Source organism: Rhodococcus sp. BL-253-APC-6A1W (assembly GCF_012843405.1).
GTDB lineage: Bacteria > Actinomycetota > Actinomycetes > Mycobacteriales > Mycobacteriaceae > Rhodococcus.
Genome location: NZ_JABAFB010000007.1, coordinates 56,436 through 114,106, shown reverse-complemented (window position 1 = coordinate 114,106; position 57,671 = coordinate 56,436). Strand labels below are relative to the sequence as shown.

The 57,671-nt window shown below is 67.8% G+C and carries 53 protein-coding genes, 1 tRNA gene and 1 pseudogene (2 of these 55 cut by a window edge); 23 read left to right on the top strand and 32 right to left on the bottom strand.

All coding sequences use genetic code 11. From position 1 onward, the window contains the following. The 3 genes and pseudogenes from HF877_RS12615 to HF877_RS12605 form a co-directional block, all read right to left on the bottom strand. Nucleotides 1–1,325, bottom strand: the 5' portion of a protein-coding gene (locus HF877_RS12615; protein WP_169621704.1) for an EAL domain-containing protein. 442 nt of this gene lie to the left of the window's left edge; 1,325 of the gene's 1,767 nt are visible here — the first part of the coding sequence; the start codon lies at nucleotides 1,323–1,325; its stop codon lies off the left edge, out of view. Between the two features lie 125 nt (nucleotides 1,326–1,450). Next, the gene (locus HF877_RS12610; RefSeq protein ID WP_169621519.1) at nucleotides 1,451–1,876 is read right to left on the bottom strand and encodes a hypothetical protein; all 426 of its coding nucleotides are present in this window, start codon (nucleotides 1,874–1,876) and stop codon (nucleotides 1,451–1,453) included. Next, nucleotides 1,873–2,336 (bottom strand): annotated as a pseudogene (locus HF877_RS12605) (GyrI-like domain-containing protein). Before HF877_RS12605 ends, HF877_RS12610 begins: the two are co-directional and overlap by 4 nt. Before the next feature lie 313 nt (nucleotides 2,337–2,649). Here HF877_RS12605 and HF877_RS12600 point away from each other — a divergent pair. Then, nucleotides 2,650–3,756, top strand: a complete 1,107-nt coding sequence (locus HF877_RS12600; protein ID WP_169621518.1) for a methyltransferase domain-containing protein — start codon at nucleotides 2,650–2,652, stop codon at nucleotides 3,754–3,756. A gap of 19 nt (nucleotides 3,757–3,775) precedes the next feature. On the opposite strand, the gene HF877_RS12595 is transcribed toward HF877_RS12600, so the two are convergent. From HF877_RS12595 to HF877_RS12570, 6 genes are all read right to left on the bottom strand, one after another. Continuing rightward, complete coding sequence (locus HF877_RS12595; protein ID WP_169621703.1) at nucleotides 3,776–4,420, bottom strand: MazG family protein; 645 nt, start codon at nucleotides 4,418–4,420, stop codon at nucleotides 3,776–3,778. Between the two features lie 8 nt (nucleotides 4,421–4,428). Continuing rightward, complete coding sequence (mfd, locus tag HF877_RS12590) at nucleotides 4,429–8,082, bottom strand: transcription-repair coupling factor (RefSeq protein ID WP_169621517.1); 3,654 nt, start codon at nucleotides 8,080–8,082, stop codon at nucleotides 4,429–4,431. A 102-nt stretch (nucleotides 8,083–8,184) separates the two neighbouring features. Continuing rightward, the gene (locus tag HF877_RS12585; protein ID WP_169621516.1) at nucleotides 8,185–8,766 is read right to left on the bottom strand and encodes a PIN domain-containing protein; all 582 of its coding nucleotides are present in this window, start codon (nucleotides 8,764–8,766) and stop codon (nucleotides 8,185–8,187) included. Nucleotides 8,767–8,786: 20 nt separating this feature from the next. Beyond that, complete coding sequence (locus HF877_RS12580) at nucleotides 8,787–9,116, bottom strand: helix-turn-helix domain-containing protein (protein WP_169621515.1); 330 nt, start codon at nucleotides 9,114–9,116, stop codon at nucleotides 8,787–8,789. A gap of 84 nt (nucleotides 9,117–9,200) precedes the next feature. Further along, nucleotides 9,201–9,842: a ScbR family autoregulator-binding transcription factor gene (locus tag HF877_RS12575; protein WP_169621514.1), complete on the bottom strand. Its 642-nt coding sequence runs from the start codon at nucleotides 9,840–9,842 to the stop codon at nucleotides 9,201–9,203. A gap of 113 nt (nucleotides 9,843–9,955) precedes the next feature. Beyond that, nucleotides 9,956–10,561, bottom strand: coding sequence for a TetR/AcrR family transcriptional regulator (locus tag HF877_RS12570; RefSeq protein ID WP_169621513.1), 606 nt, complete (start codon nucleotides 10,559–10,561; stop codon nucleotides 9,956–9,958). 236 nt (nucleotides 10,562–10,797) lie between these two features. On the opposite strand from HF877_RS12570, the gene HF877_RS12565 reads away from it, so the two are divergent. The 6 genes from HF877_RS12565 (at nucleotide 10,798) to HF877_RS12540 (ending at nucleotide 15,951) form a co-directional block, all read left to right on the top strand. After that, a tRNA-Gln gene (locus tag HF877_RS12565) sits at nucleotides 10,798–10,869 on the top strand. A gap of 83 nt (nucleotides 10,870–10,952) precedes the next feature. Then, complete coding sequence (glmU, locus tag HF877_RS12560; RefSeq protein ID WP_169621512.1) at nucleotides 10,953–12,428, top strand: bifunctional UDP-N-acetylglucosamine diphosphorylase/glucosamine-1-phosphate N-acetyltransferase GlmU; 1,476 nt, start codon at nucleotides 10,953–10,955, stop codon at nucleotides 12,426–12,428. After that, a complete protein-coding gene (locus tag HF877_RS12555; RefSeq protein ID WP_169621511.1) occupies nucleotides 12,425–13,402 on the top strand; it encodes a ribose-phosphate diphosphokinase in 978 nt (325 codons plus the stop codon). The genes glmU and HF877_RS12555 overlap by 4 nt, the downstream gene beginning before the upstream one ends. A 56-nt stretch (nucleotides 13,403–13,458) precedes the next feature. Then, nucleotides 13,459–14,088 (top strand): DUF2461 domain-containing protein, encoded by a 630-nt coding sequence (locus tag HF877_RS12550; protein ID WP_169621510.1) that lies wholly within the window; start codon nucleotides 13,459–13,461, stop codon nucleotides 14,086–14,088. A 155-nt stretch (nucleotides 14,089–14,243) separates the two neighbouring features. Beyond that, nucleotides 14,244–14,927 (top strand): hypothetical protein, encoded by a 684-nt coding sequence (locus tag HF877_RS12545; RefSeq protein ID WP_169621509.1) that lies wholly within the window; start codon nucleotides 14,244–14,246, stop codon nucleotides 14,925–14,927. A gap of 52 nt (nucleotides 14,928–14,979) precedes the next feature. Continuing rightward, on the top strand, nucleotides 14,980–15,951 hold the full coding sequence (locus HF877_RS12540; RefSeq protein WP_169621508.1) for a calcium/sodium antiporter: 972 nt from the start codon (nucleotides 14,980–14,982) through the stop codon (nucleotides 15,949–15,951). Between the two features lie 4 nt (nucleotides 15,952–15,955). Here the strand turns inward: HF877_RS12540 and HF877_RS12535 are convergent, their stop codons facing one another. After that, nucleotides 15,956–17,077: a hypothetical protein gene (locus tag HF877_RS12535; RefSeq protein ID WP_169621507.1), complete on the bottom strand. Its 1,122-nt coding sequence runs from the start codon at nucleotides 17,075–17,077 to the stop codon at nucleotides 15,956–15,958. Between the two features lie 152 nt (nucleotides 17,078–17,229). On the opposite strand from HF877_RS12535, the gene HF877_RS12530 reads away from it, so the two are divergent. Together HF877_RS12530 and HF877_RS21640 are read left to right on the top strand one after the other, a co-directional pair. Next, a complete protein-coding gene (locus tag HF877_RS12530; protein WP_169621506.1) occupies nucleotides 17,230–18,198 on the top strand; it encodes a TIGR03557 family F420-dependent LLM class oxidoreductase in 969 nt (322 codons plus the stop codon). 119 nt (nucleotides 18,199–18,317) lie between these two features. After that, nucleotides 18,318–20,912 carry a LuxR C-terminal-related transcriptional regulator gene (locus tag HF877_RS21640; protein WP_169621505.1) on the top strand — a complete coding sequence of 865 codons (2,595 nt, stop codon included), beginning with the start codon at nucleotides 18,318–18,320 and terminating at the stop codon, nucleotides 20,910–20,912. Here the strand turns inward: HF877_RS21640 and HF877_RS12520 are convergent. From HF877_RS12520 to egtA, 5 genes are read right to left on the bottom strand one after another with little or no spacing between them, the layout of a single operon-like run. After that, nucleotides 20,860–22,119, bottom strand: coding sequence for an MFS transporter (locus HF877_RS12520; protein WP_169621504.1), 1,260 nt, complete (start codon nucleotides 22,117–22,119; stop codon nucleotides 20,860–20,862). The two genes, HF877_RS21640 and HF877_RS12520, sit on opposite strands and share 53 nt — an antisense overlap. A gap of 42 nt (nucleotides 22,120–22,161) precedes the next feature. Beyond that, nucleotides 22,162–23,118 (bottom strand): L-histidine N(alpha)-methyltransferase, encoded by a 957-nt coding sequence (gene egtD, locus HF877_RS12515; RefSeq protein WP_169621503.1) that lies wholly within the window; start codon nucleotides 23,116–23,118, stop codon nucleotides 22,162–22,164. Next, nucleotides 23,115–23,864 (bottom strand): ergothioneine biosynthesis protein EgtC, encoded by a 750-nt coding sequence (egtC, locus tag HF877_RS12510; protein ID WP_169621502.1) that lies wholly within the window; start codon nucleotides 23,862–23,864, stop codon nucleotides 23,115–23,117. The genes egtD and egtC overlap by 4 nt, the downstream gene beginning before the upstream one ends. Beyond that, the gene (gene egtB / locus HF877_RS12505) at nucleotides 23,857–25,167 is read right to left on the bottom strand and encodes an ergothioneine biosynthesis protein EgtB (protein WP_296551009.1); all 1,311 of its coding nucleotides are present in this window, start codon (nucleotides 25,165–25,167) and stop codon (nucleotides 23,857–23,859) included. Before egtB ends, egtC begins: the two co-directional genes overlap by 8 nt. Next, entirely contained in the window at nucleotides 25,164–26,387 is a 1,224-nt protein-coding gene (gene egtA, locus HF877_RS12500; protein WP_169621500.1) for an ergothioneine biosynthesis glutamate--cysteine ligase EgtA, read from the bottom strand. The genes egtB and egtA overlap by 4 nt, the downstream gene beginning before the upstream one ends. A gap of 173 nt (nucleotides 26,388–26,560) precedes the next feature. On the opposite strand from egtA, the gene HF877_RS12495 reads away from it, so the two are divergent. The 5 genes from HF877_RS12495 (at nucleotide 26,561) to HF877_RS12475 (ending at nucleotide 31,762) form a co-directional block, all read left to right on the top strand. Beyond that, nucleotides 26,561–27,739, top strand: coding sequence for an aminotransferase class V-fold PLP-dependent enzyme (locus tag HF877_RS12495; protein ID WP_169621702.1), 1,179 nt, complete (start codon nucleotides 26,561–26,563; stop codon nucleotides 27,737–27,739). A gap of 207 nt (nucleotides 27,740–27,946) precedes the next feature. Continuing rightward, complete coding sequence (locus tag HF877_RS12490) at nucleotides 27,947–28,567, top strand: 50S ribosomal protein L25/general stress protein Ctc (RefSeq protein WP_169621499.1); 621 nt, start codon at nucleotides 27,947–27,949, stop codon at nucleotides 28,565–28,567. A 95-nt stretch (nucleotides 28,568–28,662) separates the two neighbouring features. Then, entirely contained in the window at nucleotides 28,663–29,235 is a 573-nt protein-coding gene (gene pth, locus HF877_RS12485; protein WP_169621498.1) for an aminoacyl-tRNA hydrolase, read from the top strand. 118 nt (nucleotides 29,236–29,353) lie between these two features. After that, nucleotides 29,354–31,042, top strand: a complete 1,689-nt coding sequence (locus tag HF877_RS12480; protein WP_169621497.1) for a peptide chain release factor 3 — start codon at nucleotides 29,354–29,356, stop codon at nucleotides 31,040–31,042. Nucleotides 31,043–31,141: 99 nt separating this feature from the next. Beyond that, entirely contained in the window at nucleotides 31,142–31,762 is a 621-nt protein-coding gene (locus HF877_RS12475) for a hypothetical protein (RefSeq protein WP_169621496.1), read from the top strand. A 48-nt stretch (nucleotides 31,763–31,810) separates the two neighbouring features. Here the strand turns inward: HF877_RS12475 and HF877_RS12470 are convergent, their stop codons facing one another. From HF877_RS12470 to HF877_RS12450, 5 genes are all read right to left on the bottom strand, one after another. Continuing rightward, on the bottom strand, nucleotides 31,811–32,848 hold the full coding sequence (locus HF877_RS12470) for an enoyl-CoA hydratase/isomerase family protein (protein ID WP_169621495.1): 1,038 nt from the start codon (nucleotides 32,846–32,848) through the stop codon (nucleotides 31,811–31,813). Nucleotides 32,849–32,906: 58 nt separating this feature from the next. Continuing rightward, complete coding sequence (locus tag HF877_RS12465; protein ID WP_169621494.1) at nucleotides 32,907–33,581, bottom strand: pyridoxal 5'-phosphate synthase; 675 nt, start codon at nucleotides 33,579–33,581, stop codon at nucleotides 32,907–32,909. 56 nt (nucleotides 33,582–33,637) lie between these two features. Beyond that, the gene (locus HF877_RS12460; protein ID WP_169621701.1) at nucleotides 33,638–34,072 is read right to left on the bottom strand and encodes a VOC family protein; all 435 of its coding nucleotides are present in this window, start codon (nucleotides 34,070–34,072) and stop codon (nucleotides 33,638–33,640) included. A gap of 99 nt (nucleotides 34,073–34,171) precedes the next feature. Then, nucleotides 34,172–34,657, bottom strand: a complete 486-nt coding sequence (locus HF877_RS12455) for a nuclear transport factor 2 family protein (protein ID WP_169621493.1) — start codon at nucleotides 34,655–34,657, stop codon at nucleotides 34,172–34,174. Nucleotides 34,658–34,787: 130 nt separating this feature from the next. Further along, nucleotides 34,788–35,393: a TetR/AcrR family transcriptional regulator gene (locus HF877_RS12450; RefSeq protein ID WP_169621492.1), complete on the bottom strand. Its 606-nt coding sequence runs from the start codon at nucleotides 35,391–35,393 to the stop codon at nucleotides 34,788–34,790. A 97-nt stretch (nucleotides 35,394–35,490) separates the two neighbouring features. On the opposite strand from HF877_RS12450, the gene HF877_RS12445 reads away from it, so the two are divergent. Genes HF877_RS12445 through HF877_RS12435 form a run of 3 tightly spaced genes read left to right on the top strand, consistent with a single transcriptional unit; the run spans nucleotide 35,491 to nucleotide 38,962 of the window. Then, complete coding sequence (locus HF877_RS12445) at nucleotides 35,491–37,014, top strand: acetyl-CoA acetyltransferase (protein WP_169621491.1); 1,524 nt, start codon at nucleotides 35,491–35,493, stop codon at nucleotides 37,012–37,014. Next, nucleotides 37,011–37,805: an enoyl-CoA hydratase-related protein gene (locus HF877_RS12440; protein ID WP_169621490.1), complete on the top strand. Its 795-nt coding sequence runs from the start codon at nucleotides 37,011–37,013 to the stop codon at nucleotides 37,803–37,805. Before HF877_RS12445 ends, HF877_RS12440 begins: the two co-directional genes overlap by 4 nt. 2 nt (nucleotides 37,806–37,807) lie before the next feature. Next, the gene (locus HF877_RS12435) at nucleotides 37,808–38,962 is read left to right on the top strand and encodes an acyl-CoA dehydrogenase family protein (protein ID WP_169621489.1); all 1,155 of its coding nucleotides are present in this window, start codon (nucleotides 37,808–37,810) and stop codon (nucleotides 38,960–38,962) included. A gap of 60 nt (nucleotides 38,963–39,022) precedes the next feature. Here the strand turns inward: HF877_RS12435 and HF877_RS12430 are convergent, their stop codons facing one another. The 4 genes from HF877_RS12430 to mgtE all read right to left on the bottom strand — a co-directional run bounded on the left by HF877_RS12430 (nucleotide 39,023) and on the right by mgtE (nucleotide 43,772). Next, nucleotides 39,023–39,487, bottom strand: coding sequence for a DUF6069 family protein (locus HF877_RS12430; protein WP_169621488.1), 465 nt, complete (start codon nucleotides 39,485–39,487; stop codon nucleotides 39,023–39,025). A 98-nt stretch (nucleotides 39,488–39,585) separates the two neighbouring features. After that, nucleotides 39,586–41,382, bottom strand: coding sequence for an ABC-F family ATP-binding cassette domain-containing protein (locus tag HF877_RS12425; protein WP_169621487.1), 1,797 nt, complete (start codon nucleotides 41,380–41,382; stop codon nucleotides 39,586–39,588). 29 nt (nucleotides 41,383–41,411) lie between these two features. After that, entirely contained in the window at nucleotides 41,412–42,347 is a 936-nt protein-coding gene (locus HF877_RS12420; protein WP_169621486.1) for a 4-(cytidine 5'-diphospho)-2-C-methyl-D-erythritol kinase, read from the bottom strand. Between the two features lie 66 nt (nucleotides 42,348–42,413). Then, complete coding sequence (gene mgtE, locus HF877_RS12415; RefSeq protein WP_169621485.1) at nucleotides 42,414–43,772, bottom strand: magnesium transporter; 1,359 nt, start codon at nucleotides 43,770–43,772, stop codon at nucleotides 42,414–42,416. A gap of 81 nt (nucleotides 43,773–43,853) precedes the next feature. Here mgtE and HF877_RS12410 point away from each other — a divergent pair, with 81 nt between their 5' ends. Beyond that, nucleotides 43,854–44,855, top strand: a complete 1,002-nt coding sequence (locus HF877_RS12410) for a YafY family protein (protein WP_169621484.1) — start codon at nucleotides 43,854–43,856, stop codon at nucleotides 44,853–44,855. A 59-nt stretch (nucleotides 44,856–44,914) separates the two neighbouring features. Here HF877_RS12410 and HF877_RS12405 read toward each other — a convergent pair whose 3' ends face one another. The 7 genes from HF877_RS12405 to HF877_RS12375 form a co-directional block, all read right to left on the bottom strand. Continuing rightward, nucleotides 44,915–45,121 (bottom strand): cold-shock protein, encoded by a 207-nt coding sequence (locus HF877_RS12405; RefSeq protein ID WP_169621483.1) that lies wholly within the window; start codon nucleotides 45,119–45,121, stop codon nucleotides 44,915–44,917. 368 nt (nucleotides 45,122–45,489) lie between these two features. Further along, a complete protein-coding gene (locus tag HF877_RS12400; RefSeq protein ID WP_072699748.1) occupies nucleotides 45,490–45,696 on the bottom strand; it encodes a cold-shock protein in 207 nt (68 codons plus the stop codon). A 232-nt stretch (nucleotides 45,697–45,928) separates the two neighbouring features. Then, nucleotides 45,929–46,825: a 16S rRNA (adenine(1518)-N(6)/adenine(1519)-N(6))-dimethyltransferase RsmA gene (gene rsmA, locus HF877_RS12395; protein WP_169621482.1), complete on the bottom strand. Its 897-nt coding sequence runs from the start codon at nucleotides 46,823–46,825 to the stop codon at nucleotides 45,929–45,931. A 59-nt stretch (nucleotides 46,826–46,884) separates the two neighbouring features. Beyond that, a complete protein-coding gene (locus tag HF877_RS12390; protein ID WP_169621481.1) occupies nucleotides 46,885–48,030 on the bottom strand; it encodes a resuscitation-promoting factor in 1,146 nt (381 codons plus the stop codon). A 315-nt stretch (nucleotides 48,031–48,345) separates the two neighbouring features. Further along, the gene (locus HF877_RS12385; protein ID WP_169621480.1) at nucleotides 48,346–48,774 is read right to left on the bottom strand and encodes a DoxX family protein; all 429 of its coding nucleotides are present in this window, start codon (nucleotides 48,772–48,774) and stop codon (nucleotides 48,346–48,348) included. Between the two features lie 113 nt (nucleotides 48,775–48,887). After that, nucleotides 48,888–49,946 (bottom strand): maleylacetate reductase, encoded by a 1,059-nt coding sequence (locus HF877_RS12380; protein WP_169621479.1) that lies wholly within the window; start codon nucleotides 49,944–49,946, stop codon nucleotides 48,888–48,890. 43 nt (nucleotides 49,947–49,989) lie between these two features. Continuing rightward, the gene (locus HF877_RS12375) at nucleotides 49,990–50,820 is read right to left on the bottom strand and encodes a TatD family hydrolase (protein ID WP_169621478.1); all 831 of its coding nucleotides are present in this window, start codon (nucleotides 50,818–50,820) and stop codon (nucleotides 49,990–49,992) included. 21 nt (nucleotides 50,821–50,841) lie between these two features. Between HF877_RS12375 and metG the strand changes: the two genes are divergently transcribed. The 5 genes from metG (at nucleotide 50,842) to HF877_RS12350 (ending at nucleotide 57,050) form a co-directional block, all read left to right on the top strand. Then, nucleotides 50,842–52,398, top strand: a complete 1,557-nt coding sequence (metG, locus tag HF877_RS12370) for a methionine--tRNA ligase (protein ID WP_169621477.1) — start codon at nucleotides 50,842–50,844, stop codon at nucleotides 52,396–52,398. Between the two features lie 64 nt (nucleotides 52,399–52,462). After that, nucleotides 52,463–53,605: a DUF2786 domain-containing protein gene (locus HF877_RS12365; RefSeq protein WP_169621476.1), complete on the top strand. Its 1,143-nt coding sequence runs from the start codon at nucleotides 52,463–52,465 to the stop codon at nucleotides 53,603–53,605. A gap of 113 nt (nucleotides 53,606–53,718) precedes the next feature. Then, nucleotides 53,719–54,873, top strand: coding sequence for an FAD-dependent oxidoreductase (locus HF877_RS12360; RefSeq protein ID WP_206037044.1), 1,155 nt, complete (start codon nucleotides 53,719–53,721; stop codon nucleotides 54,871–54,873). Further along, a complete protein-coding gene (locus HF877_RS12355) occupies nucleotides 54,870–55,751 on the top strand; it encodes an RNA polymerase sigma-70 factor (RefSeq protein WP_169621475.1) in 882 nt (293 codons plus the stop codon). The genes HF877_RS12360 and HF877_RS12355 overlap by 4 nt, the downstream gene beginning before the upstream one ends. 12 nt (nucleotides 55,752–55,763) lie before the next feature. Continuing rightward, complete coding sequence (locus tag HF877_RS12350; protein WP_169621474.1) at nucleotides 55,764–57,050, top strand: aminodeoxychorismate synthase component I; 1,287 nt, start codon at nucleotides 55,764–55,766, stop codon at nucleotides 57,048–57,050. Here the strand turns inward: HF877_RS12350 and HF877_RS12345 are convergent. Next, nucleotides 56,995–57,671: the 3' end of a WD40 repeat domain-containing protein gene (locus HF877_RS12345; RefSeq protein ID WP_169621473.1), read on the bottom strand. It continues 3,295 nt past the right edge of the window; only the last 677 of its 3,972 coding nucleotides appear in the window; its start codon lies beyond the right edge, outside the window; the stop codon is at nucleotides 56,995–56,997. The two genes, HF877_RS12350 and HF877_RS12345, sit on opposite strands and share 56 nt — an antisense overlap.

Here is a 57,671-nt window from a genome sequence, read left to right as displayed (position 1 = left end):
AGACAGACCTCGGCACCCCTCAGTCCGTGACGCCGCAGCATCGACGCGACCGACTCGTCGAACCCCACGGTCACCAGCTGGACCGGTGAGACGTTGATGCCCATCACCAGATGGAGACCGGGGATCTTCTTCTTCCACGACGCGAGCTGGGCACACGCCGTCTCCATCACCCACCTGCCCAGTTCTGCTGCAAGATTGGTCGATTCGGCGACGTCGATGAATTCGGCGGGCGCAAGCGTGCCGAGAACCGGATGGTTCCAGCGCACAAGTGCCTCCACCCCGAGGATCGCTCCCGACCGCAGATCCACCTCCGGTTGATACTCGAGGATCAAATGGTCGTCGTCGATCGAGGCCCGCAGATCGAGTTCGATGCGGGTCCGTCGCTCGCCTTCGTGGTTCATGTCCTCCGTGAAGAAGCCGACGCTGTTGCCGCCCTGCACCTTCACCGCCATCATCGCCTGGTCGGCGCGACCGAGCAGCGCCACCGAGGAGATCTCCCCCGGCTCACCGAGCGCGATGCCGAGACTGACTCCTCGTCCCACCAATTGGCCGTCGAGCGAAACGGATTCGCCCACCACCCGCTGGATCTGCGCTGCTCGCTCCCACGCGTCGGCCGGTGTGGCCGGGCCTGCCAGGACGACGACGAACTCGTCGCCACCGAGCCGGGCCACCACGTCGACCGGGCGGTTGACCTGCATCAGCCGCTCTCCGATCCTGCACAGGTATGTGTCGGCGGCACGATGCCCGAGGAAATCGTTGAGCGCTTTGAGGCGGTCGAGGTCCAGAAACAGCACCGCCACCGGTCCCGGGTTCCCGGGTCGCAGCCGTTCGTCGAGGTATTCGAGCAACGCCCGTCGACTGGCCAGACCCGTCAACGAGTCGTGATATGCGGCGTACCGTAGTTCTCCCTCGGCCCGAACACGTGCTTGCACCTGCGCGAACAAGGCCGCGATGAGGCGAAGCGACTCCATCTCGTCTTCGGTCCAGGCGCGGTCCCGCGCGCCCACCAGACCAAGGGTTCCGGTGGTGATGTCTCCCCAGAGCAGTGGCACCGCGGCAATCGATTGTCCCGGCGCCGCCAACACCCGGGGATCCTTCGAGTTTTCGGAGTCGGCCATGATCGGACCCGCATCGCGGAACTGCAGGACCGCGGAAGAGTCCGGACCGGGGCTGTGCGCCTGCGGGGGCCATTCGGCGACGAGCACGGTGGCCGCGAGGTCGTGATCGTTGTACCTGAGGTAGCAGGCGTCGACCTCGAAGTGGTCGGCGAGGAGCTCGAGAACCCGGTCGAACACTTCGCGGTGCGTGGCCACGTCGGCCGGCATGAGAAGTGCCGCCACCCGGGTGACCAGGCTTTCGAGAGTCGAGGACGAGCGGACCACGCCTTCTCCCTTCGATCGCACTCACGCATGAGCTCACAGTGCCGTATCGACAAGCGGGCGAAGGCCCTTCATTCCAGGGAGATATACAGTTCCATTTCGCCGGCCGCGGGAAGATATGCGACCTCCTCGCGGAATGCCCGTGCGATGTCGCCCTCCTTTTCGGCGATATCCACCTGGGTCCACACGTCTTCCCACGGATCCGTGCTCGACCCGTCCGGCGTGAAGCGTGCGGCGTACTTGTCGGTCACGCGGATCAGCGAGTCACCCACCGCGAGACTGCCGATGTCGTCGCAGCGATATCCGGCCACCACCGTCCATCCGACCTCCGGGTGGGAGACGTAGACGACGGTGACGTCGCGTAGACCTCGTTCGCGGAGCCGCTCCAGCGTGAAGGCCAGCAGATCGTCGCCGGGACGCCCGGACCCCGGCTCGATCCCGGGCACCACCAGACCACCGACCGCGTATCCGGGCACCTTGACGATGGTGAAGGTCATTGCTGCGCAACCGATGTGGAATCCTCGATCGATATGTACAGCTCGATGCGATAGGCGTGTGGGTAGCACTCGAAATCGCCTGTGAACGCTCGCACGATGTCGCGGCGCCCCTCAGCCCTCCAGATCTGCCGCCACAGTTCACTGAACACGTCGGGAAAGTGACTCCCACCGCGGAGAACTTCGCATACAGACCGGACGGGAGCCTGGACACGACATGCCCGGGCCGGACCTCCTCGAGTGTCCGGCAGCAGTACCCCACGGTTTGGGTGTAGTACGAACCGATGTCTTCCGCGTGATCGGTGTAGGTCGACGCCAGGGGCCCGCCGGCGTCCTGCTTCAACACTGCGGACCAGGCGCGCTCGAGGTGTGGGTCTCTCAGTTTTCCCAACGCGCGGCGCGGACTCCGCACCGGCAAGCCTGCTACCAAAGTTTCTTCACGCTCGACAATGCAGAACGCCATCGGGCAATCCCCCTCCAAGCCACTTACGTAGGCACCCACCCCGCGCTTGCCCGACCCGCACGCGTAATGGGAATTGTTTCGAGACTAAAGGCAACACCCACACCTTTCACGATAGCCATAAACAAACCTATGGTATGTTTTAGCTAGGTTTTCAATCTTTCGGTCATTAATTCATCGCCACACACGTTATGCAGGTCGGCGCTGACGCAAAACGAGGAGGACGAAGTCCCATGGAAGAACCCCCGGCGCCCGCCCGGAGCAGGCATGCCCCGGTGCCGTCGGGCGCCGACCCCCGCGGGGCCGGACTCGCGCGGTGACGGGGTGCCGCGCATGCGGTCATCCGGATCTCGATCCCGCCCTCGACCTCGGCCGCGTGCCACTGCCCGGCCGATTCCCCGTTCGGGAGACTCCCGTTCGCTCCGACGAAGTGCGCAGCCGCCTGGCGATGCTGCTCTGCCGCGCGTGCGGGCTTGCCCAACTGGGCTGTGACGCCGGTCCGGACACACACCGCACTGCGGTCGCACCCGAATACCGCAACGTCGACCACGCTGTCCGGATCATCCGCAAGGCGGGCCTGCTCTCCGGGGGGACCATCTCCGAATTCGGATCACCGAAAGGCGAGCGATGGCTTCCACGCTTGCAGCCCTTCGGTTTTCGATCTCCCCGACACGGTGAGCCCGCGTCGGTCGTGGTGGACTCCTTCGCCCTCGAGCGAGAACTCGATCAGCGCCGCGCTCTCCGGGAGCGGGCGGCTGCGCTGACTCCCGACGGCACACTTCTCCTGGAATTCCGTTCCCTGTCCGCGGTCATCGCCCAACGGCGCTGGGATGCCCTGCAGTACGGACGTTTCGTGTACTACACGGTGACGACACTGCGTCGCGCCCTCGAGGATGCAGGACTGCTTCTCTGGAACGCGTGGCCGATCGGACCCACCGCGGACGTGATACTCGCGGCAGCGGTCTGCGAGGGCACCCTGTACCCGGAACCGTTCGTCCGCCGGCGACTCGCCGCCGAACGCGAGGAGGGCATCACCACCGTTCGTACGGTTCGAGTGCTCCAAGCCGCCGCCGACCGTGACGCTGCCGCACTCCACAGCTGGCTCCGGCAGATGGCCCTCCGGCATCGAACCGTAACAGCCTATGGAGCAACGGCTTCGACCGTCACTTTGTTCGCGCGCGCCCACGTGAGCAGGACCCTCGTCTCCGCCGTCGCCGACGGCACACCGGGCCACCACGGCCGCCGGATGCCCGGCACCGACGTACCCATCGTGGCGCCCGATCTGATGGTGTCTGCGGCACCCGACCACATACTGGTGACGGCGCCGCGGGAGCTGGCCGAATTGCGCTCGCGCTACCCGGAACTCGGCGACAGGTGGACGTTGCCGCCCCGCGGGACGGACGAGTTGCGCCGGGACCGTTGAGAACTCGCCGGGACGCCGGTCAGCCTCTCCAGTGACGCTTCCATGTTTCGGCGTCGTGCGGCCCGGCTCCCGCCGACCGCTCGGCCGTCCGGATCGCATCGGCGAACCGCAGCACGACGCCTCGCAACGCCGCCTCGGTGTCACCCGAATCGTCGATCCGGACCGTTCTCAGCTCGTCGGGTATCAGCTCGTCGGGGAATCCGGCGCGTCGCGCGCGTTCGAGCACCTTGTCGACCAGCGCCAGGCTCGGCTGTGCCATGGCGATCCCGTCGAGGCACGACTCGCGGGCCTTCTCAGCTCTCTTCGCGACCTCCCACGCGGCTTCCTGCTCCGCGACATCCAGCGGCCCGGTATGGCCGTTGGACAAGTGAGGGCTGCGCGCCGCGAGCTTGGCAACGAGCGTCGCGGCGACGTCGTCGACTGTGAAAGCTCCGGACTCCTCGGCGATCCGTGAATGGAAGAGCACCTGCAGCAGCAGGTCGCCGAGTTCCTCCCGTAGGGAATCCGGGTCACCGGACTCGATCGCGTCGAGCACCTCGTAGGTCTCTTCGACGAGATACCGGCGCAGCGACTCGTGGGTCTGGGTGACCTCCCATCCCCCGAACGCCCACAGCCGGTCCATCACCTCCGCTGCTTCGCGCAGCATGTCACCCGGCCCGGTCATCTCCGTACTCACACGCCCACCGATACCGGGGCGCTGATGTCCACCGAGCCCTGGGGCTTTCCGTCCATCGCGAGGAGGAAGTCCGCGATGAACTGGAGCAGTTCGACGTCGCGGACACGATCCGAACCGATACCGCCCGTGCGCGGGATCGGCAACTGCACGGTGCCGCTCGTCGGCCGGTACTGCGCGGACGGGTACAGCCGCTTGAGCCGCATCTGCTTCGAGTCCGGCAATTCGAGCGAACCGATCTTGAGTTGCGAGCCGACCACGGTGACCTCGTCGAGGCCGTACTCCCGGCACAGCAGGCGCAGCTTCGCGACCGACACGAGCCTCCGGACCTCCTCCGGCATCGGGCCGTACCGATCGACGAGTTCGTCGATGACCGTGTCGATGGCGTTGTCGTCGTTCGCGGCAGCGAGTTTCCGGTATGCCTCGAGACGGAGCCGGTCGGAGGTGACGTAATCGGACGGGATGTGCGCGTCGACGGGCAGGTCGATGCGTACCTCCTTGGGCGCTTCGTCCGTCGAGATCGGGCGGCCGTCGGCAGCAGCGCGGAATGCCTCGACAGCCTCACCCACCAGCCGCACGTAGAGATCGAATCCGACCCCCGCGACATGACCCGATTGTTCGGCGCCGAGCACATTGCCCGCGCCGCGGATTTCGAGGTCCTTCATCGCCACGGCCATGCCCGCACCGAGATCGGAGTTCTGGGAGATCGTCGCGAGCCGGTCGTACGCAGTCTCCGTGAGCGGCTTCTCCTGCGGATAGAGGAAATACGCGTACCCACGTTCGCGCGACCGCCCGACACGACCGCGCAACTGGTGCAGCTGCGACAGCCCGAGCGAATCCGCTCGCTCGACGATGAGTGTGTTGGCGTTCGGGATGTCCAGGCCCGTCTCGACGATCGTCGTGCACACGAGTACGTCGAAGTCACGTTCCCAGAAGCCCTGCACGGTCTTTTCCAGAGTGTCCTCGTTCATCTGCCCGTGCGCGACCGCCACGCGCGCCTCGGGGACGAGATCGCGGATCTTCTTGGCGGCCTTGTCGATCGAGCTGACGCGGTTGTGGACGTAGAACACCTGGCCGTCGCGCAGCAGTTCGCGCCGGATCGCAGCGGCCACCTGCTTGTCGTTGTAACCACCCACGTAGGTCAGAATCGGGTGCCGTTCCTCCGGCGGAGTGAGGATCGTCGACATCTCGCGGATGCCGGCCATGCTCATCTCGAGCGTGCGCGGAATCGGCGTGGCGGACATGGTCAGGACGTCGACGTGGGTGCGCAGCGCCTTGATGTGCTCCTTGTGCTCGACGCCGAACCGCTGTTCCTCGTCGACCACGACGAGGCCGAGGTCCTTCCAGCGGATACCCGTCTGCAGCAAGCGATGTGTGCCGACGACGATGTCGACGGTGCCGTCCTCCATGCCCGCGAGGGTCTCGCGGGATTCGGCGGCGTCGGTGAACCGGCTCAGCCCCTTCACCACGACCGGGAAGGCCGCCATCCGTTCGGTGAAGGTCTGCAGATGCTGCTGGGCAAGCAGGGTCGTCGGCACGAGCACCGCGACCTGCTTGCCGTCCTGGACGGCCTTGAACGCAGCCCGGACCGCTATTTCGGTCTTGCCGTACCCCACGTCGCCGATGACCACCCGGTCCATCGGTACGGGCTTCTCCATGTCGCTTTTGACCTCGGAGATCACCGTGAGCTGATCCTGGGTCTCGGTGAAGGGGAACGCGTCCTCCATCTCCTTCTGCCAGGGAGTGTCCGGGCCGAAGGCGTGGCCGGGCGAGGCCTGCCGTGCCGCGTACAACCGCACCAGCTCACCCGCGATCTCACGGACAGCCTTGCGCGCCTTACGTTTCGTGTTCGCCCAGTCCGAGCCACCGAGCTTGCTGATCGACGGGAGTTCCCCGCCCACATAGCGCGAGAGCTGATCGAGCGATTCCATCGGCACGAAAAGGCGGTCGCCCGGCTGGCCACGCTTGCTCGGCGCGTACTCGATCACCAGGTACTCGCGACGGGCTCCGCCGATGGTGCGTTCGACCATCTCGACGAACCGGCCGATGCCGTGCTGGTCGTGGACCACGTAGTCGCCCGCGGTCAGCGCCAGAGGATCGACCTGGTTGCGGCGCTTGACCGGCGTCTTACGCGCCTCCGTCACCACCCGGTTGCCGGTGAGGTCGGCCTCGGTCACGAGGACCAGTCCCGGCACCACGTTGTCGCCGTTGCCGGTGAGGACGAGACCCTCGTGCAGCGCACCGCGGAGGACGCCGACCTGTCCCCGCACCGGTTCCGCGCCGGGTTCGAGTTCGGCCGCGGGGACCTCGTTCTCCTTCAGCCGCTCGAGCACGCGTTGACCCGTGCCGGTGCCGGCCACCACGATCGCGGCACGTCCGCCGGTGGTGACGTGGGCGCGCAGGTTCGCGAACAGCATCGACAGCAGTTCCTCGGAACCGCGGATCTCGGGTGCCGACTGCACCGCGAGGACGGTCTCGGTATCCGCACCCGACTCGAGCTGGCTCAGCGACCACCACGGTGTGCCCTGGGCCTGCGCAGCTTCGCGCACCTGTCGCAGGGACCTGTATGCCGACGCCGCGAGGTCGAGTGTGTTCCCGTCGACCCCGTTGATGTTCGACGTGTCCAGCGGCGCGGCCCCGCCGATCGACGCAGCGGTCCACGACGCCTCGAGGAATTCCTGGCCGGTGCGCACCAGGTCGGTTGCGCGGGTGCGCACCTTCTCCGGATCGCACAGCAGGACGTGGGTGCCGCGCGGGACGACGTCGGTGAGCAGCTGGAGTTCTCCCGGCTGCAGCACGGGCAGCAGCGCTTCCATGCCCTCGACCGGGATTCCGCCGGCCATCTTCTCGAACATCTCGGCGAGCGCGGCGTCGGCCGGGTTTTCCGCGGCGAGTTTCGCGGCGCGCTCCTTGACCGCGTCGGTGAGCAGAAGCTCCCGGCACGGCGGTGCGATGAGGGTCGTGATCTCCAGTTCGGGGATGGAACGCTGGTCGGCAACCGAGAACGGCCGCAGTTCCGTGACCTCGTCGCCCCAGAATTCGATGCGCACGGGATGGTCCGCTGTGGGCGGGAACACATCGAGGATGCCACCGCGCACCGCGAATTCTCCGCGCTTGCCCACCATGTCGACGCGTGTGTACGCGAGTTCGGCGAGCCGCGCGACGAGCTCGTCGAAGTCGTGCTCGGAACCGAGACGCAGCGTGATGGGCTCGATTTCTCCGAGTCCGGGCGCCATGGGCTGCACCAGGGAACGCACGGTGGCGACGACGATCCGCAGCTCCGGGCCGAGATCCCGATCGTCCGGGCGCGCGAGCCGACGCAGCACCTCGAGTCGCCGGCCCACCGTGTCGGCGCTCGGCGACAGACGCTCGTGCGGCAGGGTCTCCCAGGACGGGAACTGCGCGACGCTGTCCCCGACCATCTGAGCGAGTTCGGCCGTCAGGTCGTCGGCCTCGCGGCCGGTCGCGGTGACCACGAGTACCGGGGTCTTCTCCGCGAGGGCTGCGGCAACGAAGGGGCGAACCGCGGACGGCGCGACCAGCGACTGCTCGGCAGTGCCGACCAGTTCACCGATCCTCTGGAACTGGGAGTCCGACAGCGCGATCCGCGCCAATCCGGACAAGGGGGTGGCGACCGGGGGCACAGCAGACAAGGAAAGCGCTCCTGAGTTTGAGACGAGAACCTTATCGAGTCTATGCCTCGCGCGGGATCTGCGTCAGGACCGAGCGGGCAACAGGGATCACCCTCGGCACGCTCACGTCGCTGCCGCGTAGCCGCGGAGCAGATCGGCACTGTTGTCGCCCAGCGCCGAACGTGCCCACACTGCGAGCCGCACCAGCAGATCCGCGTCGCTCGGATTCGCCTCGGTTCCCGGCTCGAGCCACCGCCGGCGCACCATCCGCAGCAGCGACCGCTGTGCCCGCGCGGGGTCGGCGTCGAGCGCGAATGTGACGAACGCGTCGCGGGTCCACGCTTCGACGCCGGATCGTTCGAGTGCCCGCGCGGTCACAGCGTCGGCAGTGACCACGGCGTCCGCATGACAGAGCAGCGCCACGGAGGTGACGTGCGTTTCTCTCGGGTCGATCACGTACGGCACTTCACGCAGGACCGGGGTGGGCCAGGTCACCCGCGCGTCCGGGAACGCGCGGTCGAGTTCGGCGAACAGGTAGTCGCGGGTAGGTCGGGCGAGGTGTTCCGGCAGCCGGTGATCGGCCTCCGCGATGATGCCGTCGCTCCAATACGGCTGGTACAAACCGTCTTCCGCGAAAGCGAGTGCGACATCCCGGACCCGCGCGTTCGCCAGGACCGTCGCGTCGAGGACGACTCGGATCGGCACCGCTCTCCCTTCGTCGGGCGTCAGAACTTCTCGTACATGCCTTCGCGGCGGGTGAGATCGGCGAGGTTGTCGAGCACCTCGGTGCGGATCCTGGTGTGGCGTTCGCCGAGCGCGAGGACCTCGGTCCGGGGCACCCGGCGATGCAGGCCGTGGAATTCCGCGGGTAGCGCGCCGGTGTCCACCAAACGGGCGGCGTAGCGCCGCGAGCATCCGAGGACGTCGGCGACCTGCGCGATGGTCAGCAATGCGGGCACCAGCCCGATCGTGACGGCAGTGTCCGGGCCGAGCTCGTCGAGCAGACGTGCCAGTTCTCCCGGCGCCTGGCGCGCATCGAACGGTCCGAACGTCACGGCGGCGATGCTGTCAGCACGACGGAGGGAATGCAACGACCATCCGGGCCGGCCGGAGCCGTGGACGCACTGCGGCCACCGCGTTCAGGACTGCAACCGCAGTCTGCGGGCCGCGAACTGGCGGAAGTACTCGAGTTTGCTCGGCGGAACCACCGACGGCAGCAGCAGGCTCCACATCGCCTCGATCCGCTCGGTCAGATGCTTGGTGCCGCTCATCGCCGCTCCCACGGTGCGCGCACCGATACCGGCTTCCATCAGCAGCAACGCGAACGCGTCGGTGTCGACGTGCTCGGCCAGGTCGCCTTCGTCGCCTGCGCGCCTGGTGAGTTCCTTCAACTCTTCGAGCCAGACGTCGAAGGGGCGTTCTTCCGCACCGCGGTAGTCGCCGATTTCGACGAGCAGGCGGAACATCGCGCGGACCACCGGATCGGTTTCGGCGAGGTCGACGTTCAGCACCGACAGTTCGATGGCTGCTTCCAGCGCCGGCGCGCGCCGGTCGGTCTTCACGGCAGTTTCCGCGGCCATCCGGGCGTACCCGGCGTCGATCACGCCGCGAGCGAGTTCTTCCTTGGAACCGAAGTGGAAGTACAGGGCGCCTTTGGTGACACCCGCCTCTTCGATGATCTCGTTCAGGCTCGCGTTGGCGTAGCCTTCCCGCACGAATACCTCGGCGGCTCCTCGTAGTACCGCCTCGCGCGTCACTTCAGCGCGTACCTGCCGTCCCACAGAGACCCCGATTCTTCGTTCGCCACTGGGCGTCGGTCGTGCACTCCTGTGAAGACCACCGTAACACCGATTATCCTGTTCCCAATGCGTTGCAGCGCCTCGAAACAGAACGACTACGTGCCGAGATGCTCGTTTCCGAGCGCCGGGTCTGCTTCGAGACGGGTCAGCCCGTTCCAGCACAGGTTGACGAGGTGCGCTGCGACAACTTCCTTCGACGGCGTCCGTTCGTCCAGCCACCAGGTCGCCGTCGTGGCGACCATCCCTACCAGGGCCTGCGCGTACAGAGGCGCGAGTTCCGGATTGAGTCCTCTCCGGGAGAAGTCGCCGGCGAGCAACTGGCCGACCTGGCGCATCGCCTCGTTGAGGAGACTCGAGTAGGTGCCTTCCTCCGCGGCGACCGGCGAGTCACGCACGAGGATGCGGAACCCGTCGGTGCGCTCCTCGATATAGGTGAGGAGCGCGAGGGCAGCACGCTCGACCCGCACTCGTGAGCGGTTCCGGGTCAGGCTCTCGGTCACCATCGACATCAGCACCGTCATCTCGCGGTCCACCACCACCGCGTAGAGCCCTTCCTTACCTCCGAAGTGCTCGTACACGACAGGCTTGGACACCTGGGCCCGCTGCGCGATCTCTTCGATCGACGCGCCGTCGTAACCACGTTCGGCGAACAAAGCGCGTCCGATCTCGATGAGTTGCTCGCGCCGCTGCGTTCCGGTCATCCGGATCCGGGGCGCGCGCTCGGTGCTTTTCCGACTGGCCTGCTCCGTACGGTCCTGCGACGATCGTGACACGGTTCGTCCTTTCCGACGCACCACGTCGGGGCATCACTCGGGGTCGGTCGCCGCCCAGACTATCGACAACGAGCAGATCACCCCCCACGTTCGACGCCGCGCGCCTCCCGTGCGAGGATCAGGGACGCATGCCCGGAGTGCGCCGCGCGCCGGGGGTGTGGCAGTCCGCCGTGGTGTAATCGGCAGCACCTCTGATTTTGGTTCAGATAGTTCAGGTTCGAGTCCTGGCGGCGGAGCGGGGACCGTTTTCGGGGAGCCGTCGCGCTCCCGTGCGCACGCGGCAATTCCGTGCGTATGCAGACCTTGTCGAGGGAGCTACATGCAGGTGCAGACCGCGATCATTGTCCTGGCAGCCGGAGCAGGAACCCGGATGCGGTCGAAGACCCCGAAGGTTCTGCACAGTCTCGGCGGGCGCTCGATGCTCGCTCATTCCCTTCGGGCGGCGAGCGCACTGGAGCCCGGACACCTCGTCACCGTGATCGGGCACGAACGCGACCGGGTCGGCGCCGCGGTGGCCGAGTTCGCCGAGGACACGGGTCACGAGGTGCGCATCGCGGTGCAGGAAGAGCAGCGCGGAACCGGCCATGCCGTCGCATGCGGACTCGCCGAACTGCCCTCCGACTTCGCCGGGACAGTGCTGGTCACCGCCGCCGACGTACCTCTGCTCTCGCCCGAGACGCTGCGCGAGTTGCTCGAGACGCACACGGAACCGGATTCCGCCGCGGTCACGGTCCTCACGACTACGGTGCCCGACCCCACCGGCTACGGACGCATCGTGCGGACCACCGACGGTGACGTCGCGGCGATCGTCGAAGAGAAAGACGCCACCCTCCGCCAGCGGGCCATCGTCGAGGTGAACACCGGCGTGTACGCGTTCGACGCGGCCCGTCTGCGGTCGGCGCTCGGCAGTCTCGACACCGACAACGCCCAGGGCGAGCTGTACCTCACCGACGTCGTCGAGATCGCACACCGTGAGGGGCTCGCGGTCCGCGGACTGCACACCGAGGACTCGGTCCAGGTCGCCGGAGTGAACGACCGGGTCCAGCTCGCAGCGCTGACCGCCGAGCTGAACCGCCGGGTGCTCACGCAGTGGATGCGCGACGGCGTGACCGTCGTCGATCCGGCGTCCACCTGGGTCGACATCGACGTCGTGCTCGGCACGGATGTCACCCTCCATCCCGGTGTCCAGCTGCACGGCCGCACCGTGGTCGCCGAGGACGCGGTCATCGGACCGGACACGACACTGACCGACGTGCAGGTAGGTGCCGGCGCGTCTGTCATCCGTACCCACGGGACCGGCTCGGTGATCGGCGCCGGGGCGACCGTGGGACCGTTCACCTACCTGCGTCCGGGCACCGAACTGGGCGCGAACGGCAAGCTCGGCGCATTCGTCGAGACGAAGAACGCCCAGATCGGTTCCCATTCCAAGGTGCCGCACCTGACGTACGTCGGGGATGCGGAGATCGGCGAGCACTCCAACATCGGCGCGTCGAGTGTGTTCGTCAACTACGACGGCGTCGAGAAGTACCGCACCGTGGTCGGATCCCATGTACGGACCGGCTCGGACACCATGTTCGTGGCCCCGGTGACGGTGGGTGACGGTGCCTACACCGGTGCCGGAACGGTGCTCCGTCGCGACGTCCCACCGGGGGCGCTGGCAGTGTCGGGCGCGCCACAGCGCAATATTGACGGGTGGGTCCAGCGAAACCGCGCCGGAACCGCCGCTGCCGAGGCAGCATCGAGAGCACAGCAGCAGCACGACCACGATCGGCAAAAGGACGGCCAGGACCAGTGACCAATTGGATCGACAACCAGAAGAACTTGATGCTCTTCGCCGGCCGGGCGCATCCCGAGCTGGCCGAGCAGGTCGCCAAGGAACTGGGTGTACCTCTCACCCCGCAGACGGCACGTGACTTCGCCAACGGCGAGATCTTCGTCCGGTTCGACGAGTCGGTGCGAGGCTCCGACGCGTTCGTGCTCCAGAGCCACCCGTTCCCGCTCAACCAGTGGGTCATGGAACAGCTCATCATGATCGACGCCCTCAAGCGCGGTTCCGCGAAGCGCATCACCGCGATCCTGCCCTTCTACCCGTACGCGCGGCAGGACAAGAAGCACCGCGGACGTGAGCCCATCTCGGCTCGCCTGATCGCGGATCTGCTCAAGACCGCGGGTGCGGACCGCATCATTACCGTCGACCTGCACACCGACCAGATCCAGGGCTTCTTCGACGGCCCCGTCGATCACATGCATGCGCAGGGTCAGCTGGCGGAGTACATCCGTGGCAAGTACGGCGTCGACAACATCGCGGTCGTCTCCCCCGACTCCGGTCGTGTCCGGGTCGCCGAGAAGTGGGCCGACACCCTCGGCGGCGCACCGCTCGCGTTCATCCACAAGACCCGCGACCCGCTCGTCCCGAACCAGGTCAAGTCGAACCGTGTGGTCGGTGACGTGGAGGGTCGTACCTGCATCCTGATCGACGACATGATCGACACCGGTGGCACCATCGCCGGAGCGGTTCGCGTCCTCAAGGAGGCCGGTGCCGGCGACGTCATCATCGCCGCGACCCACGGTGTGCTCTCCGACCCGGCCGCCGAGCGCCTCGCGGCGTGCGGTGCCAAGGAAGTCATCGTCACCAACACGCTGCCCATCCCGCCGGAGAAGCAGTTCGACTCGCTGACCGTGCTGACGATCGCGCCGCTGCTGGCACAGACCATCCGCGAGGTGTTCGAGAACGGTTCGGTGACTTCGCTGTTCAACGGCGTCGCCTAGAAACTGCACCACGAGGTGGTGACTCCCGGGCCGCACGGACCGAAAGGCGCTCCTCGATGTTCACCGGTTTCCCGACCGCGGCTCTCGACTTCTACGAGGATCTCGAGGCCGACAACAGCAAACCGTTCTGGGCCGCGCACAAGGCCGTCTACGACGACTGCGTGCGCGGCCCGATGCTTGCTCTGCTCGCCGATCTCGAGCAGGAATTCGGGCCGGGCAAGGTGTTCCGGCCGTACCGGGACGTCCGGTTCAGCAACGACAAGACCCCGTACAAGACCCATCAGGGTGGCTTCGTCGCGACCGGTCCGGGTGTCGGCTACTACGTCCAGATCGACGCGGCGGGCCTGACGGTGGCCGGTGGGTTCTATTCGGGGACGCCCGCACAGGTCGCGGCGTACCGCGCAGCCGTCGACGACGAACGACGTGGAACCGAACTCGGCAAGATTCTCCGGCGACTGCGGCGCGGCGGGTACGAGATCGGTGGTTCGACGTTGAAGACGCGACCGCGCGGTGTCGACCCCGATCATCCGCGTCTCGACCTGCTGCGGCACCGGTCACTGAACGCCGGTCGCAGCGACGTCTCTCCTCCGTGGATCGACAGCACGCGCACCCTCGACGAGGTCCGCAACTCCTGGCGCGCGTTCCGGCCGTTGGTGGAGTGGCTGACCTCGGCGACCGCTTCGTGACCTGCAGACCACCCGGTATGGAATTGCAGTGTGCCGCAATGGTTTGCCTCTAAACCTGGAGCGTGATGATCTTCGTCACTTCCGGTCGGCTCCGTCGCAGGTCACGCCGGACCGGGGTGCCGCACCGGTGGGGCCCTGACCTAAAGTTGCTCCTCGTGATCGACGCGCAGACTCTCGAGGCCCCCACCGAAAACGCGACAATCCGAACCTCGCGACGGTGGTCTCCCGGGGCGTGCGTCTGGTGTGGCGGCACCGATTCGGTCGAGGAATACCGCAACGAACCCCGATGCGCGACTTGCCGACACCACGAAGCGGTGATCGAGGAAGCCCGTCGTTTCATGGGCATGTACGGTCTGCGTCCTATCGGAGGAACGCTCCAGTCGGATGACGACGAGGAATACGAGCATCGCGTCGGTGCCCGCGATTCCCGTCGCGTACTCAACGAGATCCGGCTCGAACACCAGCCCGATCCCGAGCTTGTCAGGAAGGCGCTGCGCCCACGTGCGGCCGCCGTCGTCGCCGAGGGCAAGCCTGCCACCAAGCGCGCCTCCGCTTCCTCGTCGTCCTCTTCCACCGCCGGCAGCGCCCGTCCCTCGTCGTCGTCGGCGAAGGCCCCGGCACCGGTGAAAAGCGGTGCGGTCGATATCGACGAGATTCAGACTCGCGCTCTCGCGTTGCTCGACCAGCTCACGTCGATCGACGCGCAACTCGCGCGCGTCGCCGAGCAGAGCGGTCTCGCCGCCCGAGCACGTCGCAGTGATCTCGAGAAGCAGAAGGCCACCGTCCTGCGCACTCTCGCCGCGCTGGAGAAGGCTCGCCTGAGCGCGACGTCGAAGTAACCCGAGTGCGGACAGGAAGCCACCCGCCCGTCTGCGCGTTACCCTTCGACCGATGAATTCTGTCCTCGGTCTCGTCACCGGCCTGGTCGTTCTCGTGGTCGGGGCCGAGGTGCTGGTGCGCGGTGGTTCGCGACTCGCAGCCCGGCTCGGCATCACTCCGATCGTGATCGGGGTGACTGTCGTGGCCCTCGGCACGAGCGCACCCGAACTGGCGGTGGGAATCGAATCCGCCGCAACGGGAAACGCGGGTCTCGCGCTCGGCACCATCGTCGGCACCAACATCGTCAACCTGCTGCTGATCTTGGGACTCAGTGCGCTCGTCCGCACGATCCACCTGGGCACACAGACGCTCCGCATCGACCTTCCTGCCATCACCGCGGCCGCGCTCCTGTTGTGGGCGACGTCCGCGGACGGCCTGATCTCACCGCTCGAAGGTGCCGGTCTCATCGCGTTCGGACTGCTGTATACCGTTCTCGTTATCCGCGCCGGCCGAGCCGAAGCCGCCGCCGTCCGTCTGGAATACGCCGACGAGTTCTCCCCCGACCCCGTCCCCTGGCGACTCGGCGCGACCCTCACCGAGGTGGCGATGCTGCTCGGCGGGATCGCTATCGTCGTACTCGGTGCGGACATCCTCGTCGACGCCGCGGTCGCGTCCGCGCAGGCCCTCGGCGTCTCGGACACGGTGATCGGGTTGACCGTCGTCGCGATCGGTACGTCCGCACCGGAACTGGTGACCACGATCGTGTCCACGATTCGCAACGAGCGCGACATCGCGATCGGCAACCTTCTCGGTTCCAGCGTCTACAACATCGTGTTCATCCTGGGCGCGACCGTGCTGGCGACCCCCGGGGGGGTGACGGTGCCCGACGAGATCGTCCGAGTCGACCTGCCGCTGATGGCTGCGGTCGCATTTCTGTGCATCCCTGCGTTTCTCACGGGCCGGCGGCTGTCGCGCGCCGAGGGTGCGCTGTTCATCGCGACCTACGGCGTCTATCTCACGTTCCTGCTCACGACCCGCACGTGACCGGTCACGTCAGCGCGAGGTCGGCGAGTTCCGCTACCAACGGCGCCAGACGACTGCAGTCGGTGCCGGCACTGGACACGGCGACCGTCGGTACGGTGCGCCCGCCCGTGCGCGCGGCCACCCGGTCGGTGTCGACGGCGTCCTCCACCGGTGTGGCTGCCGTGCACAGGTCGCCGTCGCGCCGGAGGACGATGCTGCGGCCCGCCACGGATGTCCCCTCGCGGTCCGGGCCCGCAACCGGTGCCCCCTCGGGTTCGAGCCCGAACCGCACGCTCCAGGTCTGGGCACCACCGCCGGGCAACAGCACCGAGTAGTCGCAGCGGTACGGGTCGGCGTCCACCGACCACTGGATGAGATTCTCGGGTGCGAACAATCCGACGACCTCGCACGGGTCGGCAGCGGCGAGACGGATCCTTCCCGGACCTCTCGTGGGGCGGGCCGGGAGTGCCCGGAGTCCGTCGACGGCAACATCGTGTGTCTCGTCGGCCGCCTCGCACGCGGTGCCGGTCTCCGGAACGACACCGGGCCGGAAGTGCTCGACCACGTGCACCGCCGCGGTCCGCACCGGCGGATCACCGTCGACGAAGGCGGTGACGGGCAGGTCGAGCGCGAACCACCGGGTGCACTCGGCGGTGGAGTCACCGACAACTCGAAGACGCTCGATCTCGGCGCCGCCGAATCGGACGGCCCGATCCTCCTCACCACGGGGCGGCGCCGACAGATCCAGAGTGATCGACAGATCGCGTTGCCGGTCCCCCGGCCGGCGCACGACGGCGGTGCACGTATCGAAACCTTTCTCCGGCCCGAACCTGCGTAGTTCGCCGTATTTCCCGACAACCGCTTCGGGCATCAGCGCACACGGGTCCAGGCGACGGAGGCGCTCGGCGAGTTCGAGCGCCACCTTGTCCGCGGCGGAGACCGGCTGGCTGTAGGTGTTGGGTTCGATGCGATCCGGCTCGCGGGGAGGTGGCACCGGAGAGGTACCGGCAACCACGGTCGCGCACGCCGCGAGCACGAAACACAGCACGGACGCGACGGTGACGGCAACCGCCGTCGTCGCTCTCCGACGATGCACCTCACCCTGCACACCGGCCCCCGAACCCCGAACGAATGGTCCGCGGATCATCCCACGACATCTCCTACCGGCGCCCCGCAACGGCGACCTGCACGAGACGGGGCATGGGAGACGTGCCCGCGCGCTGGTTGTCTCACACCGTTTCCCGGCCTGCCGCTCGGGTACTCGGTGAGTCCTCCGATCCGTTCCTACGAGGAGTGCGCATGAAGTTCGGGTACAAACTCGCCGCCGAAGCCTTCGGTCCCGCCGAACTGGTACGGCAAGCAGTCGCCGCGGAAGCCGCGGGCTTCGATTTCGTCGAGATCAGCGACCACTACCATCCGTGGCTCGACGTGCAGGGGCATTCGCCGTTCGCCTGGTCGGTGCTCGGCGCGATCGCAGCACGCACCGACACCGTCGGGCTCGCCACCGGCGTGACGTGCCCGACCATCCGGTACCACCCGGCGATCATCGCGCAGGCAGCCGCGACGGTCTCTCTGTTGTCCGACGGCCGGTTCAGTCTCGGCGTGGGTTCGGGTGAACGTCTCAACGAGCATGTCGTGGGCCTGGAGTACCCGTCCATCCGGCATCGTCAGGTGATGTTCCGGGAGTCGCTGGAGATCATCCGGCTGCTGTGGTCGGGCGGCTATCACAGCTACGACGGTGAGTACCTCCAGCTCGACGAGGCACGCGTCTTCGACCTCCCGGAGGTGTTGCCCGACATCGTCGTCGCCGCGGGCGGACCCGACGCTGCACGCCTGGCCGCCGAGTACGGGGACGGGCTCTTCACGACCGAACCGTCGTCCGAGCTGGTCGAGACGTATCGGAGCGCCGGCGGAACCGGGCCACGCTACGCGGAGATGTCGGTGGCGTGGGCACCGAATGCGGACGACGCCGCGGATGCGGCGCTGCGCACCAACCGGTGGGGTGTCACAGGATGGAAGGTGATGAGCGAACTTCCCAATCCGGTGAACTTCGCCGCGGCGACCGAGACGGTGCGTCGCGAAGACATGCTCGAGAACTTCGTGTGCGGCAGTGAGCCCGAGGCCTACCTCGACCTCGCACGCACTCACGCCGACGCCGGCTACGACCATCTCGTGTTCATGAATGCCGGACCCGACCCCGACGGCTTCCTCTCGTTTTTCCGCACCGAACTCCTCGAATCGCTGCGCGCCCTCCCGGCATCCGGCTGATCGTCACGATTCACCGGGTCTTCACCACATCCGACCAGGTAGTCTTTTACCGATCAGGCCTGTCGGGGGTCTCGTTCGCAGCCCCGGCATCCAGCTGGGCAATCGTCGAAGGAGCTTGCGTGAGTATCCCCGCCGCCGGTCGCGTCGGCGTACCACAGTGGCGTGGTCTCACCTGTGCTCTCGCACGACCCCGGTTGTTCGCCGCACTGGACCGCGGTTCACCTCTGACGGTGCTCGATGCGCCTCCCGGTTTCGGCAAGCGCACCCTCGTCGCATCCTGGCTGCACGGTGGCGGCGCCGAGGGCCGGACGGTGGTGTGGGTCCCTCCCGACCACGCGACCCCTGGGCACCACGCGACATGGACGGCTGTCCTCGAGACTCTGCGGGCACACGGCGACGATGCGTTCCCGCACGCCTCCGGTCCGGACGAGCCGGGAGCCGACCCGTTCACCAAGGTCGTGCACGCGTTCCGGTCGTGTGAGGGGCCGGCTCTCCTGGTCCTTGCCGGCGTCTTCGATCCCGCGACCACGCTGCCCTGCGTCTACGAACTGCTGAACCGGTGTCCCTCCCTCGACGTCATCGTGTGTTCGCCGGGGACCACGGACACCGACCTCTCCGGCGCCACCGAGCAGGGGATCGACTGCACCTACATTCCCACCGAGCAGATGGCGTTCACGCCGGCCGAGACGGCGACGTTGTTCCACACGGCGGGTGTGCCGCGGACCGACGCCGAGTGCCATGCCCTCAACCGCGCGTTGGGCGGCGTCCCCGCACATCTCGCCGCGTCCGTCACCCTCGTCCGCTCCGCACCCGGGCGACTGGTCGACCCCGACGGCTCACCGGACCCGCGTCTTGCCCACATGGTGAAGCGCTACGCCGCGGCGCGTCTCTCCGAATTGGACGACGAGTCACGCGCTTTCGCGCTGACGATCGCGGCAGCGCGCAGCACCGACGCGACGACCGCCGTCGAACTCACCCGGCATCCGGATCCCACGACGGTGCTGAACCTCATGACGATGCGGGGGCTGCTCGTCGCGTCCCGGCCCAGCGGTGTCTGGCGGTGGACCGAGGCGGTCCGCTCCGCAGTCCTCGAGATTTCTCGCACTTCACGACCGGGACACGTCGACGCACTGCTGGTGGAGTTGGCCAGGCGGCATCGAGGCGACGAGAATCCGGTCGATGCCGCTGTCTACGCCGTCGAAGCCGAGGATTGGGAGATGGCGAAGGAGATCGTCTTCTCGTCATGGGTCACCATGGTGGACAAGCACTTCGGTTCACTCGTGAGAATCCTGCGCCGCCTGCCGGTGAAGACACTCGACGAATACCCGTCGATCCTCGCGGGACGAGCGCTGTTCAGTCAGATGCTCGACGAGCACGCCATCTTGCACACGTCGCTACCGTCCGACCCCGCCGATCTCCGTGAACTCGGCAGGACGAAGGACGCTCCCCATGCGTTGTTCGTCGGGACGGTGCAGACGCTGGCGCTGCGTGTGGGGGGCCGGGTCGACGATGCAGCAACGCGGACACTGAACCTCGAGCCGCTGGTCGAGTCCATCCTCGAGCATCAGCCCGACTCGATCGCAGCGCACCTTCCCGTACTTCGCCTGCAGTGGGCCATCACGCTTCAGCTCGCGGGAATGCTGGACCGGTCGACCACCGCATTCCGCCGCGCCTACCGGGGCGCGCACGCGTCGGGAATCACCTTTGCGGTCCAGAACGCGGCGGGCAGTTCGGCGTTGAACTGGGCAGTGACGGGCGACAACCCGCGTGCTCGCGAATGGCTCGATATCGAGCAGCGCGCCGAACCCACCGAGGGGCACTGGGGGCCGGTAGTCCGCATGGGCGGCCGGGCAGCGACGGTATTGCTCCATCTCGACTCGCTCGATCTGGAGGCCGCGACCCACGCGCTCGATGTGCTCGGGACCCCCGGTGAGTCCGAAGAACTGTGGGCTTTCGTCGCGTACTGCCGGGCGTACCACTCTCTCGCCGGGGGCAATCCGTACGACGGACTGACCGGTGTGCACCAGCTGATCACGTCGCATCGCGACCGCCACAGGTCCGGCTCATTCTCCCGGGTGCTCCTCGGCGCGGCGGAAGTGGATCTGCAACTGGCTCTGGGTAACGGCAACCTCGCCCTCGCGCGCGCCGGAGAGGACTCCGCGGGCCACCCCGTGCTGATCGTCCCGTGCGCGCGGGCGGAACTTCTGACCGGCCATCCCGATGCAGCGCTGACGAAACTCCGTCACGTGCCGTGGCCGGAATGCGGTTTTCCTCGCGCACATCTCGAAGCACTGCTCATCGCAGCGGCGTGCCACCTCCACCTGGAGGATCATGCGGGCGCCGTGCGCGACTGGCAGCGCGCCTGCACTCTTGCACCGACTCTCCGGAACCGGCGCGCGTTCACCACGGTGCCGGCGCGCACCGTGGCCCGGTTGGAGGAGCTGAGCGGCATCGCGATACCCGGAGGGCCGGTCGACGCGGTGTTTGCGGAAACGGTGCCGCGCGCGGAATTGTCGCCGCGCGAAACCGACGTCCTGGTCCTCCTCGCGCGCGGCTCGACGCACGCCGAGATCGCCAGGGAGTTGTTCGTCTCCGCCAATACGGTCAAGACCCAGCTGCGCACCGCCTACCGCAAGCTCGGGGCACACTCGCGCACCGAAGCTATCGGGCGCGCCCGCGAACTCCGGTTGCTGCCCCTCGATCGGGAGTCGTGACCGCGGAATCGGCTCCGGCCCGGTTTCCCTTCCCGGCGACCCGCATGTCGACTATCCACACCGCGGCGGTACACAGCGACAGTCCGACACCGAGCAGGAACACCGCCGTCCACCCGCCGAACGACCAGGCTGCGGCCCCCAGCGCCGATCCCGACGCCGCGCCGACGAAGTACGTCGTCATGTACACCGAGTTGAGCCGCGAGCGCGCATCGGGATCGAGCGCGTAGACGATGTTCTGGTTGGTGATGTGCACCATGCTCACGGCAAGGTCGATCGTGACCATTCCGACCACGAACCACACCAGCGACACCGCACCCGCCGCAAGTGCCGCCCACGACATGACGAGCACCGCGATCCCGGCCGCGGTCGTCAGAACGCCGAGGCCCCGGTCGACGAGCCGCCCGACCACGGAGGCTGCGACAGCGCCGACCACCCCGGCAAGTCCGACGAGACCGATCTCGAGTTCTCCGAGCCCGTGCTCCGGACCGGACAACAGGAACGCCATCGTCGAGAACATCGCGCTGATGGACGCGAAGCTGAGCCCACCCATCAGGGCACGGGTGCGCAGCCGTGGGTGCTCGAACACCAGCGTGCCGAGCGACCGCAGTGTCGCACCGTAGCCCTGGCGTGCCGTCGGCGTCGTCGCCGGCAGGACGCGCCACAGAGCGAGCGCGACGACCGCGGTGAGGACTGCGCCGATGCGGTACACGGTGGACCAGCCGCCGACTTCGGCGAGCATCCCTGCGACACTCCGCGCGAGCAGGATGCCCACCAGCAGGCCGCTCATCACGGTGCCCACCGCAGCGCCGCGTTTCTCGGGGGTCGCGAGGGTGGCCGCGAACGGCACGAGCACCTGCGCGGCGACGGAGAACAGCCCCGCCATGGCGGTCCCCACCATGAGCACACCGATGCCGGGTGCGAAACCGCTGATCCCCTGGCCGGCTGCGGCCGCGAGCATGAGCGTCACGGCGAGCCGCCGCTGGGGAAACACGTCCCCGAGCGGTACCAGGAAGATCAGCCCCAGTGCGTAGGCGACCTGCGCGACGGTGACCGTCGCGGCCGCCGCCGAGTGCGACGTGCCCAGCGCGGTCGCAATCGACTCGAGCAGAGGCTGGTTGAAGTAGTTGCCGCCTACGCACAACCCCGTCGCCACCGCCATGAGCAACAGCACGGGGGTGGTCAGCACGGGACGGGACTCCGAGGGCATACCCACCACAATCCCTCTCGCCGCGCGTGGCTCTCCAACCGATCAGCGGCGGGCGGCGCCCAGCACGACGAACCGGCCGTCGCGGTCGATCCATTCGCGGTGCACCACGAAGCCGGCGCGGTCGAGTTCCGCCCCGAGCCCGTCCAGCCGGAACTTCGCGGAGATCTCGGTGCGGATCTGCTCGCCCTTGTCCAGCGACACCTCGAGATCGAGTCCCGGCACCGACACCGTCATCGGCTCCGTCGCCTCGAGCCGCATCTCGATCCATTCGTTGTCCGGGTCCCACACGGCACGATGGACGAAGCGATCCGGGTCGAAATCGGCGCCCAGACGGTTGTTGAGCACTCGCAGTACGTTCCGGTCGAACTCCGCGGTGACTCCGGCAGCATCGTCGTAGGCCGGGATGAGCACCTCGGGATCCACCACGAGCCCCGCTCCGAGCAGAAGCCACTCGTCGCGGTCGAGGATCGACGCGAGTCCGGAGAGGAACGCGGCCCGTTCCTCGGGCACCAGGTTGCCGATCGTGCCCCCGAGGAAAGCCACCATCCGGCGTCCTCCCGAGGGAAGATGCTCGAGCGATTCGGTGAAGTCACCCACCACGCCGTGTACCGACAGCCGTGGGTACTCCACCGACAGCTGTGCCACCGCGGTGCGCAGAGCCGGCTCGGAGACGTCCTGCGGTACGTAGGTGTGGAGGTACGGTTCGAGCGCATCGAGCAGCACACGGGTCTTCTCCGAAGAGCCCGACCCCAGTTCGACGAGCATCTCCGGCCGCGCCGAGTCGGCGATCTCCCCCGCGAATTGCCGCAGCAAACCGAATTCGGTGCGGGTCGGGTAGTACTCGGGCAGCCGCGTGATCTCTTCGAAGAGTGTGCTGCCGCGCGCGTCGTACAGCCACGTGGGCGAGAGATATTTCGGGGTCGACGTCAACCCTCGGTAGGCATCGGCGCGGAGCTTCTCGTCGAATTGTTCGGGTTCGAGATAGACGTCGACTGTCATGGAGCCTTGACCTCCAGCGGGGAGACGATAAGTTTTCCGGGTATCGCATGGACGAGATGCCGGTCGGGCACCGGCTGCCAGCGCAGGTCGTCGTCGTACGGTTCCGAGGCGACGATGGCGACGTCTTCGTCCACAAGGGTCCACAACGAGTGGTACCACGCCGTCGCCCACATCTCGGACCCGTTGCACAACAACAGGTTCAGCCGGGATTCGGGAGCGGCACCGATGATGTCGCGCACCAGGGACATCAGAGCGACATCGGGTGTCCCCGACCGAAGCCGGTGGCGCAACAACATCCACAGGGCCGCGGAGTCGGTCGGCGCGTCGAGTTGCAGCAAGTCTTCGACGGGCAGCGTGGACGCGAGAGAGGCGAGGGATCCGGGCCATCCTCGGACCACCCCGTTGAGGCTGAACCCCCAGCGCGCTTCACCGAACGGCGCCGCCGCGGAACGTTCCACCGGCATACCTTCGGTGGCCGATCGCAGCGCGACCATCAGGGCTCCGCCGCGTATTCCCGACAGCCCCTCTCCCACAAAGGGATCCGACCAGATCGGTGAGGCCGACCGGTACCGGCCGAAAGTTCCGTCGTCACACCACCAGCCCACTCCGAAACCGTCGGCGTTGATGGTGCCGCCCCCACGCATGTCGCGGGGCGCGAACGACTGGCGAATCAAGGAGTGCGGGCCGCGATGGACCAGCTCGGCAGCTCCCGTGGCCGGTCCGAGATAGCCCAGGTGCCTACACATCCGGCTCCCCGGCACCGGCCGGGTCGTATGCGAGGCGGAAACCCGCGAAGATCTGGCGGCGGACCGGAAGATCCCAGTTGCGGAAGGTTCCCCGGCACGCGACCGAGTCGGTTCCGAACGAACCGCCGCGCAGTACCCGATAGTCGTTCCCGAAGAACACTTCCGAGTACTCCCGGTACGGGAACGCCCGGAAGCCCGGGTACGGCTCGAACGGTGAGGAGGTCCACTCCCACACGTCCCCGATGAGCTGGTGGACGCCGAGCGGTGACGCCCCCGCCGGATATGCCCCCACCACGGCCGGGCCGAGGTGACACTGTCCGAGGTTCGCATGCTGGGGGCCGGGCTCCTCGTCGCCCCACGGGTACGCGCGGCTGCGACCCGTGGCGGGATCCCACCGCGCTGCCTTCTCCCACTCGAACTCGGTCGGCAGGCGGCCACCCGCCCAGCGGCCGAACGCCTCGGCTTCGTAGAAGCACACGTGCACCACCGGTTCGTCCGGGTGCAGTTCCACGATCCGTCCGAACGACCGCCGTGCACGCCGGCCCGCAGGATCGTGGGTCCAGAACCGGGGCGCCTCGAGCTCGGCGTCACAGCGGTGTCTCCATCCCGGCTCGGACCAGAATTCGGGTCGCCGGTACCCGCCGTCCTCGACGAATTCGAGGTAACGCCGGTTCGACACCGGCACGGTGTCGATCGAGAACGCGGGCACGTGGACGCGCTGCGCGGGCTGTTCGTTGTCCAGCGCCCACGGATCGCTCGACGTCCCGATCTCGACCTCGCCGGCGGGCACGAGCACCCGGCTCTGCTCCGGCGGCGTTCCCCGCCGAGGCGCCTCCGGGGCGTCGAGCAGCGGTGGCCCCTCGCGTAACTGATGCGTGGCGAGCATCGTCTCGCCGTGTTGCTGCTCGTGCTGCGCGACCATGGCGAAAACGAACCCGTCACGCGTGAGTTCGGAATCGAAACTCCCCTGGTCCAGGGCATCCCAGCTGGCGGCACGGACCTCGTCGACGTAACGACGCGCCTCGTCCGGGCCGAGCAGCGGCAACTCGGGCCGTGTCGCGCGGGGATGCAGGAACGCGTCGTACAGGTCGTCGATGCCGCTTCGTAGCGGCGGCCGGCCCCCGACCTTCCGCACGAGCCACTGCTCTTCCTGGTTGGCGATGTGCACGAGATCCCAGACCAGCGGGCTCATCAACGGCGAGTGCTGCGCGGTGAGCTCGGAGTCGGGGAGATCGGTCAGCGATCTCGTCCGAGCGCGCGCACGCTCCAGGTGCTGACGGAGCCGGGTACGCGCGGCCGTCACCGCCCGGTCACCTCCGGCGCACGTCCCCGCAGACATCGGGCAGCGGCGGCGTCGAGAGCGCTGGTGAAACGCATGTCGCGCGAGGATTCCGCGGCGAGCGAGAGCAATCCTGCTGCGGCGGCGCGCAATTCGACCGCCCCGAGCCCGACTCGTGCCGCCTCGCTCCACATCTCCCGAACAGGAGCTGCGACCGCAGTGGCTTCCTGCGTCACCGCCGGTGTACTGAGCAGCGCCTCGATGGCGGCCACCGGTACCTGCCACAGGTCACCGGGCTGGGCATCGATGTATCGCACCTCGAGGTGTCCGCGTGGCCGCACCGGAGGGAACAGCGTCGTCATGTGGTAATCGAGATCGCCGACGGTGGGGCGGCGGCCGATCTCGGCGTCGAGACTCCCGTCGAGCCAGTCGGCGAACGTTGCGCCCGGTGGAGCATGCCACTCCGGTTCGCCGGAACGCACGCACGTCAACGGCGCATCGATCACCCACGCCGGATAGCCGGCCGGGTCGGGCACATCGGTGAGTTCGGGGTCGAGTGCCAGCCACGCACGCATCCGTTGCGACACCCACTCACCGTCCGGAGCGCCCCGCATGCTCGGCGAGCACGCGAAGGCGGCGATCATCGCCGGGCCCATGGCATGCAGCAGCTTCCAGCGGCGGTCGATCTCGTCGTCGTTCTCGCCGGCATCGACACTGACCTGCACAGCGGCGGTGTTGTTCATCATGAGCCGGCCCATAGGCCCGATCCGGTCGTAGCGCATTTCCATCGCCCCGTACCGGGGAGTGTGGAGCAGCCGCTGAGGGGGCCGGATCGCGTCGGAGGCGCCGTCGAGCATCGTCACCGAACGACGCGCGAGCAGCGCGCGGAGCATCCTCGCGTCGGCGCTGAGCCGATCGCATACCTGACGCGCGGAGGTGCAGGGCGCACTCGACAGTTCCACCTGACCACCGGGCTCGAGGCTCACCACACTGCCCGACGGCAGCGGTCTCTCCGACGACGGCGGCAGGACCGTCCGGGGCGCATGTGAGCCGAGCGCATCGACGAGGGAGGACAGTTGCGGGCGCGCGGCCGTGATGTCGGCACGCGCCGTGAGCCACTCGAGTTCGACGCCGATCAGGCGTGGTGGACCGGCACGGAAGCTCACGTCCCGGACGTGCTTTTCGGCAGCTCCGCGTGTCCCGAGTCCCGCCCGAGCGTGCGATACCGGAAAATTGATCGACATCACCACTCGATTCACCCCCCACGGCTGCCTGACAAGGTCTGCGAACGAGACTAACGCGCGTGGGCACGCAACGCGGGGAGATCGCCTCCGCGCGGCAGGCAACCCGGTGGGATTCCGGTGCGGCGGGATACTGTCCGAGACGACCACGCCGACGTGCGGGAGGGGATGTGCCGATGCTGGATCTCGAGCAGGCGCGCCGGGACACACCCGGATGCTTCGAACGCGTGTTCCTCGACAGCGCCGGTTCGTCGCTTCCACCCACCCCGGTGGTCGACACTGTGGTGTCGCACCTGCGGCGGGAAGCCGAGGTGGGCGGATACGTCGCGGCGAACGAGCGGCGCGGCGATCTCGACGCGGTGAAGACCTCGCTCGGCCGTCTGCTCGGCGCGCCGGCGGAATCCATCGCACTGTCGGACAGCGCGTCGCGTGCGTGGACATCGTTCTTCTACGCGGTGCCGTTGCGGCCCGGCGACAGAATCCTCCTCTCCCGGGCCGAATACGCCGCGAATGCGGTTGCGGCACTGCAGCGTGCACGAACGACCGGGGCTCACGTGGAGGTGGTTCCGTCCGATCCGTCCGGACGCATCGACCTCGATGCGCTGACCGGGATGCTCGACGAGCGTGTCCGGCTGGTGTCCGTCGTACACGCTCCCACCAACGGAGGGCTGGTCAATCCCGTGCGGGAGGTGGCCGATGCCGCCCACGCGGTGGGCGCACTCGTACTGCTCGACGCGTGCCAATCCGTCGGCCAGTTGCGGGTCGACATTCCCGAACTCGACGTCGACGCGCTCTCCGGAACCGGCCGCAAGTGGCTACGGGGGCCTCGCGGCACGGGCTTCCTCTATGTCCGGCCGCGCCTGGTCACCCAACTCGAACCCGCGATGATCGATCTGCACAGTGCGGTGTGGACGGCGCCGGATCGCTTCGACTACGCGCCGGACGCCACCCGGTTCGAGATGTGGGAAGCCGACGTCGCCGCACGACTGGGACTGGGCGCGGCCGTCGATTATCTGCTCGGTCTCGGGGTCGACGAGGTGGTCGACGCGCTCGGTTATCGCGCCCAGCACCTGCGCGACGGTCTCGATCGAATCCCCGGCGCGACCGTGCGAGATCTCGGTGACCGGCGCAGCGGAATCGTCTCGTTCACGCTGGACGGCTGGGAACCGGACGCGGTGCGGGACGCTCTGGCGCAACGGTCGGTGACGGTGACGGTGAGCCACCGCAGTTCGACGCTGCTCGACATGTCGGCCCGCCGTCTCGAGGCAGTCGTGCGGGCCTCCCCGCACTACTTCGTCTCTCCGGCAGACGTGGACCGGTTCCTGTCGGCCGTCCGCGACCTCGCAGCGCGCTAAACGGTCTCCACCTGCGCGGGTTCGCGTCCGAGGTGCCGATCCGGTAGAGTGGATCGAGTTGTCTCGGCGAGGGTGGACCGCATCTGTCGGATCACCGTGATCGACGCGGCCGCGGCTTTGATGAGCACCTGCTCCTGTCGCGCGTGCCGGCCCACTTGCCGAGAACACCCGACCACGAAGTGCCATCAGCGTAGGAGCCGTTACATCATGTCCGACGAGAACAATCTCGTAGCCAGCGTCCGCACCGAGTTCGGCAAGGGCGCCGCGCGCCGTGCCCGCCGCGACGGTCAGGTCCCCGCCGTGCTGTACGGCCACAACACCGACCCGCAGCACCTCGCGCTCCCCTCGCGTGAGTTCGCCGCCGTCCTGCGTGCCCACGGCACCAACGCCATCCTGACCCTGGACATCGACGGCACCGAGCAGCTCGCGCTGACGAAGTCCGTCGTCGTCCACCCGATCCGCCGCTACATCGAGCACGCCGACCTCCTCGTCGTGAAGCGCGGCGAGAAGGTCACCGTCGAGGTGCCCGTCGTGCTCGAGGGCGAGCCCGCCAGCGGCACGCTGGTCGTCAACGAGGTCAGCACCATCAAGATCGAAGCCGACGCGATGAAGCTCCCCGAGGAGATCAAGGTCTCCATCGAGGGCGTCGAGGCCGGTACCCAGATCCTCGCCGGCGGCATCGAGCTGCCGTCGGGCTCGAGCCTGCAGGACGATGCCGATCTGCTGATCGTGAACATCGTCGAGGCTCCGTCCGCCGATGAGCTCGAGGGCGAAGAGGGTGCCGACGAGGCTCCCGCCGCCGAAGAGGCGGCAGAAGAAGAGGCCTGAGTCTTCACCGGCTCCCTGTGAAGTCACTCGTGCGGCGCGTCATCCTCCGGGGTGGCGCGCCGCACGTGGTTGTAGATGCACGGAAGGAACTGCACGTGAGCGAGGACACCGCGCTCGTCGTCGGGCTGGGAAATCCCGGGCCGAAGTACGAAAACACCCGGCACAACATCGGTTTCATGGTGGCCGACGTGCTGGCAGGCCGGGTCGGTGGCAAGTTCGGTGCCCACAAGCGCAGCAATTCCGACATCGTGCAGGCACGGCTCGACGGTCGTCAGGTGATCATCGCCAAGCCCCGCACGTACATGAACCTCTCCGGGGGCCCGGTCGCGAGCCTCGCCAAGTTCTTCTCGGTCGACCCGTCGAACATCGTGGTGATCCACGACGAACTCGATCTGGACTTCGAGACGATCCGTCTCAAGCAGGGCGGCGGTGAGAACGGGCACAACGGCCTCCGGTCGACGTCCTCGGCACTGGGCACCAAGGACTACGTGCGTGTCCGGATGGGCATCGGGCGCCCTCCCGGCCGGCAGGACCCTGCCGACTACGTGCTCAAGCCGTTCTCCACCACGGAACGCAAAGAGCTCCCGGTGTGGTGTGAAGAAGGCGCCGACGCCGTGGAACTCGTGCTGCGACTGGGGCTCGAAGGCGCCCAGAACCGCGTGCACTGATACAGAACCGTCGGACGGGCGCAGTCGAATCCGCCCGAAACGACCCTACGAGTTGCCGAGTAACATGGACGAGTTGCCGGCGACAGCCGCACCAGTCCCGCTTCGAGAGGTTTCCGCGTTGAGCACCCCGCACGCTTCGGCCGTCAGCGAATCCACCGGAGTCCCGAAGCCCGGATCCGGTAAGGAAGTACGGGCCGAGGCCCAGCGCCGCCGTACGTTCGCCGTCATCTCCCACCCCGACGCCGGTAAGTCCACGCTCACCGAGGCCCTCGCTCTGCACGCGAAGGTGATCTCCGAGGCGGGCGCCGTGCACGGAAAGGCCGGCCGCAAATCGACCGTCTCCGACTGGATGGAGATGGAGAAGGCGCGCGGCATCTCCGTCAGCTCGACGGCACTGCAGTTCAACTACACCTCCTCCGAGTCGGCTCGCGGCGACGACGGAAGCGAGACGGTCAACGTCATCAACCTCGTCGATACGCCCGGTCACTCCGATTTCTCGGAGGACACCTATCGCGTGCTCACGGCTGTCGACGCGGCCGTGATGCTCATCGACGCCGCGAAGGGCCTCGAGCCGCAGACCCTCAAACTGTTCCAGGTGTGCCGTCACCGCGGCATCCCCGTGATCACCGTCATCAACAAGTGGGACCGGCCCGGTCGCGCACCGCTCGAACTGCTCGACGAGATCGACGAGCGCATCGGCCTGACCCCCACTCCCCTGTTCTGGCCGGTCGGTATCGCCGGTGATTTCCGCGGCCTGCTGCGTCGCGGCGAGGACGGCACCGCAACCGAGTACATCAAGTTCACCCGCACCGCGGGTGGCGCGAAGATCGCACCCGAAGAGCACCTGTCGGTGGACCAGGCGTCCGACCGCGAGGGCGATATCTGGACCGAAGCCGCCGAGGAGTCCGAACTTCTCTCGGCAAGCGGTCAGGACCACGACCAGGAGATGTTCCTCGCCGGACAGACGTCCCCGGTGATCTTCGCGTCGGCCATGCTCAACTTCGGTGTCCGGCAGATTCTCGACACGCTGGTGTCGCTGGCACCGCCGCCGCGCGCCCGGATCGACATCGAGGGCAACCCGCGCAACGTCGACGATCCGTTCAGCGCGGTGGTGTTCAAGGTTCAGGCCGGTATGGACACCGCACACCGCGACCGGCTCGCCTTCATGCGGATCGTCTCCGGTGTCTTCGAACGCGGCATGGTGGTCACGCACGCCCAGACCGGGAAGCCGTTCGCCACGAAGTACGCGCTCACCGTCTTCGGGCGTGAACGCACCACGGTGGAGAACGCCTACCCCGGGGACGTGGTGGGTCTGGTCAACGCGACCGCACTCGCACCGGGCCACACGTTGTACGTGGACAAGAAGGTGGAGTTCCCGCCGATTCCGTCGTTCGCCCCCGAGCACTTCGCGATCCTGCGCGCCGAGAGCGCGTCGAAGTACAAGCAGTTCCGCAAGGCGGTCGATCAACTCGACTCCGAAGGTGTCGTGCAGATTCTGCGCAACGACATCCGCGGTGACGCCTCGCCGGTCATGGCGGCAGTCGGTCCGATGCAGTTCGAGGTCGTCGCGGCGCGGATGAAGGCCGAATACAACGTGGACCCGAAGATCGAGCCGCTGGGATACGCGCTCGCGCGACGGACCGACACCGCATCGGAAGACGAGCTCAACCGTCAACGCGGGGTCGAGGTGTTCACGCGGTCCGACGGTGTGCTGCTCGCACTCGTGAGCGACAAGTGGCGTCTGCAGTACATCGAGAAGGAACACCCGGACCTCACGCTCGAACCGCTCGTCGCCGCGACCGACTGACGGAATCCCGGCGGACGCACCCGGTGGGTGCAACCTGCGGACTTTACTGATACTTTCCCTTCCGTCGATCCGACGTATCGGGTGGAATCAGGAGCAACGATGAGCGACGACGCACCGGCCTCGGCTGGGGACGGACTGCCGTCCGGTAGGCCGGGGGACGCAACCGCACGGTCCGGAGGACCGAAACGGTCGGGCACCTTCGTCTATCCGTTGCCGAGCACCCCTCTGCCCAGCAGCACTCCGCTCACCGGCACGGTCCGGCCGGACTCGGCCGGGAAGTCCGCTCCGGGTGTGTCCGGAGCGAACACCGAGAGCGAGCGCGCGATCGACCGCGACCCGGCCGGCGGGGTGGACGCCGGCATCTTCGACGAAGGGACGACCCTGGTGAGCAGCACCAGCACGAACGGCACGGTCAACGGTGCGGGAACCGCAACCGACGGTGCCCGCACCACCACCGCGACGTCCTCCGTCACCGCGCCGACTCCGTCCCGGCGGAACTCGATGGGTGTGGCCTCGGTCCGGATCGCAGCCCGGCTCGCCCAGAACGAACTGGGAACCTCCGGTGGCCAGGGCGACCCGATCTCGGACAACGACGAACTGCTCACCCTGCTCGGTGAGTACCTCGTCGCCGGCGGGCTGGAGAAGCCCGAACTCCACGTGACCCTCGGCGGTCAGACCATCGTGGTGGACCTGCAGACTCCGCAACGTCACGCCCGCTGACCGCATCCCCGGCGGCGCGGCACGACGCGCGCGCTGCCGGAACGCCGGTCAGTTGTCCAGCAACGCTACGATCGACGCCTGATCGACGTCCCCGAGCGTGGCAGGCGACCACTGCGGATTGCGATCCTTGTCGACGAGCACGGAGCGAACTCCCTCCGCGAAGTCGGGTGTGAGGGCGATCCGCACCGCGACCCCGAGTTCCCGGGTGAAGCACTCCTCCAAGGTGCTTTCGGCACCTCGCCGCAACAGTTCCGCGGTGACCCAGACACTCGTCGGCGACAGCGCCGTCAGCGCGTCGCGTGTCTTCTCCGCCCAGGCGGTGTCGATATCGGGGTCATCGGAGAGACGAGCCAGCATGTCCAGCACGGTCCCGTCACCGAAGACCGCCTCGATGTCGGTGAAACGCCGCGCCAGATCCGATTCGGGGGCCGGTTCGACGTACTCGTCGAGCGCATCCTGCCAGTGCCCCGCCCTGATCCGGTCGGCCAGTTCGCCGATGCGTGCGCTCGGCACATAGTGCGTCGCGAGTCCGACCGCGAGTGCGTCCCCCGCGTCGATCCGCGCGCCGGTGGTGCCCAGGTACATGCCGACGGCGTCGCAACGCGCCGTGGTTCCGCGCAGCCGGGGAAGGAAGTGACTCGAACCGACGTCGGGAATGAAACCGATCGCCGTCTCCGGCATGGCGAAGGTCGACTTCTCGGTCGCGATGCGCATTGCTCCGTGCACCGAGATCCCCAGTCCCCCACCCATCGTCACGCCGTCGAGCAGCGCCAGGTAGGGCTTGGGGTAGGTCGCGACGAGCCGGTCGAGCCGGTATTCGTCCGAGAAGTAGCCGCGGACGGTGTCGGCGTCGCCCTGCACCGCCGCCTCCCGCACCGGCTTGATGTCACCCCCCGCACAGAACGCGCGATCGGACAGGCTGGTGACCAGGACGGCCGTGATCTCTGGATCGTCGCGCCATGCCTCCAGCGGGGCGTACATATCGCGGATCATCGACCGGTCGAGCGCGTTGAGTGCAACCGCCCGGTCGAGCTGCACCTCGCCGACACCATTGGCGACGCGTGTGCGGATGAAGGAGTCGTTCACGGGCCGGAGCCTACCGGTCGTCCGCCCGTAGTGCGGTATGCCCGGGCCGGTTCCCGCCCTACGGAAACAGCTGTTCGTGCGTCCACGTCGTACCGTCGCGGCGGTAGCGCAGCCGCCGGTGCCGGCGGCCCGGGTCGGCCTGCCAGAACTCGACGGTGGTGGCCTCGAGACACCACGCTCTCCAGTGGGGCGACACCCACGCCGGATCGGCGTCCAGCGCCTCGAGCCGCTCACTCACCACACGGTCGTAGTCACGCGGGTCGTCGAGGATCTCACTCTGCAGACCGGTCGACGCGACCGCACGGGCCAGCGGCGACCGTTCGACGAAGTCGCGGCCACACACTTCGGAGCCGCCGGAACGCACCGGCCCCCGCACCCTGATCTGACGGCCGTGCTCACGCCAGTAGAACGTCAGTGCCGCAGCGGCCGTCGCGCCCAGGTGGCGTCCCTTCGGGGACCGGTCGTCGCCCGAGAACCACCAGCCGTCCGCGGTGACATCCTTGAGCAGCAGGGTCCGGGCATCGGGCACCCCGTCCTCGTCGACGGTCGACAGCGTCGTCGCATGCGGCTCTGCGATGCCGGCGTCCACGGCGTCCGTCAGCCACTGCAGAAACAGATCCTGGGGTCGCGGGGTCACCGGACGCTCCGGCGGTGGCTGCGTGGCGAACACCGGGATCGCCCTGACCCAGGCGCGTACGTCGGGGTACTTCTCGAGGTGCGGGATCTCGGCCACCCGGGAAGCGTAACGGCCCGAGGTCGGATAACGGCCCGAGTCACGGGGCGACGAGGTCAGTCCTCTCCCGTCGCCGCGTCGCCGGTGAGCGGACCCACCAGCATCCACCGGTGACCGAACGGGTCGAGCAGGGTCGCGTTGCGATGACCGTGGCTTTCGTTGATCCAGCGTTCCACCGACCCTCCGGCGGTGCGGGCGCGGGCGAGAACGGCGTCCGCGTCGCCGACCGGAAGCATCAAGCTCACCGAGGTGGCGCCGGACTGGGGCGCGGTCAGTCCCATCTCGGGAAACTCCTCGGCGAGGTACACCATCCCCGTCGGAAGGCTCAGTTCGGCGTGACCGATCCGCCCGTCCTCCATCACCACCGGGTCGCCGACGAGCGAGGCGCCGAAAACACCGGTGTACCAGTCGATTGCGTCACGCGCTCGGGAGACGGTGAGGTACGGGAGAGCGCCGGCGGCGGGAAAGTCGTCGTCAGGGTTGGTCGGCATCTCCGGATGATCTCCCTTTTCCGATGTGTTCGTCATGACCCCAGTCTTCGCGCCGGCGGCTCACTCGTCTTGGACGATTGGGAACACTTCCCAGACCGCTCACGAGGCGCGGGGCTGATTTGTCAGCATCGCCCACCGGTTGGTGGTCAGCCGGAAGTTCGGGAGGTCGGACAAGAAAGTCACCGTCTCCCAGTTACGTTCGTAACCGGTGTGGCAGATGCGCCAGTTCCCGTCGTCGCCCAGGATGTAGCGATCGAAGTAGTGCGCCGACCCCCGCATCATCATTCCGTCTTCGGGCACCATGATGGTGTCGGCCAGAAGCCACACGCCCGTTGCGGTGGTCCCGTCGGGTCCGATTTCGATCTCGGGATGACTGCAGTGATGTTCGGTGACAATGCGGGTGCCGAGCGTGTTCTCGAGGAACCCCAGAAAGGCGTCACGCGACTCGAAACTGAGATGCTCGCCGTACACCGCGGTGGCGTCGGGCATCAGGGTGGCGGACAGTTCGGTCCACGATTTGGTATCCAGCGCTCGCAGGTAGCGGTATTTCAAGCGCTCGATCGCCGCCACCGCCGCCAGATCCATCACGGGCCTCCCGTCACCATGTACCTGCAGGTACCGCTCCAAGGTTAGTCCGGAATTGTTTCGGCGGGCGTGCAATTCGGAGACTCGGAGACCGGCTCGATTGCGGTTCGGTCACAGCGCCGGGCCCGGATCACGGCGGAGGACGAAGCCCGCGAACGGTGGTCTCGACGACCAGCTCGGCGTACGCGTCGTCCTCCGCCGGCTCGGGTGTCGTCAGGGCGAACAGCGCGTGACTCAGGACGGCACCGGTCACCAATTCGAGAAGCAATGTCGCCGACGTGTCCGCCGGCAGATCGCCGCGCTCGACGGCCCGGTGCACGATGGTGCGCGCCGCGAGCAGACGGCTCTTGTTGAGGGTGTGGGTCAGGCGCGCGAGCAACTCGGGATTGACCCGGGCGTCGAGCGCGACGCGAAGACTGACCAGCCCGGGCGTCGTGCGATACCCCTGCAGCAATTGGCGGGCGAGCTCGACGAGATCCGAGCGGAGATCCCCGGTGTCGATGGGCACCGGGAGGGGGCTGCGTGCCTCGAGCGCCTGGACGAGCAAATCGTCCTTGCTCTCCCAGCGGCGGTACAGCGCGGCTCTGCCCACTCGTGCCCGCCTGCCCACGGCATCGAGGGTGAAGCCGCGCCAGCTCGTCTCCGAGTACACCTCGAGTACCGCGTCGAACACCCGGTCCTCGAGGTCGGCGTCGCGGGGCCGCCCGCGGCGGCGCGGGGCTGCTACATCTGTCACCACCCGAGTGTGCCAGACCTGGTCCACATATACAGACTGAAACAGTCCGTATTAGGCTGTGGACGTCCCTCCCCGACGAAGTACTCGAAGGAACGCCATGACAGACCCCACCCGGGTTCCCGTCGTGATCGGCGTCGGCGACCTGCGCTCCGGCCGCGCCGGTTCGCCCGCCGACCCACGCGAACCGCTCGACCTCATTCATGAGGCCACCGCGTCCGCGTTGACCGACACCGGTGTCGATCGCGACGCTCTCGTCTCGCGCATCGACACCATCCGGGCCATCAAGACGGCAAGCTGGTCCTACGACGATCTGCCCGGCCTTCTCGGCGAGCGACTCGGCGCGCGAGCCGTCCACACGTCGACGACCCCCATCGGTGGGCACTGGCCGGCGGCACTGCTCGACCGCATCGCGCACGACATCGCGCACGGCACGAGCGGTGTCGCGTTGCTCGTCGGCGGCGAAGCCCAGGCCTCGGTGACCAACGCCTTCAAGCAGGGCACCGATCCGGCATCGCTCGGCTGGACGACCGCTCCCGGCGGCCCGCCCGCGTTCGATCCCGACGACCTCGGCAGCCCCGCCATGCAGCGGGCCGGAATGATCGCTCCCACCCGGGTCTACCCGCTCTTCGAGAACCGGCTCAGCCACGAATTGGGACACACGCGCGAGCAGTCGATCGACTGGTCCGCCGAGCTGTACGCGGCGTTCTCGGAGATCGCCGGCGACAACCCGGCTGCATGGAACCCGACCCTGCGCACCGCCGACGACATCCGCACCGCCGGACCCGGCAACCGCATGGTCACCGACCCGTACCCGCTGCTGTGCAACGCGATGCCGTTCGTCGACCAGGCAGCCGCCGTGGTCGTCACCTCGCTCGCGACGGCCCGGGAACTCGGCGTCGCCGACGACCATCTGCTCTACGTGTGGGGTGGCGCCGGAGCCACGGAGACCCCGGACGTCCTCGCCCGGGCAGAACTCGGCCGCTCCGCCGCGCTCGCGGATGCCCTGCGCCGCACCCTCGAGGCCACCGACCTTCGGCCCGCCGACTTCGACATCGTCGACGCGTACAGCTGCTTCCCGGTGGTACCGAAACTGCTCGTCGAGCACCTGGGTCTCCCGCGCGACACGGTGCCGTCGGTGACCGGTGGCCACTCGTTCTTCGGTGGACCGCTCAACAGCTACACGCTGCACTCGGTGGTCGCGGTCGCGCAGCGGCTCCGCCGGGACGGCGAACTCGCCCTCGTGCACGGCAACGGCGGCTACCTGACGTACCAGCACGTCGTGGTGCTCGGATGCGCGCCGCACACCGAAGGCTACGTCGGAAATCCCGAGCACGTGCAGATACCGCCGTCCGCACCCGACGCCGCACAGGACTACTCCGGTGAGGTCGAGATCGTGACCGCCACCGCGGAATACGGCCGCGACGGCGCGCCGTCCGTCGGATTCCTCGTCGGCACCACGACCGACGGCCGGCGGGTATCGGGACACACCGACGCGGAAGGGGCGCGGCTTCTTTCGGCAGGCGCGGACCTCATCGGCACCGTCGTCCACGTCACCGACCAGGGCGGGCAACTCACCGTGGCCCGCATCGACACCCCTTCCTCCGAGGAGCACCCGCAGTGACCGAACCGATCGTTCTCGTCGAGCAGCGCGACCACACGCTGATCGTCACCATCAACCGCCCCAAGGCCGCGAACAGCATCAACGCCGACGTGCACCGGGCGCTCGGAGAAGCATGGGAGCGGGCCGCCGACGACCGCACCGTGCGCGCCGTCGTGCTGACCGGTGCGGGTGACGCCGTGTTCTGCGGCGGCGCCGACCTCAAGGCACTCGGCACCGCCGGGCCCGACGGGGTCACCCCGCCCGAGACCGCACACTGGGGATTCGCCGGTGTCGTCAAGCACCACATCGCGAAGCCGATCATCGCCGCTGTCAACGGCACCGCACTCGGCGGCGGCACCGAACTCGCCCTCGCCAGCGATCTCGTGGTCGCCTCCGACACAGCCGAATTCGGTCTCCCCGAGGTGCACCGCGGGCTCATCGCCGGCGCGGGCGGCGTGTTCCGCATCGGACAGGCGATCCCGCGGGCGATCGCGATGGAACTCGTCCTCACCGGGAAGCCGATGCCGGCCGCCGACGCGCTGCGCTGGGGCCTCGTCAACCGGGTCGTGCCGCAAGCCGACGTGCTGACCACCGCGCTGGATCTCGCCGCACAGATCGCGGCGGGGGCACCGCTGGCCGTACAGGCGAGCAAGACGGTGGCACGCGGGATCGTCGACGGTCATGTCTCCGCGGAAGACCATTCGTGGGACCTGACCGAAAAGGCCCTCGCACGGCTCACCACCAGCGCCGACACCCTCGAAGGCGTCATGGCCTTCATGCAGAAGCGTGAACCCGTCTGGAAGGGCGAATGACGATGACCACCACCGAAGCGCTGCGCTGGGACACCGACGAGCAGAAGGCACTGCGGCAACTCGCCGCCGACTTCACCCGCAAGGAGATCCTCCCCCATCTCGACACGTGGGAGCGTGAGGGTTCCATCCCGCGCGAACTCCATCGCAAAGCCGCGGACGCCGGACTTCTCGGGGCCTCCGTCGCCGAAGAGCACGGCGGTTCCGGTGGCAACGCCCTCGACATGCTCACGATTCTCGAGCAGATCATCCTCTCGGGCGGATCGTCGGGCCTGATCTCCGCGCTGTTCAGCCACGGAATCGCGACCCCGCACATCATCGCCTCCGGCAACACCGACCTCATCGACCGGTACGCGCGGCCCGCGCTCGAAGGCAGGATGATCGGGTCGCTCGCCATCACCGAGCCCAGCGGTGGTTCCGATGTCGCGAACATCCGCACCACCGCTCGCCGCGAGGGCGACGAGTACGTCATCAACGGCGCCAAGCTGTACATCACCTCGGGCACCCGCGCGGACTTCGTCACCACCGCGGTCCGCACCGGCGACGCGGGCGCCGGCGGTATCTCGTTGATCGTCGTTCCGACCGACACACCGGGTTTCACGGTCTCGCGCAAGCTCGACAAGATGGGCTGGCTGTGCTCGGACACCGCCGAACTGTTCTACGACGACGTGCGTGTCCCCGTCTCGAACCTCATCGGTGCGGAGAACTCCGCCTTCGGCCAGATCGCCCAGCAGTTCCAGGGTGAGCGGCTGTCGCTGGCCTTCCAGGCCGTCGCCACCGCGCAGCGTTGCTTCGATCTCACCGTCGACTGGGTCAAGTCCCGCGAGACCATGGGACGGCCGCTGTCGAAGCGGCAGGTCGTGCGGCATCGCCTCGCAGAACTCGCCACCGAGATCACTGCGGCACAGACATTCTGCCGCTCGGTCGCGGAACGCTGGGCCAACGGCGAGGGCATGCTGCTCGAAACGTCCATGGCGAAGAACAACGCCGTGAAGGTGTGCGACACCGCCGTGATGGAGGCGGTTCAGCTCGCCGGCGGCATCGGCCTGATGCGCGAGAGCGAGGTCGAGCGCCACTTCCGCGACGCGCGCGTCCTCGGAATCGGTGGCGGCACAACCGAGATCATGAACGAGATCATCAGCAAGCTGCTGGGCTTGTAACCCTGCGGATGTGAACCGATATGCCGGCGGCCGAGGACTTCGGCCGTCGGCATATCGCTGTCAACGCAACGTCCGGCGGTGTCCCGCACGGCCACGGTGCCGCAGAACTTCGAGTCCCGCCACCGCTGCCGCCGCGACGACCACGTGCATCGTCACCAGCGCGGCAGTGCTCGCGGTGTCGAAATCGGCCACGACGGTCCCCTGGATCGTGGCGAGGGGCAGCAGTGCCCCCACGACCTGCGCGATCCGCAGGAACCCGCTCCACCACAGACTCAGCAGTGCCGCGAGGGCAAGTCCGGCCGCGAGCGGGCCCGCGGTCATGAGCACGACACCACCGGGCGCCGCCGAAGCCACGGTCCCGGCGTCGGTGTGCTCGAACGAACCGCCCGCGGCGAGTCCGACGAGCCACACGACGAGATTGACCACGAGCGCAAGCAGCACGGTCGCCACCACGACGACGAGCCTGTCCGGAACGCGCACAGCGGCGGAGACAGAAGACGATCGAGAAGTTTCGGACGCAGTCATGAATCCTCCTGAAGGGTGCTGTCATTCGACGACACCCATCGTCCGACCTCGAGTCGGCTCGAGGTCAAGACCTCGACCGCGCCCGGTGACGGTGGAGGTCAGCCCACGTCTTCGGCGAGCTCCATCCACTGCTCCTCCGCGGCTTCCTTCTCCGCGACCACCTCACGAAGCTCGGCATCGAGCTTCTGCAGCTTGTCGGGATCGGTAGCGGCCTCGGCCAGACGGACGTGCAGCTTCGCCTCGCGCTCGTCGAGCTTGGCGATCGCCCGTTCGAGGCGCGAGAGTTCCTTGCGAGCCGCCCGCTCGGCTGCCCCGTCGCGCTTCGCCGGCGTCGCTCCCCCGGTGTCACCCGGCTTGGAGACGGTCGACGCCACTGACACCACGCCCTCGTCGCCCATGGCCGCGCGCCGGCGGAGATATTCCTCGATGCCGCCGGGAAGGTTGGTCAGCTTGCCGTCACCGAAGAGCGCCCACGTCGAATCACAGATGCGCTCGATCAGGAACCGGTCGTGGCTGATGACGACGAGCGTGCCGGCCCAGCCGTCGAGCAGGTCCTCGAGCTGCTGCAGCGTATCGATGTCGAGATCGTTGGTGGGCTCGTCGAGCAGGAGAACGTTGGGCTCGGCCATGAGTACCCGCGTGAGCTGCAGTCGGCGTCGCTCACCTCCGGACAGGTCGCCCACCGGTGTGCGCTGCCGTGCCGGTGTGAAGCCCAGACGCTCCGCGAGCTGGCCGGCCGAGACCTCCTTGTCGCCCAGCATGATCCGCTCGGCCACATCCTTGACCGCGTCGAGTACCCGCATGTCGGTGGGAAGGTCGTCGAGTTCCTGCCGCAGCCAGCCGATTTCGACCGTCTGCCCCTGGATACGCCGGCCCGACGACGGTTCGAGTTCCCCGGCGAGGGTGCGCAGCAGGGTCGTCTTGCCCGACCCGTTGACGCCGACCAGACCGATCCGCTCCCCCGGTCCGAGCCGCCACGTCAGGTCGTGCACGAGTTCGCGGCCGTCCGGGGTCGTCAGGGTCGCGTTCTCGAGTTCGATGACGACGCGGCCCAGCCGACGCTTGGCGAACGAGGCCAGCGCCACCGAGTCGCGCGGCGGCGGCACGTTCGCGATCAGCGCCTCCGCCGACTCGATGCGGTAGCGCGGCTTCGACGTACGGGCCGGTGCCCCGCGACGCAACCACGCCAGTTCCTTGCGTGCGAGGTTCTGGCGCCGTTCCTCCATGGCGTCGGCCTGGCGCGACCGCTCGGCCCGCGCGAAGATCCAGTCGTTGTAGCCACCCTCGTAGGTTTCGACCTTGCCGCCCACGACCTCCCAGGTCCGGGTGGCCACGGTGTCGAGGAACCAGCGATCGTGGGTGACGACGACGAGGGCACTTCGCCGGGAGATCAGATGCTCGGCGAGCCACTGGACACCCTCGACGTCGAGGTGGTTGGTGGGCTCGTCGAGCACGAGCAGATCGAGATCCTGAACGAGGGCGGCCGCGAGCGCGACCCGGCGGCGCTCGCCACCCGACAGCCCGTCCACGACGGCGTCCAAGCCGAGCTTGTCGATGCCGATCCCGGTCAGCACGGACCGGATCCGCGAGTTGCCGGCCCACTCGTGGTCTGCGACGCCGAGCGGTCCGAGAACCACTTCCGCGACCGTCGATCCGGGGGGCAGCACACCGCGCTGCGTCACCACGGCCATGCGGAGTCCGCCGACCCGGCTCACGCGGCCGGAATCGGGCTCCTCCACGCCGGCGAGGACCTCGAGCATGGTGGTCTTTCCGCCGCCGTTGAGACCGACCACGCCGATGCGCTCGCCCTCCTGCACGCCCAGAGACACCGATTCGAGCAGCGGCTTGACGCCGAAGGACTTCGAGACCTGTTCGAGATTGATCAGATTCGCCACGTGGAGCATTGCCTTCCGGAGTGTTCAGTTCAGTGATGTGCGATATCGGTGTCGAGCACGACGCGGGCGCCCGGCACCGGGCCGGTTGCGAGGCGCACCGTGCGGCACACGCCCGCCCCCGCCAGTTCGGCGCTCACGGTGACCGCGGCGTGATGGTCGGCGACGAGGAACGCGCACGTGGGGCCCGAGCCGGACACCAGCCCGGCAAGAGCACCGGCGTCGACCCCGGCCCGCAGGGTGCGACGGAGTTTGGGGTCGAGCGACAATGCCGCGGCCTGCAGGTCGTTACCGAGCAACGGTGCGAGTTCGTGCGGGTCGCCGGACGCGAGCGCCGACAGTACGTCGTCGGAGTCCCCGACGCGCGCCGGATCGCCGCCCGCGCGCAGGCTGTCGAGCTCGCGGAAGACCACCGGCGTGGACAGGCCGCCCTTGGCCAGCGCCAGGACCCAGTGGAATGTTCCCCGCGTGAGCACCGGCACGAGCTGTTCGCCGCGCCCGGTGCCGAGTGCGGTGCCGCCGTGCAGGCAGAACGGCACGTCGCTGCCGAGCTGGGCGGCGAGCCCGTCGAGATCGTCGCGTGACGCGCCGAGCCCCCACAGGGCGTCGAGTGCGACGAGGGTCGCAGCCGCGTCTGCGCTGCCGCCCGCCATCCCGCCGGCGACCGGAATGCCTTTGGCGATGGTGATCGCCACCTCGGGCGCACGCCCGGCGCGTTCGGCGATCAGCTCTGCGGCGCGCCACGCAAGGTTGGTCGAGTCGGTGGGCACCGCCCCGGCGTCGGCGCCCGAGACGTGCACGCTGAGCCGGTCCGAACCCACCACCGAGACTTCGTCGTACAGCGACAGTGCCTGGAAGACGGTGTGCAGATCGTGGTAGCCGTCCGGGCGCAGATCGCCCACCGCCAGATGCAGATTGACCTTGGACGGGGCCCGCACGGTGACGGGAGCGGGAACGACGGAAAGCACGAGTACACAGCTTACCCGCGCGACGGCAAGGCCCCGGACCACGCGTGCGGTACCACACTCCGACTCTCAGATGCCGAGGACCACTTTCGCGATCATGAAGTACACGAGCAGACCCGTGGCGTCGACGAACGTCGTGATGAACGGGTTGGAGAACACCGCAGGATCGGCACGGACCGCGCGCGCCAGCATGGGCATCACTCCACCCACCGACGCGGCCATGGTGCAGATACTGAGCAGGGTCAGCCCGATCACCAGACCCAGCGACGGCTCGTAGAGCACGGTGACCAGGACGAAGCCCACCGTCCCGAGTAGCAAACCGAGCGACAAGCCCACACACAGTTCGCGAACGAACACCTTTCCCAGATCGCGCGGAGTCACGTCGTTGAGCGCGAGCGCACGCGTCACGGTGGTCGCCGCCTGGTTCCCCGTATTGCCGCCCGTGCCGATGAGGAGGGGGATGAACAACGCCAGCGCGACCATCTGCCCCAGCGTGGCCTCGAAGACCTCCAGAACCTGCACGGTCAGCGATGCACCGATCGCCAGGACGAGGAGCCACACCACCCGGGAGCGCACGATATTGAACACCGGAGTGGCCAGATACGGCTGGCGCAGCGGTTCGGTACCGCTGATGCGCGCCTGGTCTTCGCTGTCGGAGTCTTCGAGGATCCGCAGCGCGTCGTCGAACGTAAAGATTCCGACGAGCCGGGTCTCGCTGTCGACCACGGGCAGCGCGAGCCGCTTGAGGTCGGCGCAGCGCCGCGCAGCCTGTTCGCTGTCCTCGGTGGCATAGGCCCAGTCCGGCCGGCCCGCGATATCGGCGATCACGGCGTCGCGCGGCGCCTTGAGAAGGTCGCGCAAGCTCACCACTCCGACCAGGACCCGCGCCCGGTCGGTCACGGGCAGGGTGTAGATGGTCTCCGCGTCGTCCATCCGCTGTTCGAGTTTGTCCAGCGTCTCGGCGACGGTGAGATCGGGATGGGTGACGATGTACTCCGGGCTCATCCGCCGCCCGATGGATCCGCGCGGGTAACCGAGGATCTCGGCGGTGAGATCGCGCTGGTCGGGCGGCAGACCCTGGAGCAGCTTTCCCGCCACTGTCGCGGGCAGTTCGTCGAGCAGGCCCACCCGGTCGTCGGGCTCGAGTTCGGCGAACAGTGCCGCGACGTCGTCGTCCTGGAGCGCACCGACGAGGCTGCCCTGCAGCGCGGGGTCCAGGCCCTCGAAAACCGTCATGGCGCGATCCTTGGAGAGCAGCCGATACACGATCGCGCGCTGCGTCGGGTCGAGTCGTTCCAGAATCTCCACGACCTGCCCGGTGGTCAGTTCACCGAGCACCGCGGTCAGTGCCGGCAGATCGGTGCGCGAAAGTGCCGTCTCCACCGCTCTGATCGACGACTCGCCACCTGCCACCCGGGACTCACTCACCGTTGCACCCTATCGAAGGAGCACGGATCCGTTTCTTCAACGAGGACAGCTTCGGTCCGCAATACGTGGGATCGTCGAGCCATGCGCGAAACCTCGGCCCGGTTGCTGCGATTGCTGTCGCTCCTGCAGATGCGACGGGAGTGGTCCGGCGCCGAACTCGCCGATCGACTCCGCATCACCACACGAACCGTCCGGCGGGACGTCGAGAAACTGCGGGAACTCGGCTACCCGGTGGACGCGACGGTGGGGGTCGGAGGCGGTTACCGGCTGGGAGCGGGTGCCGAGATGCCGCCACTGCTGCTCGACGACGACGAGGTCGTCGCTGTCGCGCTCGCGTTGCGGTCGGGCGCGTCACATGCGGTCACCGGGATCGGCGACGCCGAAATCCGGGCGCTCGTGAAACTGCGCCAGGTCATGCCGTCGCGTCTGCGGTATCGCCTCGAGGCTCTGCAGGTCGACGTGGTCGACCACGGCCCTGCCGAGTCGGCGGTGGACGCGGGACTGCTGTCGACCGTGGCGTCGGTGTGCCACACCCACGAGAGACTGCGATTCGACTACCGCACGCATGACGGAATCTCGTCGCGGCGCGAGGTCGAACCTCACCGCGTGGTGCGCTCGGGACTGCGGTGGTATCTCGTCGGATGGGATCTCTCGCGGGACGGGTGGCGTTCGTTCCGCGTGGATCGGATGGAACCGAAAACTCCCACCGGTCCCCGTTTCACGCCTCGGGATCTACCACCCGGTGGCGCAACGGGATTCGTCTCCCGAGGGATCGTCAGCGGCACCTCGTCCGTCACAGCACGAGTGCTCATCCACGCGTCGTTCGGAACGGTCGCACCGATGATCGACGAGCGCTGGGGCACCGTCGAACCCGTGGACGACGATCACTGCGCCGTCGGTTTCGACGGAAGCTCGCTGGACTCGATCGCGGAGTGGCTCGCGGCATTCGATCTGGACTTCACCGTGCTCGACCCGCCGGAACTGCGGGAGGCGTGCGGCCGGGTCGCCCGGCATCACGCCGCGCTCGCCGAGCGGTATCTACGCGCGTGCGCCGATACGAGCCGAAACCCGTTGGGCCCATGACAAAAACGGCTGGGCCGGCACCCGAGAACGGGTGCCGGCCCAGCCGGAGAAAGTTGGTGTCAGCCGATAACGGTGACGCCGGTGGCCTGCGGGCCCTTCTGGCCCTGGCCGATCTCGAAGCTCACGCGCTGGTTCTCCTCGAGACTGCGGAAGCCGCCGCCCTGGATCTCGGAGAAGTGCACGAAGACGTCAGCGGAGCCATCGGCCGGAGCAATGAAGCCGAAGCCCTTTTCGCCGTTGAACCACTTCACGGTACCTTCAGTCATTCTGTATTCCTTAAAGCAGGCAGGACGCGTAAACACTGTCCTGTCTCGTCGGGAGACTGTGTGCCTCCCGGGCCTGTCACTACACGATTGAAACGATTCCGTGGTGGCTAATCGCATCCGCTCGCAACCAGAAATGTGCGAGGGGCTAACCACAAACACACTACCTAACGACCAGATTCCATTAGATCACAGATCGGGGCCACCCGCTATGCATGGTGGGTGGGGTCACATCGCACCGCACATCCCGAGCGGGGTGAAACAGGTTGGCGCCCACAGAAATACAACAGATCCAGAAACACAGGTGATCCGGAAATACAGCTGGGCCGGCACCCGAGAACGGGTGCCGGCCCAGCCGGAGAAAGTTGGTGTCAGCCGATAACGGTGACGCCGGTGGCCTGCGGGCCCTTCTGGCCCTGGCCGATCTCGAAGCTCACGCGCTGGTTCTCCTCGAGGGTGCGGAAGCCGCCGCCCTGGATCTCGGAGAAGTGCACGAAGACGTCAGCGGAGCCGTCGGCCGGGGCAATGAAGCCGAAGCCCTTTTCGCCGTTGAACCACTTCACGGTACCTTCAGTCATTCTGTATTCCTTAAAGCAGGCAGGACGCGTAAACACTGTCCTGTCTCGTCGGGAGACTGTGTGCCTCCCGGGCCTGTCACTACACGATTGAGACGATTCCGTGGTGGCTAATCGCATCCGCTCGCAACCAGAAATGTGCGAGGGGCTAACCACAAACACAATATCCAACGACCGAGACCAGTAGACCACATACGACGGCGCCCCACCAGCGTCAGTGAGCTGGATCACACCATTATTCCACGGACGCGAGTCGCACGAACGCGGCGGCGTCGAGCTTCTCCCCCCGCGTGGACGGGTCGATTCCCGCCGCGACGAGGCGACGCTCCGCTTCCGCGGGAGAGCCCGCCCACGTGCTCAGTGCAGCACGTAATGTCTTGCGGCGCTGCGCAAATGCAGCATCGACCGCAGAAAACACCTTCTTGCGATGCGCGGTGTCGGTCGGCCACGGCGGCTCGGCGTACCGATCGACGCGAACCAGTCCGGATTCGACCTTCGGCACCGGCCAGAAGACCGCACGCCCCACGGCGCCCGCTCTACGGACGTCTCCGAAGAACCGCGCCTTCACACTCGGCACCCCGTAGATCCGGCCTCCCGGCTCGGCCGCGAGGCGATCAGCCACTTCGGACTGCACCATCACCAATGCCGTACGGATGGAAGGGAACTCGGAGAACAGGTGTAGAAGAACGGGCACTGCGACGTTGTACGGCAGGTTCGCCACCAACGCGGTCGGCGCCGCCGGCAGATCTCGGGGCAGCACCTTCATCGCGTCCATGTGCACGACGTCGAGCCGGTCCACCAGTTCGGGCGCACGCTCCGCGACCGTGCCCGGGAGGCGCTCGGCGAGCCTCGGATCGAGTTCGACGGCCACCACCCGATCGACGACGTCGAGCAGAGCGAGGGTGAGAGAACCCAGGCCCGGCCCGACCTCGAGCACCACATCGTCGCGGTCGACACCCGCGACGTTCACGATGCGTCGCACCGTGTTGGCGTCATGGACGAAGTTCTGTCCGAGTTGCTTTGTCGGACGCACCCCGAACTCCTCCGCGAGCGTGCGGACCTCTGCGGGTCCGAGCAAGGCGGCGAGGCCGCGGGGAGAAGCCGGGGTGGCGTCTGAAGAATCTGCTGGCACGAGGCGAACCTAGCGCACCTGTAGGCGCGTCATGCGCACCGCGAGGTCATCGGAAGGCCTCACCGCAGGCCGAGCTTGCTGGTGCACGAAGGCCATGCACCCCAGCCCTGACCGGCCTGAACCTTCTCGGCGACCGCGATCTGCTGCTCACGAGTCGCAAGGTCGGCGCGGGGAGCGTACTGGGTTCCGCCGAATGCCGCCCAGGTCTGCTGGGTGAACTGGAGACCGCCGTAGAACCCGTTACCGGTGTTGGCAGCCCAGTTGCCCGTGGCCTCGCACTGTGCGAGCGAATCCCAGGTCGAACCGCGTCCCGATGCGGGAGCGGCGGGCGGAGCCGGAGGCGCGGGCTTCGGCTTCGTGCCCACGCGCACCACGGCGGGTGCGGGCTCGGTCAGGACGTTCGATGCGGTTTCGGTGCGTCCGACCTCCACGCCGTTGACGGTGTGCACGTCGAAGGTGATCTCACGCTCGCCCGGCGTACCGGGGTTGTCGTGGGCGATCTCACCTTCGAACATGCCGGGATCGTCGACCCTGTTTTCGGGCTGACCGATGGGCATGCGCTCGGTGCGGGACTCGACGCGGTCGCGGGTCACCACCACTTCCATGCCTTCGGCAAGCGGGGCGTCGAGCGGGTGATTGACCGAGTCGGCCTGCTCGAGGGACAGGTTCTGGCTCTCGAGGAGATCGCCGACGGTGGGCGCGGCGACCCGGACCTCTGCGGCGGGAGCGCCGTTGTCGGCCAACCGCACATTCTTGGGGCTCACGACCTCGAGATCAGAACCTTCGAGGGGCAGACGATGCGAACGCGATGCCGACACGTAGACGTCGTCGCCCAGCCGGAACTGGTCGAGCGCCTCGTCGACAGTGAGTGCCGTCGTCCACACCGAGCGGCTCTCCCCGTCCACGGTCAGCTGGATCTCCCGGGCCCGACGCAGCACGAGCGTGTCGCCGTCGAAGACCTTCGCATCGACAGCGGGCGCGACGACATCGTGCTCGCCGACGGCGTAACCGGCGTCCTCGAGAATGTCGCCGACGGTGGAGCTCATGGTCCCGAAGGCCCTGGTCTCTCCGTCGATGTCGAGCGTCAAGTCTTTATGCTTGACGACCGCTGTTATCCCACCTGCCACAAGCGTCACAAGCAGTGCGGCGATCACGGCGAATAACACCGGGGATTTCGTAGAGTTGATCTTATTGAGAGGTGACACAACAATTCCAGTCAGAAGACGACGGTGATTACAGCACGGTAACGAACCGATATTGTTATGGCAACCCGATGCCCTCTACCTGCGTTTATTACGAAATTCCCGAGGTTACATTTCGTGATTGGAAGCCGCATATAAACGATATGCCGACAATGGTGTGAATGTCCGATATGGGAGGCATGTGACGCGTCTTACAGCTTTCCGATATGCCGATGCATTTCACGGAACATTCGACGGCAAAACCCGCCGAATCTGCGGGAATCGGACAGCAAAAGAGGCTGCGGGTGGTGCACCCGCAGCCTCTCGTCGCCCTCGCGGTTACGCGGCGCGGAGCAGCGGAATCTTCGGCGCGAGGAAGCGGTCCACGCTGAATGCACCCGCCCCGACGACGGCGAGCAGCAGCGCCCCGAGCCCGAGTGCGGTGACGAGTTCGAATCCACCGTCCGCGGCGTACACGCCGTTGTCGACGTGCGCGATGAAGAAGGCACCGGCCATGACGAGGAACAGCAGGACCCCGAACACCGGGACGAGGACGCCGAGGATCAGCGCGAGCCCGCCGAGCACCTCCACCCACGTGGCCACGAACGCGGTGACGGCAGGGATCGGCGCACCCATACCCTCGAAGCCGGCCTTGGTGCCCTCGTATCCCCAGACGTTGAGCTTCTGGAGGCCGTGGACCAAGAAGATGATGCCGATGCCGAGACGGGCGACCAGGATTCCGATGTCGCGAGCGAGCGTGCTGTTCACAGGGGGCCTTTCGATGGGCGGAGCCGACGGCCCCAGCGCTTGACGCGACAAATAGTTGACGCGACAACCAAGCTAACAAAAGATGGTTGTAGGTTCAACTACAAGGAAAAGCCTCACTCCGGTCTGGTGCCCGCGAAGGCCTCTCCCAGCAGACGCCGCACACCCACACTCGTCACCTCACGCGGGTTGGGATAGGGCTTCTCCGTCGCCAGTCGCGCAGCCTCGTCGAGGTCCGCTTCGGCCATACCGAGTTCGGCCAAGGTCGTCGGGCCGCCTGCCGCGGCGATCAGGTCGTACACCCCAGCGGGTGCTGTCGGAGTGACCAGCGCGTCGGCGATCCGTTCCATCACGCGCGGGACCGACACCGCGTTGTACGCCATGACGTGCGGCAGCATCACGGTGTGCACCGCGGCGTGCGGCAGACCGAACGATCCGCCGAGGACGTGACAGATCTTGTGATGCAAGCCCATGCCCACGGAGGCGAGGCAGGTTCCGGCCAGCCACGCGGCGAGCAACAGATCCGACCGGCCCTCGCGGTCCGCGAGATCGGCCCCCAGCGCGGGCAGACCGCGACCGATCGCCGAGATCGACTCGACCGCGAGAGCGTCGACGACAGGGTTCGCATGCTCGGAATACAGTGCCTCCACCGCGTGTGCCAGAGCGTTGATCGCGCTGGTCACGGCCAGGGGAATCGGCATAGTTGCGGTGAAGTCGACGTCGTAGATCACCGTCTCCGGCAGAATCTCCCGAGACGAACGCGTGACCTTCACACCCTCGGACGTCTCGCCCAGTACCGGCGTCACCTCCGAACCGGCATAGGTGGTCGGCAGAATTACCTGGTCCAGCCCGCTACGAAGCGCGAGCGCTTTCGAGAGACCGGTGGTCGAGCCGCCGCCCACCGCGACGATCGCATCGACATAGTGCTCTGCCATGCTCACGATCACACGCTCGGTGACCACGACGGGCGTATGCATCTCCGCCCCGTCGAAGCGCGCAACCATCAGCGGACCGAGAATCTCTTCCACGAGGGTGGCCTGCGCATCCACATGGGCGCCTCCGAGCAGCAGCACCCGCGTGCCGCCGAGTCGCCGAACCTCGTCTGCGACACCCGCTGCGCTCCCCGCCCCGAAGATCACCCGAGAGGGGTGGGAGGTGTGGACGAATGCGCGCATGAACCCTACGGTCTCACGCGGTGGCTGCCCACGTGAGTGTCGTTCACGAAAGTCGGTATACCCGTTCGGCGTTCGCTGTGGTCGCGTGTGCGAGTTCCTCGGCGCTCTCGCCCCGCACCTCCGCGAGCGCCCGCACCGTGTACGGCAGGCAGTACGACTCGTTGGGCGCACCACGGAAGGGGTGCGGTGTCAGGAACGGCGCATCGGTCTCGACCAGCACGAGGTCGGCGGGCACGAGCGGTGCGGCCTCCCGCAGGGCCTTCGCGTTCTTGAAACTCACGGTGCCCGAGAAACTGAGCACGTACCCGGCGTCGACGCACTTGCGTGCCACGTCCGCGTCCGAGGAGAAGCAGTGGAAGATCACGGTCTCCGGTGCGCCCTCGGCGTGGAGCACACGCAGCAGGTCCGCGTCGGCCTCACGGTTGTGGATCATCAACGGCTTGCCCAGGCGCTTCGCAAGATCGATGTGCCAGCGGAACGCGTCTTCCTGTTCCGCGGGTTCGGCGCAGCCGTCGAGCTTGCCCGGCCAGTACAGATCCAGGCCCGTCTCCCCCACCGCGACACACCGCGGATCGGCGGCGAGCGTCTCGATGTCGGCGCGCATCGCGTCGTCGAGGCTGTTGGCACGGGTCGGATGGATCGCCACCGCGGCGAACACGCGCTCGTCCCAATGGGCGGCCTCGACCGCGAACTTCGCGGCATCGAGATCGTCGGCGACGGTGACCACCCGCCCGACTCCCACCGCGGCGGCCCGATCCAGGATGGCGGCGGTGGTCGCGGCGTCGTGCGCTCCGCACGCATCGAGATGCGTGTGGGCGTCCACGAGAGGCGCGAGCGGCTGCGGGGGTTCGGGGGCGGGACGGGCTTTGCTCACGCCCTATAAACTAGCGCCACCATGACTGCGCCTGATTCCTCCCGCCCGCCGTTCTATGTCACCACCGCGATCGCGTATCCGAACGGCGTCCCGCACATCGGGCACGCCTACGAGTACATCTCCACGGATGCGATCGCCCGGTTCAAGCGTCTCGACGGCTTCGACGTCCGCTTCCTCACCGGTACCGACGAGCACGGCCTGAAGATGCAGCAGACGGCGGCGAAAGAAGGAATCTCCGTCACCGACCTCGCGTCGCGCAACTCCGACGTCTTCGAGGCGATGGACAAGGCCCTGAAGATCTCGTACGACAGGTTCATCCGTACGACGGACCAGGACCACCTCGAGGCGAGCGCGGCGATCTGGCAGCGGATGGTCGATGCGGGCGACATCTATCTCGACACCTATGCGGGCTGGTACTCCGTCCGCGACGAGGCCTTCTACACCGACGCCGAGACGACGTTGCTCGAAGACGGGTCGCGCATCTCCACCGATACCGGCACGCCCGTCGAATGGACCGAGGAGTCCACGTACTTCTTCCGCTTGTCGGCGTATCAGGACCGGCTGCAGAAGCTGTACGAGGAACAGCCCGAGTTCATCGCCCCCGCGACCCGGCGCAACGAGATCGTCAGCTTCGTCGCCGGCGGGCTCAAGGATCTGTCGATCTCGCGCACCACGTTCGACTGGGGCGTTCCCGTCCCCGGCAATCCCGAGCACGTGATGTACGTCTGGGTCGATGCCCTCACCAACTACCTCACCGGTGCCGGGTTCCCCGATACCGAATCCGAGTCCTACCGGCGCTACTGGCCCGCCGACCTGCACATCATCGGCAAGGACATCACGCGGTTCCACACCGTCTACTGGCCCGCATTCCTGATGTCCGCGGGCCTCGAACTGCCCAAGCGGGTGTTCGTGCACGGGTTCCTGTTCAACAAGGGCGAGAAGATGTCCAAGTCGGTGGGCAACGTCGTCGATCCCCTCGAGATGGTCGAGCGCTTCGGTCTCGACCAGTTGCGCTTCTTCCTGCTGCGTGAGATCTCGTACGGCCAGGACGGCAGCTACAGCCACGACGCCATCGCGAGCCGCATCAACGCCGACCTCGCCAACGACCTCGGTAACCTCGCGCAGCGCTCGCTCACCATGGTCGCCAAGAACCTCGACGGTCAGGCTCCGACTCCGGGTGCTTTCACCGCGGAAGACGAGGCGATGCTCGCGCAGGCCGACGCACTGCTCGACGAGGTGCGCGCCGAGTTCGACGTGCAGGCACTGCACCTCGGCCTCGAGGCGATCTGGCGAGTGCTCGGCGAAACCAACCGCTACTTCTCCGCGCAGCAGCCGTGGGTGCTCCGCAAGACCGATCCCGAGCGCATGGCGACGGTTCTCTACGTCACGCTCGAGGTCGTGCGTATCGTCGGGATCCTCGTTCAGCCGGTGATGCCCGATTCCGGTGCCAAGATCCTCGATCTGCTCGGCCAGGACCCCGGCGCCCGGCAGTTCGCGGACATCGCCACGCGGCTCGTGCCGGGCACCGCGCTCCCCGCACCGTCCCCGGTGTTCCCGCGCTACGTCGACGAGGACTGAGCCCTCACCAGCAGGTTCGCGACGCCCCACCGGTTCTGTCGGTGGGGTGCGCCACACTCCGCTCATGCGGAGCGATAGAACATACATTCGAACAGACGAGCTGCACGCCGAGGTGCTCCTCGCCGAACTCGGGGATGTCTACGAGCGCGGCTGGCAACCCGCCGACATACTGCACCTGACCGCGAGGTCGGGCGACGACACCGACATCCCGCTCGCCGCGCTCACCGTGCTCTTCGATGCGCGCCGTAACCGGGCCGCCGAACGCGCTCCCGACGACTGGGTACGGCAAGTGCAGGCCATCGCCGAACGGCACCCGGTGCCCGCCCGGCTCGCCGCGCTCTCGCCCGACCTCGGGACGGGCCTGCGATACGCATGTCCCGAGATCTCCCGCTACCAGGTCGACGGGCTGGCCTTCACCTGGAAGTACCTACCGGCGTTCACCCGGCTCGATGCCCCACCCTCGCAGTGGCCACCCCTGCGCACTCCCGGCGACACCACAGAGGCCGCACCCGATCCACGCGTGCTCGACCGCATCCGCGGTCTGCTGTCGAAAGCGGAATCCACCGACTTCCCCGACGAGGCCGAGGCGCTCACTGCGAAAGCGCAGGAACTCGTGACGCGGTACGCGCTCGGCTCCGCACTGCTCACCGGTACCACTCGTCTCACCGATCCCGTGCGCGGCCGGCGTCTCCACCTCGACGGCCCGTATATCAAAGAGAAGGTGCTGCTGCTCACCGCGATCGGCGACGCCAATCGGGTCCGCACCGTGTGGTTCACCCGCGTGCAGATCGCGACCGTCGTCGGCACCGTGGCAGATCTTGCACAGGTCGAACTTCTCTTCACCTCACTCCTCGTACAGGCGACCCGCGCTCTCGGTGCCGCCGGAACCGCCGGCCGGCGCGGCGGGTCGGCAACGGCGTTCCGCCGCGCGTTCCTCACCGGCTACGCGAAGCGGGTCGGCGAGAGGCTGCGCGAGGCCGACGCTCGGGCCACGGCGGGTGCCGCCGCCGACGCGCACGTCCCGGTGACCTCCCTCGCGCCGATCCTGGCGCGCCGCTCGGAAGCGGTGGACACCGAGTTCCGGCGTCTCTTCCCCACTACCCGGGCGTCCCGAAGCCGCGGGATCGACGCCGACGGTTTCCACGCGGGGCGCGACGCGGCCGAGTCCGCGTCCCTCGAGGCCTGGCAGCACCGCATCGGGCGGTGACCCCGTCACCTTCCAGAGCCCGCGTGCGTAGCGATTCGCGATCGGATGTCACACACGGCGCTCCACCGGTGTCCCATCGGTGACACATCCGAACCGAGTGAAGGGCGATCGAGATGACAACGCAATTCGACGTGGTGGTGGTCGGCGCGGGGTACGCGGGCGTCACGGCGGCAAATCGGCTGGCACGCCACCCCGAGGTGGCAGTGACCGTGGTGAATCCGCGGCCGGTGTTCGTCGAACGAACCCGACTGCACCAGGTGGCCGCCGGTTCGGGGTCTGCCACCCACAACCTCGCCGACCTGCTGCATCCACGCGCCTCGCTGCGAGTGGCTACGGCGGAACGGATCGAGCCCGACGCGGTAACGCTCACCGACGGCACGGCACTACGGTGCGACGTCGTCGTGTACGCCGTCGGAAGCGGCCCGGCAACGAGCGCCGTGCCCGGGATGGAAAGAGCGTTCTCCGTCTCCGACCTCGAATCTGCGACAGCGCTGCACACCGCGCTCGCCGAACTTCCCGCCCACGCGCCGGTTGTGGTCGTGGGTGGGGGCTTCACCGGCATCGAAGTCGCCGCCGAACTCGCGTCCGAACATCCCGGGGCCGACTACAGCCTCGTCGGTGATCCGGGCGCGGGCTTCCCGGACGGCACCCGGCAGTACGTGAACCGCACATTGGACAGCTTCGGTATCGACGTGCGGCCGCGCGTGCACACGACGCGCCTGACCGAGGACGCGGTACTCCTCGACGACGGCACCGCGATCCCCGCTGCGCTCGTCGTCTGGGCCGGCGGATTCTCGGTTCCCGACCTCGCCCGTCGCAGCGGGCTGCCGGTGGACGCCTCCGGCAGGCTGCGCGTCGACGCCGGCCTGCAGTCGGCGGACGGCACCGCCGTGGTGGGTGTCGGCGACGCAGTGACCGTCGCGGGCCGGGGCCATATCCGGATGAGCTGCCAGGCCGCGATGCCGCTCGGCGCGCACGGTGCCGACACCGTCTGGGAGATCCTGCAAGGCCGCTCGCCCTCGCCGCTGTCGCTGAGGTTCGTCGCCCAATGTCTCTCGCTCGGACGCGGCCGCGGCGCGGTGCAGTTCACCGCACGTGACGACAGCCCCTCCGCGTTCTCGCTGCGTGGCCGGGCCGTCGCACCGGTGAAGGAATCGATATTGCGTGGGACGATCCTGTCGATGCGACGACAGGCTCGGGGCCGCGACCTCCGATCAGGGGAAGGTCAGGGCGGCGGCCTCATTCGACCCGCGAGGAGTGCGCAGTGACGGCCGTGGACGTCTTCACCGAACACCGGGGGTTGTTGTTCTCGATCGCGTACGAGATCACCGGGAGCGTCGCCGACAGTGAAGACGTCCTCCAGGACAGTTTCATGCGCTGGGCCGGCACCGATCGGGCCGCGGTCGACAACCCGCGTGCATACGCGGCGCAGATCGTGACCCGGCAGGCGCTCAACAGTCTGCGCTCGGCGCGGCGTCGCCGCGAGGAATACGTGGGCCCGTGGCTTCCCGAGCCTGTGCTCACAGTGCCGGATGCCTCCGGGGCGATCGAACTCGCCGAGTCGGTGTCGCTGGCGATGCTGTTGGTCCTGGAAACGTTGAGTCCGCTCGAACGTGCAGTGTTCGTGATGCGTGAGGTGTTCGGATTCGACCACGTCCAGATCGCCGAGACCGTCGACCGCCGCGAGGACACCGTGCGACAGATTGCCCACCGAGCGCGCGAACACGTCCGTGCGCGCCGCCGTCGGTTCACCCCCGCGGGCGAGGAGGCGAACCGGGTGGTCGTCGAATTCCTGGCCGCCGCCACCACCGGCAACGTCGACACCCTGTTGCAACTGCTGGCACCCGACGTCGTGTACATCGCGGACGGAGGAGGCAAGGCCACCGCAGCCAGGGTTCCGGTGATCGGCGCGGCCCGAGTGGCGCGGCTGTTCGGCGGGCTCGTGCGGCACCCGCTGCCGGACATGAGAATCGAGGCCGTCCCGGTCGGCAGCATGCCGGGACTGCTCGTGTACTCAGGTGAAAAACTCGATCTCGTCCTCCAGTTCGAGATCGACAACGACCTGATCACGGGCGTGTACGTGGTACGCAACCCCGACAAGCTCGCGCATCTCGGGGCTCACCCGGGGGCTGCCGGGGCGATCTGACAAGCTCGAGCCATGCGGATGGAACGGCTCGGGCGCGGTGGCACTCCCGCTCAGGTTCTCGCCTCCCTCGCGGAACGCGCGCGGAACCTCGGGGTGCCGCCTCCCGCGGCGGTGACGGGCGACTGGTTCGGCTCGGCCGCCCTGATCGCACCGTCCCTGGCCACCGGCGCGGTCGACCCGTCCGACGCCTTCGCGTGCCCGGATATCCGGGAGGCGCGTACGCCCGGGGGCCCGGCCGTCGGCGGCGGCTGGATCGGTTATCTCGCCTACCCGGACGGGTCTGCGTCCGGTCCGTCGCCGGAACACTCCGGGCTGCCCGCCGCGGCGGGTGGCTGGACCGACACCGTGCTCAGGCTCGATGCCGACGGGTGCTGGTGGTACGAGACCCTCGGTGCTGCTCCGTGCCCGTCCGACCTGGCTGCCGCCGTCGTGGAACCCCGGGTCCGGGAGAGGTTCTGGCACATCGATTGGTCGCCGCCGCACCGCGAGACGCACCGACGCGGTGTGGAGCAGTGCCTCGACGCGATCCGCGCCGGCGAGGTGTACCAGGCGTGCGTCTGCACGCGCTTCACCGGTACGTGGACCGGAGACCCGTTGGCGTTCTTCACCGCCGCAGTCGCGCGGACCGCACCCGCGCGTGCCGCATACCTGCAAGGACCATGGGGCGCCGTCGCGTCGCTCTCGCCCGAACTGTTCGTCTCCCGTCACGGCGACGCCCTGCGCTCGAGCCCCATCAAGGGCACGCTCCCGCTGTCCGCCGACCCGGCACTGCTGCGGGCATCGGTCAAGGACGTGGCGGAGAACATCATGATCGTCGACCTGGTTCGCAACGACCTGGGCCGGGTCGCGGAGACCGGCAGTGTCACCGTCGAAGAACTACTCGCGGTCCGGCCGGCGCCCGGGGTGTGGCACCTGGTCTCGACGGTGGCGGCCCGGTCGCGGCCCGGCGTCACCACCGCGGATCTTCTCGAGGCGGCGTTCCCGCCGGCGTCGGTCACCGGATGTCCCAAGATCCGCGCTCGTGACCTGCTCCGGCAGTGGGAACCGCACTCCCGCGGCGTCTACTGCGGCACCGTCGGCATGTCGAGTCCGCTCGCCGGCACCGAATTGAACGTCGCGATCCGGACCGTGGAATTCGGCGCGGGAACCTGCGTGCTCGGCGTCGGCGGCGGGATCACGATCGATTCGGACCCCGACGCCGAATGGCAGGAATGCCTCGACAAGGCGGCGAGCATCCTCGCGCTCAGCACACCTCGCGAGCGGGTGCGGGCAGATCGAACCGCGGCAGGATGTCGCTGACCCGTCCGGACGTAGAGCGGCAGACCCGCTGCGCGACAGCGGCCGCGTCGAGATTCCACATCCGGAGCACCCCGTCGCCGCCCGCTGCCACAACCGTTCCGTTGGGCCGGAACACCACCTGCCAGCGTCCGACCCCGGTGTCGGTGATCGGGCCACCGACCTCCCGCATGCCCTCCGCGTCGGACACGTCCCACAACCGGATCGTCCCGTCGTCGCTGCCGCTGATCGCTTTGGTGCCGTCACGGGTGATCGATACCGAGTACACGGTGCCGGTGTGGCCGCGAAGCGCTTGGGGTCGCGCGGTGAAGTTTCCGGCGACGTCCCGATCCCACATCAGAACTCCGTGATCGTCGCTGCCGGTGACCAGCACGTCCCCTTCACGCCCGAATGCCGCGGCGTTGACTCCGGCATCGTGCCCGCCGGACACCGTGGTGGGGATGGGAGCCCGCGGGTCGGCGATATCCCACGCGTAGATGCTGCTGTCCGCGCTCGCTACGACGAGGCTCCGGCCGTCCGGGCTGATCACGGCGGTACGGACCAGATTCTCGGGACCGGTGAGCGGATCTCCCCACGGCACCGGCGCTGCGGGGTCGGCGATGTCCCACAACTGCACCGAGAAGT

What these genes read in the sequence shown, in the direction of transcription:
- HF877_RS12365 (WP_169621476.1), top strand. Translation starts at nt 52,463, where the DNA reads ATGCGGAGCGATAGAACATACATTCGAACAGACGAGCTGCACGCCGAG.
- HF877_RS12455 (WP_169621493.1), bottom strand. Translation starts at nt 34,657, where the DNA reads ATGGATCTGGCGGCGGTGGCGGCGATCGAGCGCTTGAAATACCGCTAC.
- glmU (WP_169621512.1), top strand. Translation starts at nt 10,953, where the DNA reads ATGCAGGTGCAGACCGCGATCATTGTCCTGGCAGCCGGAGCAGGAACC.
- HF877_RS12535 (WP_169621507.1), bottom strand. Translation starts at nt 17,077, where the DNA reads ATGATCCGCGGACCATTCGTTCGGGGTTCGGGGGCCGGTGTGCAGGGT.
- HF877_RS12445 (WP_169621491.1), top strand. Translation starts at nt 35,491, where the DNA reads ATGACAGACCCCACCCGGGTTCCCGTCGTGATCGGCGTCGGCGACCTG.
- metG (WP_169621477.1), top strand. Translation starts at nt 50,842, where the DNA reads ATGACTGCGCCTGATTCCTCCCGCCCGCCGTTCTATGTCACCACCGCG.
- egtC (WP_169621502.1), bottom strand. Translation starts at nt 23,864, where the DNA reads ATGTGTAGGCACCTGGGCTATCTCGGACCGGCCACGGGAGCTGCCGAG.
- HF877_RS12495 (WP_169621702.1), top strand. Translation starts at nt 26,561, where the DNA reads ATGCTGGATCTCGAGCAGGCGCGCCGGGACACACCCGGATGCTTCGAA.
- HF877_RS12550 (WP_169621510.1), top strand. Translation starts at nt 13,459, where the DNA reads ATGTTCACCGGTTTCCCGACCGCGGCTCTCGACTTCTACGAGGATCTC.
- egtD (WP_169621503.1), bottom strand. Translation starts at nt 23,118, where the DNA reads ATGACAGTCGACGTCTATCTCGAACCCGAACAATTCGACGAGAAGCTC.
- HF877_RS12430 (WP_169621488.1), bottom strand. Translation starts at nt 39,487, where the DNA reads ATGACTGCGTCCGAAACTTCTCGATCGTCTTCTGTCTCCGCCGCTGTG.
- HF877_RS12460 (WP_169621701.1), bottom strand. Translation starts at nt 34,072, where the DNA reads ATGCCGACCAACCCTGACGACGACTTTCCCGCCGCCGGCGCTCTCCCG.
- HF877_RS12405 (WP_169621483.1), bottom strand. Translation starts at nt 45,121, where the DNA reads ATGACTGAAGGTACCGTGAAGTGGTTCAACGGCGAAAAGGGCTTCGGC.
- HF877_RS12380 (WP_169621479.1), bottom strand. Translation starts at nt 49,946, where the DNA reads ATGCGCGCATTCGTCCACACCTCCCACCCCTCTCGGGTGATCTTCGGG.
- HF877_RS12540 (WP_169621508.1), top strand. Translation starts at nt 14,980, where the DNA reads ATGAATTCTGTCCTCGGTCTCGTCACCGGCCTGGTCGTTCTCGTGGTC.
- HF877_RS12610 (WP_169621519.1), bottom strand. Translation starts at nt 1,876, where the DNA reads ATGACCTTCACCATCGTCAAGGTGCCCGGATACGCGGTCGGTGGTCTG.
- HF877_RS12350 (WP_169621474.1), top strand. Translation starts at nt 55,764, where the DNA reads ATGCGGATGGAACGGCTCGGGCGCGGTGGCACTCCCGCTCAGGTTCTC.
- HF877_RS12530 (WP_169621506.1), top strand. Translation starts at nt 17,230, where the DNA reads ATGAAGTTCGGGTACAAACTCGCCGCCGAAGCCTTCGGTCCCGCCGAA.
- HF877_RS12410 (WP_169621484.1), top strand. Translation starts at nt 43,854, where the DNA reads ATGCGCGAAACCTCGGCCCGGTTGCTGCGATTGCTGTCGCTCCTGCAG.
- HF877_RS12570 (WP_169621513.1), bottom strand. Translation starts at nt 10,561, where the DNA reads ATGACCGGAACGCAGCGGCGCGAGCAACTCATCGAGATCGGACGCGCT.
- HF877_RS12475 (WP_169621496.1), top strand. Translation starts at nt 31,142, where the DNA reads ATGAGCGACGACGCACCGGCCTCGGCTGGGGACGGACTGCCGTCCGGT.
- HF877_RS12360 (WP_206037044.1), top strand. Translation starts at nt 53,719, where the DNA reads ATGACAACGCAATTCGACGTGGTGGTGGTCGGCGCGGGGTACGCGGGC.
- HF877_RS12520 (WP_169621504.1), bottom strand. Translation starts at nt 22,119, where the DNA reads ATGCCCTCGGAGTCCCGTCCCGTGCTGACCACCCCCGTGCTGTTGCTC.
- HF877_RS12595 (WP_169621703.1), bottom strand. Translation starts at nt 4,420, where the DNA reads ATGACCGGGCCGGGTGACATGCTGCGCGAAGCAGCGGAGGTGATGGAC.
- HF877_RS12435 (WP_169621489.1), top strand. Translation starts at nt 37,808, where the DNA reads ATGACCACCACCGAAGCGCTGCGCTGGGACACCGACGAGCAGAAGGCA.
- HF877_RS12490 (WP_169621499.1), top strand. Translation starts at nt 27,947, where the DNA reads ATGTCCGACGAGAACAATCTCGTAGCCAGCGTCCGCACCGAGTTCGGC.
- egtA (WP_169621500.1), bottom strand. Translation starts at nt 26,387, where the DNA reads ATGTCGATCAATTTTCCGGTATCGCACGCTCGGGCGGGACTCGGGACA.
- HF877_RS12400 (WP_072699748.1), bottom strand. Translation starts at nt 45,696, where the DNA reads ATGACTGAAGGTACCGTGAAGTGGTTCAACGGCGAAAAGGGCTTCGGC.